Source organism: uncultured Roseovarius sp. (assembly GCF_947489715.1).
Classification (GTDB): domain Bacteria; phylum Pseudomonadota; class Alphaproteobacteria; order Rhodobacterales; family Rhodobacteraceae; genus Roseovarius.
Genome location: NZ_CANLER010000009.1, coordinates 112,350 through 169,897, shown reverse-complemented (window position 1 = coordinate 169,897; position 57,548 = coordinate 112,350). Strand labels below are relative to the sequence as shown.

Below are 57,548 nucleotides of genomic sequence, written 5' to 3'. Positions count from 1 at the left end.
GGGCATCATCGAGAACGGCTACACCATCGGGCTCGCGCTTGGAGGGTATCAGGGTTACCTGACCCAGATCGGCCCCGATGGCAGCCTGCAGCCCTCGGTGGCGGAATCGTGGGAGGCGTCGCCGGACGCAAAAACCTGGACCTTCACACTGCGGGATGGTGTTGAATTCCACAATGGCCGCACCGTAACGGCTGATGATGTCATTGCATCCATCAACCATCACCGCAAAGAAGGCACAAGCTCGGCCGCAGCGCCATTGGTTGCGCCGGTCACCAAGATGAATGCCGATGGCAAGAATACCGTGGTGTTTGAGTTAGAGGCCGGCAATGCCGATTTTCCCTTTATCCTGACCGATTACCACCTGCCGGTCATGCCCGCGAATGATGACGGCACGATGAACTGGCAGGATCATGTCGGTTGTGGTGCCTACAAGCTCGATGGCTACCAGGCCGGGATCACCAGCAGGCTGTCGCGCCATGCCAACCACTGGAGCGACGAGGTAGCGCATTTCGATACGATCGAGGTGCTGGCCATCATCGATCAGAACGCGCGCACCACAGCACTGGTTTCCGGGGATGTTCACGCGATCGACCGCGTGGACCTAAAGACCGCTGCCCTGATGGGGCGCAAACCCGGCGTCAATCTGAAAACCGCGACAGGCACACTGCATTATTCTTTCCCGATGCTGTCGGATACGGCGCCGTTTGACGACAACAATATCCGTCTGGCCGTCAAATATGCGATCAACCGGCAAGAACTGGTCGACAAGATCCTGTTCGGCTATGGCGAACTGGGCAACGACCACCCAATTGGATCAGGGCAGCGCTTCTTCAACACTGATTTGGAGCAGCGTGAATACGACCCCGACAAGGCCAAATTCTACCTCAAGGAATCTGGTCTGGATACGATTGCGCTGACGCTGCACGCATCAGATGCTGCCTTTGCAGGGGCTCTTGATGCGGCAGTCTTGATCCAGAATTCGGCCAAGGGCGCGGGGATTGATCTGAAGGTTTCGCGTGAACCCAATGATGGGTTCTGGGCCGATCACTGGATCAAATCACCCTTCATCACAAGCTATTGGAGCGGACGGCCCGTCGAAGATCAGATGTTCTCGACCACGTATCAGACAGGCGTTTCGTGGAACGAAAGTAAATGGTCACATGAAAGGTTTGACAAGTTGTTGGTCGAAGCGCGCGCCGAGCTGGACGATGCCAAACGTCGCGATATGTATTTCGAGATGCAGAAGATCCTCAACGAAGAAGGCGGCTCTGCCATCCCGATGTTCGCATCCTATGTCTTTGGCGTAACCGATGATGTTGGGATGCCCGATGAGATTGCCACAAACTGGGATATGGATGGCGAGCGTTGGATGGAGCGTTGGTGGCTTAAGTAAGCCAAGAAATGCCAACCTATTTGACGCATTGAGGTATCTTGCAACACCTGCGTCGAAAACAGAGCGTCGGCCATGGGCCGGCGCTCAGTCGTTTTCCCTTATTATGAAGTGCCGTAACGCGATTACAAGTCTGGGCAACTAAGGGCGATTAGGCAAAATAGATCAGCATCTCTTGCCCTATCACTAAGGACTGGAAATAGGCCCACAATCCGAAACGTTTACAAGCCTGGGTGAGAAGGCCGCCAAATAATCGCACTTCGCCGCTCGCAAACACTCGTCAGCAAAGTCGAAGGTAAAGACCATCACCTAGGGTGCTGATGCCATAAATGGCAAATGCTCGATGAGCTTCAATTTGCCCTCAACAGGCTGATCAAATCGGGTTCGGAATTATGCGTTTGCGAAAAGTCGAGGCCCAGCCGGATGTGCTCCAGATGTTCACGCGTTAACTCCGACGCCTGGCCTGCGTTGCGCGATTTAATGGCCTCAAGAATTTTTTCATGTTCGTCATCGCGGCAGCAAGACGATTCCCCAGACCCAAACAGCGCTACAATCAGCGACGTGCGGGTCACAAGTTCCCGCAGGGTTCGGGTCAGAAATTTGTTGCCAGATACGGTCGCAATAAGTACGTGAAATTCTCCGGAAAGGCGGATGATGTCCTGGCGGTTATCGGCGCGCCGTGCTGCTTTTTCCATTTTGACATGATCGCCTAAAGCTTTGAGACCAGCCCTGTCGATCCTGTCTGCAACCTGACCGACAAGGCTTGGTTCGATGTGAATTCGCGCCTCGAAAACCTCGTCTGCATCCCTCTGATCTGGGCAGGCAATAAATGCGCCACGATTAGAACGAAGGTCAACGATACCTTGACTGGCCAACAACAACAGCGCGCGCCGGGCTTTCATCCGCCCAACACCAAAACTCTCACATATGGTCGATTCGCTGAGCTTGGTATTGGGTGCCAGCGTATGTTGCATTACCGCGCTGTAGACGCGGTCAACGATTTTGTGTTCGTCGTCCAGCGCCGATGCAGCATCCGAAATACTGTTCTCTACCAACGCCTTACTCCTTCAGGGTTTTGGCTATCGCCGCTTGCCAATGCAGCTTACCGCGAATTTACGCTAACGAAAATGGGAATTCATGAGAACATAAAAAATATAATTCGTTGACAATAATTGTTAACAATTGTCTCTTTTACGTAACCTGCCATCGCAAGAATGTGGCCTGGTTGGTCTGACACGAAAGTATTGGATGAAGTTCAACGGAGGAGAAAATCATGAAACGCAGAGTAATTATTAAGTCTGCTGCCGCAGCTGTTGCGCTGTCCGTTTTTACAAGCGCGGGCGCGATGGCTGAGAATCAAACCCTGAAAATCGGATTTGTCGGCGTGACAAGCGGCCCCGCAGCGGCCTGGGGCATTTCCAACCAGCGCTCGATGGAAGCGCGCGCCGCCTGGATTAATGAAACCGGCGGGTACACCATCGGCGACACGACCTACGACATCGAGATCGTTTCATTCGATGATCAGAAGGATCCTAAGCGCGCAATTGCCGGCATGGAGAAAATGGCACAGGAAGGCATTCACTATGTCGTGGGACCAAACGTCGATGACGGCGCAGCAGCCGTGCGTCCCGTGGCCGAAGCAAACGGGATCATGTATTTTCCCTACGCCTTCCCGAAAGAGCTGTATACCGCACCTGCGTCAAACGCTGTTTTGGGTATGGTCGCCAACTATCAATCCGGCCCGGCGATCTACAAGCATCTCATGGAAAACGAAGGGGTAAAAACCGTCGCTTTCATAGCCGCCAATGAATCAGATCCACTCAGCCAGCGCGATGGGGGTGTTGCCGCCGCCAAGGAGCTTGGACTTGAGGTGGTTTCAGACAATGTCACATATCAGGTGGACACGACCGACTTTACCCCGGTTCTTACGCCGGTCATGCGTACCCAGCCGGATCTTCTGGTTCTCTCTGGTGTCTCTCCCGCGAACGCTCCGCAACTCATCCGGTCGGCGCGTGAACTTGGCTTCCAAGGGCTGATCTCCACGGAAACGGCACAGGATGCGCAGGTGTTGCGCGAAGGCGCCGGTGATCTTGCCAATGGGTTTATCTCAGTCGGCGGGGCGTCCACACCCGAACTGGCCTCGGATGCGATGCGTGAATTCGTAGAACGCTACACCGACATGTTCGGCGAATATAACGATGAATCGAACACCAAGGTCTACGCGCTGGAGTACATCCTCGAAACGCTGAAAGCGGACCCCGCGGCGATTGAAGATGTCAGCGTATTCCAGGCTACCATGGATTCATTTGAAGCCCCCAACCCCTACATGGTGGGTGACGCCAAGCTACGCTATGTCGGCATGTCGTCATTTGGGCAAAAGCGTCAGGTCGCCGTGCCGCTGGTCGTGAACGTCTACCAGGACGGTGAGTTCAAGACCCTGTTCGTGGCCGAAGTCGACTAAGAACCGATACCGACGACTTGTCAGCGAAAATCGCTGATTGACACGTTCACTTCGGGCCCCTGATCGGGCCCGGAGCAATCTGGGAACCGGCGGGAACGGTATGGAACAAATACTAGCAAACGGGATCTACCTGGGGTCGCAATACGCGATGATTGCCCTTGGTCTGACCCTCATCTTCGCCTTGATGAACGTACTCAATTTTGCCCATGGGCAGATGTACGTTCTGGGCGGTTTCGTCACCTACACGTTTTATGGGCAATTGGGATTTCCCTTTGTTGTGGCCCTGTTTCTGGCCTGCGCCACACTGTTCGTGCTTGGGGCGCTGATCGAAAAGTTCCTGTTCGGTCCCGTCATCAGACGATCCTCCCGCGAAGAAAGCACCATGTTGCTCGCGGCCGGGCTCGCGTTTTTCTTCGATGCGGTCATCCTGCTGGTGTTCGGCGAAAAGCAACGCGGCGTTCCCAAGATCGTCGATGGCGTATTCAACTGGGATTTCCGACTGATCATGCCATACGACCGTATTCTGATCTGCGTTCTCGCGATCTTTTCGATCGTCGGTTTCATCCTGTTCATGCAATATTCCAAAACTGGTCGCGCGCTCAGGGCCCTGGCCCAGGATCGGACGGCTGCCCAGCTTATGGGCGTCAACGTTGATCGCTATTCAATGATCGGATTTGCGCTCGGTGCGATGCTGGCAGGTCTGGTGGGCGGTCTTTTGGTCACGATCACCGGGGTGAACCTCGGTATGGGCGGCCCGACCTCGATCAAGGCCTTCATGATGGTGATGATCGGCGGTGCCGGTGTGATCTCGGGCGCGATCGCCGGGGGCATTATCCTAGGTTTTCTCGAGGCGATCGGCCTTGCGGTTCTCTCGCAATACGGCGACATCACCTACTTGCTGATCTTTGTGTCACTGATGATTTTCCTGGCCTTCCGCCCGCAAGGGCTGATGGGCAAACCGTGGGGATGATCGGATGTTGAAACTCTCAAAAACTCAATGGATCGGTCTTGCTGTGTTTCTGGGTGCCGTGTTCGTGGCGGTCCCAATGACAATTGCCGCGTTTGGACGCACCGATCTTTTCTTTACCCTCACATCGGTAGGATTGCTGGCCATCGCCAGCGCAGGCGTCTGGCTGACTTTCTACATTGGCCGGATCAATATCGGACAAGGTGCGTTTGCGCTGCTTGGGGCCTATGTCTCGGCCATTTTAGTGACCAAGGCAGGGATGTCATTCTGGCTGTCGCTGCCAATTGCGGGGCTCTTCGCAGCATTTGTGGCGGTGCTGATCGGCCTTCCAATCCTGCGGCTGCGCGGCGTCTATTTTGCAATGATCACCCTGGTCCTGACCCAGGTATTCACGTTGACGGCGCTTGCATTGCCCATCACCAACGGGGCCAAAGGCATCACGTCGATCCCGCTGCCAGGTGAACTTTCGCTCTTCGGAATCACACTTATTCCCGATTTTGCAACCTTGGGAAATCCGCGCGTGGCATTCTACTATACGACCGCAGCGCTGATGGTGTTGACCTTTGCGGCAATGTACCGGCTGGTCAATTCCCGCTTGGGGCACCTGTGCCGCTCAATGCAGCAGAACGAAGAACTGGCCAGCTCCATCGGTGTGAACATCTCGTATATCCGGATCATCGTTTTCGCGATTTCTTCCTTCTTTGGTGGCATCGGCGGCGCGATGTTCGGCTCAATCGCGCAATCGGTCTATCCCTCAAGCTTTCAAGTCGCCGACAGCGTCAATTTCATGCTGAACTGCTTCCTCGGAGGTCTCGGCTATGTCTTTGGGCCGATGCTTGGCACGCTTGTGCTCTATTTCGGGTGGGATCTGTTGTTCGAATTCGGCAAGTACCAGCTACTGATCTATTCGAGCCTGCTGATTATCCTGATGTTGGTTCTGCCCAATGGGCTGCTCAGCATGAAAATACCCGGACTTTCGCCGAAAGCCCGCTCCGGCCCCGAAGTCGCCGGGAAAAAAGAGGAGCCAGGTCAATGACAACGCTTCTTCAGGTTCAAAACATCACTAAAAAGTTTGGCGGCCTGACGGCCAATAACGACATCAGTTTTGAGGTAAAGGAAAACGAGATCCTCTCGGTGATCGGGCCCAACGGCGCCGGCAAGTCGACACTGTTCAAAATGATCTCATCCTTCCTTCCGACATCCTCTGGTCAGGTGCTGTTGAACGGCGAACGCATTTCGAACCTCAAACCGCATATCGTTGCGCGCAAGGGTGTGGTGCGAACCTTCCAGGAAACCACGATTTTCAAATCTATGACCGTGCGCGAAAGCGTGATTGTCGCGCAGCACCTACGCGCAAAGGCATCACTGGCCGGGTACTTTTGGGGCACATCGGCCGCGCATCGTGATGTTGAGGATTTCGGCAGCTATGCAGATGAATTGATCGCATTCCTGGGTATGTCCGCCATCGCTGACGAACAGGCGTCAAACCTTCCGCAGGGCAATCTGCGCGCACTTGGGATCGCGATCGGGCTGGCAACCGACCCTAAGGTTTTGCTGCTGGACGAACCCTTTGCCGGGATGAACCACGACGAAACCATGACCATGGTCGATCTGGTCCGCAAGGTCCGCGATGAACGCGGTGTTACCGTTCTGCTTGTCGAACACGACATGCCGGCAGTGATGAAAATTTCCGACAGGATCGTTGTGCTCAATTTCGGCGAAATGATCGCCGAGGGCACGCCACGGGAAATTCAGAACGATAAAAAGGTGATCGAAGCCTATCTCGGCAGTGCCGACGATGAGATTGGAATCTGACCCATGAATAAGATGTTGGAATTCAATGATGTCGAACTCTACTATGATCACGTCTATGCCTTGAAGGGCGTGTCGATTGATCTTGAGCAAGGCGAAACTGTCGCCCTGATTGGCGCGAACGGGGCTGGCAAAAGCTCGATCCTGCGGGCAATCACCGGGCTGGCAAAACTCAAATCTGGCAGTGTGCATTTCGAAGGTCAGCAGATCGACGGCAAGAACCCCGCCGACATCGTTGCTGGCGGTATTGCCATGGTGCCCGAAGGCCGCCGGGTATTTCCGTATATGAGCGTCAAGGACAACCTGTTGATGGGCGCGTTCACCCGGGGCAGAGACTCGGACGTTCAGCAGACGTTGGATAGTGTGCTGGAACGTTTTCCGCGCCTGAAAGAACGGTTCAAACAATCCGCAGGTACGTTATCCGGCGGGGAACAGCAGATGATGGTGATCGGTCGCGCGCTGATGGCCAAACCAAAGCTGCTTTTGCTGGATGAACCGTCGCTTGGGATCGCACCCAAGCTGGTGCAGGACATCGCGCGCTCAATCGTTGCGATCAACCGGGATGAAGGCGTGTCAGTCCTCCTCGTTGAACAGAATTCACGTATGGCGCTTTCAATCTCAAACCGGGCCTACGCGCTCAGCACCGGTAACATCTTCATCTCGGGCAACTCCAAAGAGCTGCTGCATGATGACCGTATCAAAGCGGCCTATCTCGGCGGCGAAGTGTAAGGAAACCGCATGAAAGTACTGCTCATCAATCCGAACACGACCGCCTCCATGACCCGAAAAGCGGCAAAGGCTGCCGCCCGGGTTGCCCGACCGGATACCGAGATCATCGCGACCAATTCCAACTCCGGACCCGCCAGTATCGAGGGGTTCTACGATGTTGCGGTCTGTGTGCCGGGCTTGTTGGAGGAAGCGGCGCGTCACAAGGACGTGGATGCGATCATTATCGCCTGTTTCGACGATACCGGCCTGGATGCGATGCGCTGTCTTTTCGATGTTCCGGTCATCGGCATCGGTGAAGCGGGGTATCATGCGGCGGCCATGGTTTCGCACCGGTTTTCGGTGGTGACAACGCTCAGCCGATCGGTGGCCGGTCTCAGGGACAATCTCGGGCGTTACGGGCTGGACGCGAGATGTGCCAGTGTGCGCGCAACCGACATCCCCGTGCTGAAACTGGAAGAGAACGATCCCGCAAGCCTGGCAGATATCCGCGCCGAGATCCGCGCGGCGATCGACGAAGATAATGCAGAAGCCGTGGTTCTGGGCTGCGCCGGTATGGCCGACCTGATGGAGCAGATGTCGCAGGAATTCGGCATCCCAGTCATCGACGGCATATCCTGCGCCGTCGGAATGGCCGAAGCCTTGGTGGCCGCCGGTCTGTCGACGTCGAAAGTCGGGGCATATGCACGACCGGATGCAAGCCGAGTTCGACATTTGTAAAACGGGTCTTACGCTGCCCGGCTCCTTCTTCGCCCGGCATTATGCTGTTTACGCCGTTCCGCGTGAATGGTTTTGCCATGGATATTCAGCCGCCCCACCGATGTGCCGCCTCGTCGCGGACCTTGCGCCGGATGGCGCGGTTCACGAAATCGCGCGGCTCGGCCATGTTTCGCTTTCGCCCACTATCCTGATGCCATTTTCGCCAAACTGCGGGGCATTCTGACTGTTTGCGATGCGCATCGGTTGGGACCTGCGCGACACCGGAAGGATGTTCTTGAGCAAACAATGCATGCGTTCATCCAAATTCTGTGATGGCTCCTGCTTGAGCAGCCTTGGCACCATGGGTCTGAAACCCCGCGCTTTGCTGTCGCACCCCCCTGATCATCTCCGCATCCCGGCTATATCTTTCGAATAGGAAAACAACTCAGAAACCCAGGGGTTTAAATGGATACGCTCATCCTGTCGCGCATGCAATTCGCGGCCAACATCTCGTTCCACATCCTGTTTCCGACGATTACCATCGCGCTCGGTTGGGTGCTTTTGTTTTTCAAGTTACGTTTCAACAGAACACGGCAAGAACGATGGATGGAAGCCTATCGCTTTTGGGTGAAAATCTTTGCTCTGTCTTTTGCCATGGGCGTTGTTTCTGGCATCACCATGTCTTTCCAGTTTGGGACCAACTGGCCAGGTTTCATGGAAACCGTCGGCAATGTCGCTGGTCCTTTGCTGGCCTACGAGATCATGACGGCGTTTTTCCTCGAAGCAGTTTTCCTGGGGATCATGCTTTTCGGTTTCAGCCGCGTGCCGAATTGGCTGCACACTTTGGCAACCTTCCTTGTCGCCTTTGGAACAATGATGTCGGCGTTCTGGATCATCGTTCTGAATTCCTGGATGCACACCCCACAAGGGTTCGAGATGATTGACGGCGTGGCCCATGCCACCGACTGGTATGCGATTATCTTCAACCCATCGATGCCGTACCGCTTTGCCCATATGGTTCTGGCCAGCTTTTTGACCGTCAGCTTCCTGATTGCCGGTGTAAGTGCGTTTCGCTGGCTTATCGGCGGGCGGACAGAGGGTGTGAAAGTGGCATTGAAGACCGCTGTTTTTGCGGCGGCCCTCTTGATCCCTGTCCAGATATTCGTCGGCGACATGCACGGGCTGAACACCAAGGAACACCAGCCCGCCAAGGTGGCCGCGATGGAAGGGCATTGGGAAACAAGTGGCAATGTGCCCCTTCTCCTCTTTGCGATACCCGATGAAGAGGAACGCACGAACCATTACGAGATTGGCATCCCCAACCTTGCCTCCCTTATCCTCACGCATGAATGGGACGGCGTGGTGCAGGGTCTGGACGATTTTGTCACCGAACAGGGCGAAGTCCTTCATCCGCCGGTCGCGCCCGTTTTCTGGTCCTTCCGTATCATGGTGGGCACCGGAATGCTGATGTTGCTTGTCAGTTGGGGGGCCGCAGCGATCATGCTTCGCAAGAAACGCGGCGTAGAGGGCCTGCCCAAGCCTGTTCTATACGCGCTTGTCGCGATGAGTTTCAGCGGCTGGCTGGCCACGCTTGCCGGATGGTACACAACCGAAATCGGACGGCAGCCCTGGCTTGTCCAAGGCGTGATGACCACCAAACAGGCCGTGGCTGACGTGCCGTCGGCAATGGTGCTGTCCACGCTGATCGCCTATCTGGTCATCTACGCGCTGTTACTGTCGGCCTATATCTACGTGATATTCTATCTGGCGCGGAAAATGTCGCGCGGAGAAGAGATCGGCACGCGCGTCGCCCCGGTCCCGACCACGCAGAAAACCGAAATCCCGGCGGAGTGAGCATCATGCAGACCTTTGGTGACCCGACGATATGGCTTCCCTTTATATTTGCCGCCCTGATGGGGGCCTCGATCCTCATCTACGTGGTACTGGACGGGTTCGATCTGGGGGTCGGTGTTCTTTTTCCCTTCGCCGATGATGAAGAAAAGGACCGGATGATCGCCTCGATAGGACCGTTCTGGGATGCCAACGAAACATGGCTTGTGCTCGCTGTTGGCTTGCTTCTGGTCGCCTTTCCGGCCGCACATGGTGAAATCCTTACGGCTTTGTACCTCCCCGTGGCGATCATGCTGATCGGTCTGATCCTGCGTGGCGTCGCGTTTGAATTCAGGGCAAAAGCACCCGCCCCCCAGAAAGACCTCTGGAACAATCTTTTCTTTGCAGGATCGCTGATGACGTCCCTCAGCCAGGGGTTCATGTTGGGCATGTATGTCATGGGACTTGACTGGACATGGGCGCATGTGGGCTTTGGCCTGCTGACGGCGTTGTTTCTAACAGTCGGCTACAGCTTTATCGGGGCGACATGGGTGATCCACAAAACCGAAAATGCGTTACAGCACAAAGCGGTGGCCTGGGCCAAGGGCGGCATTTGGGGCCTTGTTTTGGGGATCGGCGCGATATCGTTGGCCACGCCGTTCGTGAGTGACCGGATTTTCGACAAGTGGTTCAGCTTGCCCACGGCATTATACCTTGCCCCGCTCCCCATCGCGTCGACGGCGCTGATCGTCTGGCTGTGGTCCATGTTACGCAAGATGCCATATCCCCAAGACCGGATGTCATGGAAGCCATTTGCGGTTGCAACGGTTCTTTGGGTGACGGCTTTCGGCGGGATGGCCTATAGTTTCTATCCCTATGTGGTGCCGGAAAAACTGACGATCTACGAAAGTGCAAGTGCGCCGGAAAGTCTTTTCATCATCCTGATCGGAACCTGCTTTGTCTTGCCCGCAATTCTTGGATATACCATCCTGGCCTACACGATATTCAGAGGGAAAGCTGGCGAACTGCGTTACGATTGACGCCAGGCATGGCCTCTACTCTGAGGCTTCAAAAAAAGGGGTGGCAGACGTCAAGCCTGCGACACGGTCCACCCCTGCCCTTCCGGTTGACCAAGCGCTTTTGCACCCTGCCCTCGTGAAACGTATGAAGACCAGGCATTATTCCAAACCACGTTGCGTCACGATCACCACGCGCGAGGCCCCCAAAGCGCGCAGATCCCGTGCCAGATTTACCAGGGTGACCGCTGGCAGTGCCTCATCCGGTACAACCCTCACGACCTCACGCTCGTCTTCCGGGCGCGCGGCATAAAATGCCTGTGCCGATGCGACGGTCTCGCCGCGATACGCCAATCGGCCATCCGGGTGCACGACAAGTGTATCGGGTGGCGCGCGGCCTTCCAGATCAGAGGTGCGCACAAGTCTGAGGTCTCTGTCCAGCGGTTGCGACAGCGTGCCTGCGACCATGAAGAAAATCAGCATCAAAAAGACGATATTGATCAGCGCGATCGTGGGCTCGTTGCGCGTGGTTTGCCGCCGTTTGCGCATTATGACCCCAACACGCTGATGCTCAACCGGCCGATACCTCGGAGGACGACAAGGACGTCGGTCAACCGTTGCGCGGTCACATCATCGCGCAGGCTGACAATCACAGGCAGGGTTTCTGCCTCGGGGGACAGGTTGGCGAATGTGTCGGGCAACGCTCCCAGCACAACGTCCTGACCATTTACGCGCAAGGTCTCTTCGCCCAGTTGCAGAAAGCTTCGCTTGACGTCGTCGCTGCCCGCGCCACCCGCACCGGCGGCGGAAAGCTCGACCTCGGCAAACCGCGAGAATGTCGATGAAAGCATGAAAAACAGCAGCAATAGGAAGATGACGTCGATCAGCGATGTCATCGACAAACGCCGACGCCGGGTGCGCCTACGCATGGGTCGGCTCCGCTGCGGTTTGAACAACACCGTCACGATGACCCTGAGGGTGCAGGACCGACGCAATCGCCCGCTCGGCGGTCACCCGTTCCGTATCCATCCGCCCCTCGAACCAGCTAAGCACCATGGCGGTTGGCATCGCCACGGCAAGACCCACGGCAGTGGTCAACAGCGCGACCCAGATACCACCCGCCAGAAGCGACGGATCAACCTGGGATCCGGCATCCTGCAACGACTGAAACGCTTCGATCATCCCCAGCACCGTGCCGAACAGACCCAGCAGCGGGGCAAGCTGTGCAACGCTGTCCAGCAATCGAAACCCGCCCTCCAGCCGGGCAAACCGCACCTCGGCTTCGGCCTCCAGCCGTTTGGTGTCCTCGGGTTCCGCAGCAAAGGCCATTTTGATCACGGGCGCAAGATAGCTTTTCGACTGCTTCAGAGCACTCTCGGCAGCGCTGCGGTCACCCCTGTCCCACGCGGCCACTGACTCTTTCAACGCGCGATGCCGGCCCACACCGGACACGGAAAACTGCCATAGCTTGTAGAGGATCGTCGCCAACGTAACGACCGAGATAACAAGCAGCACCATCACCACCGGCCCACCAAGATCAACCGTATAGCGTAAGCCTTCAAGAATTCTGGTCATCCGATCACCTCAATCTCGGTGCGCGTGTTCAGTATCAATCCAGCCTCGCAGGCGGTGTCGGTCAGTTCCGGCGCTTCACATGTATGTGCGCCGTTGATCAGGACCTGACCCAACCCGTCGCACGCGATGCCCGGAACGGAAAACTGGCGCACCCGCGGGCGACCGGGCGGCAGGGTGCCGAAATCAAACAGGGTCAACCGGTCCACCTGTCCCGTACTGTCAAACAGGACAGTTTCATAAACCGCTTTCTCAATCTGGCTGGCATGACCGTTCAACACCAGAAACGTCAGCGTGCAACTGCCCTCGTTTGATTTGACCGCGTTCAGCTCGATCAAAACGGCTTCACCCAGCGGCTTTTCCTGCGCCATAACGCCGGGAACAACAGTCAGGCTGACCAAGATCGCCGCAACGACCCTTCGGATTATCTTCATCTGCATCTTCCTTTTCTGCCAACACCGCGCCTGCGTTCACCAGACGCGCAACGGCTGTCGTTTCGATATTGCGCCACTCGCCACCACGGCGCCATGAAATATGCTGACCACCCCATGCGATCTTCAGTTCCGATACACAAAGGCCAGCCTTTTGCTGGACCCTTGCGGCGGTCTTGGAAAGGGGGCCGCGCTTCGAACCTGGGCGCTGGCGGCGCGTCTGATGTCCTGGGATCCTGTCGCGTTGAGTATCCTGACCCAGGCCAGTGTACCATCGGGATTGATCTCAAACGACACCTGCGCCATCCCCTTGACCGACGCATAGAGAATTGGAGCGCGATTGAGCTGCACCAGGACCCGCCCGACATAGTTTGTGGTGCTGGAGTTTCCAGGGCCGCGGGAGCCGCTGAAACCGCTTGAACCGGACCGCGCACCGCCGCTGCCAAAGGCAAGCAGGTCGACACTGCTGCGCTTGTAGACGGCAAGCGGGGATTCGATAACGCCTGTCGCGCGGCCTTGTTGCGCGCTTTTTCGCTGCGCGCCCTCGGGCACACCCAATGCCTCTGCCGAGGGCCGTTCTGCCGGTGGACGCAGCGATCTTGTTACGGCCGAACTTGATCCATCCTCGCTTTCTAATGCGCTCAGGATCTCGGGCTCATCGGCCGGGGTCTCAACCGTTGTTTCCGGCAATTCAGCTTGCACCACTTCGGGCGCCACAGTGATCGCAGGACGCGGTGACGGGTCAGGCGCGGAAGGATCGGTCGAAACGGTCTCGTTGGACGGGGAGGTTTCGGTTTCGCTGGTCTGGGCCCCTGACGGATCAACACTCCCGGTCGCATCCCCTTCCGGTAGTTCGGCAGGGCTTTCGGCCTCAATCGTCTGCGAGGCGGTCACATCCGCATTGGTTTCATCTTCGCCCCCTGATGGCGCTGTGATCCCGGGCGCGGTTGCATCACGCTCGGACGGTTCAGCAGCGTCGGGCTCTGTTACTTCGGCATCGCCCGTGTCAGGCGTCAACACGTCCTGCGGATTGTCTGACGCGACCAGCGCCTGGGATGTCGGTATCTGTTCGTCGACCGGCTCTGGCGAGGTCACGCTTGGCGGATCGGGCACCGGCGCAGGCTCGGGCACCTCCGTTTCGGTCACGGCTTCGGCGAAATCCTCGAATACACCGCCGACATCGCTCAGATCAGCAGCGGCATTCTCGCTCGATGACGGTGGCCCGTTGCGCGTGGTGAAATTCAAGCCCAGGCCATGCACCAGCAAAGACAACATAAAAGCCACCGTCGCGACAAGAATTGATCTCCTGATCATTCGGCGGCTCGCGCCCAGAACAGAACCACAGACGTTACCCTGCGGTGCGGCAAGGCCCCGAAGCGCAATTCAATCTGGGCAAGTCGCTTAAACGACATTTTTTCAAACTTCTCATCTGTGCAACGCCGGACACTGGGGTATCTTACGCATCCGGCAAGTTGCCTTCGCTTTTACCGTGCAGGGCAATCCCACGGAAGGCAAACCTACATCATTGTGATCGGCGGGGTGCCGTGCGTCACTGCCATGCCCTGTCCCCGGAAACGAACGGCAATACTACCGCCGCACCGCTTTCCCTTTCGGATGCACCACAGTAGTCTCGGGACATGGACAATCAAGTGACGGCAGAAGTCGAAAAACAACCCCTGGATCAGGTAATCGGGGCCGCGGTCAAAGCCCACCGCGTGCTTGCAGGGCTGACGCTGGCCGAACTGTCGCATCGTGCAAATGTTTCCACGGCGATGATTTCCAAGATCGAACGCGGACAGGTCTCTGCGTCCCTCAGCACGCTAGAGGCGCTGGCAGTAGGGATAGGCGTGTCCCTGATCACGTTCTTTGCGGGAACCGTTGAGCATACGGATGTGTCATTTGTTGCCGCTGGCGAAGGCATGACAGTGCAACGCCTGGGCAGTGGGTTTGGTCATGTCTACAAAATGATCGGGCGTGCCGCGGCCCCGCATGTCGGGTTCGAAGCGTTCAGCGTCACGCTGGAACAGCCGCTTCAGAAGCATCCCTTGTATCAGCATCGCGGGGTGGAGTTTATCCAGGTCACCGACGGTGAGATGGTCTATCGCTGTGGCGAAGCAAGTTATCACATGCGGCCGGGCGACAGTCTCAGTTTTGAATGCAGTACGGCGCACGGACCGGAAGAACTGAAAACCGAAAAGGTGAGTTTCATTACCGTCATCGCCAAGGCGGATACCAGCGACAGTTAATTGGCGGCAAGGCCGTGCACATGCCGGCCCTGCACCTGTACGCGGTCGTTACAAACCCCACTTTTCCTTGTTTTCCTCAAAGAAACCCTGGGCTTTCTTCACCTTGACCCAGTTGTTGACGTAGTTGATCCACACCTGATCGGTCTGCGGCAGCAGCATGGCAATGGGCGTCGGGCGGCGTGCTTCCGCGCCATCCACACGGACAATCGGGAATTTGGCGTTCAGGGTCGAGCCTTCGATATTGGAGGTCACGAAGACATCTGCCCGGCCAGCCAGCACTTCCTGATATCCACGGGCGGGTGCTTCGACGATCACGATCTCCGCTTCCGGAAACCACTCGCGGACCATCTTTTCAAACGACGTGCCCAGGGTGGTGGCGACCTTCACCCCCGGCTGGTTGATTGACTCGTAGCCCGAGAAATTGCCGGCCTTGTCCTCGGTTGTGAACGGGAAAAACTCAACCGCGATGTAGCTTTCGGAAAATCCGGCGACCTTCATCCGCGGCGGAGAGATTGAGGCCGAACCCGTCATGTGGTACTGACCCGCCACAACACCATTGACCAGCGTTTTCCAATCGGTCGGCACAAACTCGACCTCGACGCCCAGGTCCTTCGCCAGCTCGGACATGATGTCGATATCGAAACCCTTGTAGCTGTTGGTGGCCGGATCGCGCAGCGTCATGGGGTTCCAGTCACCCGTCGTCCCCACTTTCAGCACACCGCTGTCCAGGATCTCGTTCAGGGCCGACTGGGCCTTGGCCGCGCCCGCAAGCGTCAGGCCAATCGCGGCGGCGGCAACGGCTGTTAGAAAAGGTTTCATATTGATCTCCCGTTGGTGGTTCTGTTGTTGTTGCGACATCCTAGCCGATTTGTTGCTTGATTTAAGGCCAAGGGCACTACTAACCTCAAGAAAAATTTTTCTTCACAGGAAAATACCCACTAAAGGAACCCACCGCATGACGCACGCCGCAATCGAACTTGAAGGGGTAAACAAGTGGTTCGGTACTTTTCACGTGCTGAAGGACATCAACCTGTCAATCCAATACGGCGAAAAGATCGTGATCTGCGGACCCTCGGGATCGGGCAAATCCACGGTCGTGCGCTGTATCAACCGTCTGGAAGAACACCAGAAAGGCACGATCAAGGTGGACGGGGTCGAGCTGACAAACGATCCTCAATCCGTGGCGTCGATCCGCTCTGAAGTTGGCATGGTGTTCCAGCAGTTCAACCTGTTTCCGCATCTCACCGTGCTGGAAAACCTGACGCTCGGGCCGATCAAGGCGCGCGGCATGATGCGGGCCGAGGCCGAAGCCAGGGCGATGCAATACCTGGAACGGGTCCATATTCCGGAACAGGCCGATAAACGCCCCGGGCAGTTGTCCGGGGGTCAACAGCAACGGGTTGCAATCGCCCGATCGCTCTGCATGGAGCCCAAGGTCCTGCTGTTTGACGAGCCGACCTCGGCGCTGGACCCGGAGATGATCTCGGAAGTGCTGGACGTGATGGTCGAACTGGCCCAGGAGGGCATGACCATGGTCGTCGTCACCCATGAGATGGGATTTGCCCGCAAGGTCGCGGATCAGATGGTCTTCATGGATGCCGGTGAAATCGTGGAACAGGGCCCGCCCGGGGAATTCTTCGGCGCCCCTCGGTCGCCGCGATGTCAGAAATTCCTGTCCCAGATTTTGCAGCACTAGAAAGGGATTTAATCATGAGAAAACCCCTGATCCTTTTGCTGCCCTTCCTGCTGCTGGCCGGATGCGCCAGCTCGGCAACCTGGGGCTGGTACGTGATCAACCCCTTGACGCCAAATGGCTGGATCAACGTGAAATTTCTGATCTCGGGCATGGGCTCGACCATTCTGATATCCGTGATCGCGGCGGTGATTTCCATCGCACTTGGGCTGCTCGTCGCCCTGCCCGGGCTGGCCAAAAGCCGGGGCTGGCGCTGGGTGAACCGGATTTACGTGGAATTCATTCGCTCGATCCCGTTGCTGCCGATGCTGTTCTGGGTGTTTTACGGCCTGCCGATCATCTTCCGCGAGATGGGGGTGAACATCCCGATTGACCCGTTCTGGGGCGCGATCATCACCCTGGCCATTTCCGACAGCGCCTTTACGGCCGAAATCTACCGCGCCGGCATTCAATCCATCGCCCGGGGTCAGACCGAAGCCGCACAAACCATCGGGCTGAACTACCTCCAGACCATGCGCTACGTGATCCTGCCTCAGGCGATCCGACGCATCCTGCCGCCCCTGGCGAACCAGTTCATCTACATCGTGAAGATGAGCGCCTTTGCCTCGGTCATCGGCATGCAGGAGCTGACACGCCGGGCGAATGAGCTGGTGGTCACCGAATATCGCCCGCTTGAAATCTATTCACTGCTTATCCTCGAATACCTTGTGCTGGTGCTGATCATCAGTGCAGGGGTGCGCTGGCTGGAACGGCGCATGGGGTCGGATGAGCGCGCTTAAAAGGAGATATTGATGGACTGGAAACCCTTCATGGCCGGGATCGAAGGCGACATTGCCACCTATTCCAAAGAGGTTCCCGAAACGGTGCGCGGCTTCGCCATCATGGGAAAAGCGGCAAAATCCGACGGCGCGCTGAGCGAAAAGACCAAGGAATTCATCGCCCTTGGCATTGCCGTCTCGACCCGTTGTGACAGTTGCATCGGCTTTCACGTGCGCTCTCTGGTGCGCCTCGGAGCCACGCGCGACGAGTTGTGCGAAGCACTGGCGATGGCAACCTATATGGGCGGGGGGCCGTCCTATGCCTTCAGCGCCAAGGCGCTGGCCGCGTTCGATACTTTTTCCGAACAGGAGTGACAGATGAGACCGGATCTGATCGGAAGCGAAGGTTTTCTGCGCGATTGCTGGTACGTGGCCGGGCGCAGCGAAGATATCGGACGCGAATTGACCGCCCGTATGATCATGGGCGACGAGATCGTGTTTTTCCGGGGCGAGAGCGGCGAACCGATCGCGCTGGAAGATGCCTGCCCACATCGCAAACTGCCCCTGTCACGCGGCAAGATCGAGGGCAGCAACGTGGTCTGCGGCTATCATGGGCTGACCTTTGATTGCACCGGTGAATGCGTGATCGCACCCACGCAGCTTGATAACCCGCCGCGCCGGGCCGCGGTGCATTCCTACCCGGTCGAGGATCGCTGGGGGTTCTTGTGGATCTGGATGGGCGCCCCCGCGAAAGCCAGCAGGGACGACATCATCTCTATCCCTAATTTCGACAATCCCGACTGGGGCAAGACCCCCAAAGGCGCGATGCAGATGGCCTGCCATTATCTTTATATCATCGACAACCTGCTTGACCCCAGTCATGTGGCCTGGGTGCATCTGACCTCCTTCGCGGGGGCAGGCACCGACAGCCGCCCGCTCGATCTGGAAGAAACCGAAAACGGCGTGATCGTGTCGCGCTGGATCAGCGATGAACCCGCGCCGCCCTACTATCAGTCGATGCTGCCCTTTGGGCCACATTGCGACCGCAAACAGCATTACGAATGCCGCCTGCCCTCAACCGCGATCAACATGTCGGTCTATACGCCGACGGGCGAAGGCGGCGCAGACAAACCCCTGTCTCCCAATGCGTTCGTAAATATTTCCTACAATTTCATCACGCCGATAGACGACCAAAACGCGATGTATTTCTGGTTCCAGCACCGGAACATGCATGCCGATGATGCCGCACTTTCCGACCGGATGTTTGACGGTGCGCTGATGGCCTTCAACGAAGACAAGGACGTGCTTGAACAGGTCCAACGCGGCATGGCGACCCGTAAAACGCCCTATCTCAACCTGGGTCTGGACGCAGGCGCCATGCGCTTTCGCACCCGTATCGCTCGCGCGATCAAGGAGACTGCGGCGTAGTTCAATTACCGCAAAGGCGCCCATCAGCGCCCTGCCCCACCTCCCGGCAAGGGGCGTCAAAGACCGATTTGATGCACGGATAGCTCTCCAGAATATCCGCTCCGCCCGGTACTTTTGCCGGATCGAATTGCCCGGATGACCAAACAGCCACGCCATCGACACTGATCGTCGGGTCCAGCACGTTCAACGAGATTTCGCCCGGTGCGTAATCCCCGCAAGTGTGGAAATGCAGCAGGCGCGGATTACCGAATGCACTGCCGCTCCACCGTTCAAAGTTTTCGGCAGCGGTGGATTTACAGGCGCATCCCGGATGAATGCCCGCATGCCAGGAATGCATGGTAAAGGGGTCCAGCCCGAACATCCCGCCGACGCGCCGGTAATGTGCCTTCGCCGCCTCCACATCGCGCGGATCGCCGTCGATATCGCACAACGCAGCCTCTTTGAAATGAACCGCGATAGGGTGTTCCAGTGCGATCCCGTAGGGCTCATAGAATTTAGAGCCGGTACCAACCAGAAACCCCTCCTGCATGATCACGCCGGAAAACCCGGCAACCGGTATGGGGGCGAAAACCAGCATTGGAAACCGGTCCACGGTGACGTCTGCACCGGATTGGCGAAAGGCGGCACCGGGGCCGCTGAAATTGGTGCCAAGCGGACAGGTGACCTGAATTTCAGTGGCTTTCGACAACATTTCGTTGGTTGCATTTTTCAGCGCGACAAAGCCCTGGTAATTTGCCCGGCCAAAGCCTGATGCCAGCATTTCGGTATCAAGCGCATAGGACATGATCGGGCGTATCCCCTGCATGTCGGCGCTAAACCGGATCTGATCACCGCAGCGGGACAGAAAAAGGGTTCTGTCCGCGGCCTTCATCGCCTCAATCAATGCCGTTGAAATCGGCCCGCCCATCGGGTCAAACGGAGCGGTCCGGACCGAGGCATGGATATCAAGATCGTGGGCACAGCGCAGGACAGCATCGCAGATGGAACTGTCATAATAGCCCTGATCAGGGTTCTCCTGCAGGATCAAAAGCTGATCGCCGCGGGTCAACCCGCCACAATTGAGCAATAGGTTCTCAGCTCCCGCACGAAGATCTGAAGCCCGCATTCCGTCCATCCCGATGATCAAAGCATCATGGTCATGTTATGGGCGAATGCGCATGGCAATCCAACAAAATATTTCTCCTCGGTAGAAAATTCTACTGTGGATTACCGCTGTCTTTTTCGTAAACTGATCTGAAAGCAATCGGAGGACAGCAATGAGCGCGTGGATCAGGATGATACCGGACGACAAGGCGAATGGCCGGCTGAAAGAGTTGTTGAACAAGGCCCGCACCCCGCACGGCACCGTGGACACGGTCATGCGCGTCCATTCCCTCAGACCCGAGACGATGAATGGGCATGTAACGCTTTATCGCTCAGTCCTGCATTCTGACGACAATACGCTGCCATTCTGGTTTCTCGAGGTGGTTGCCAGCTACACGTCGATCCTGAACGACTGCACCTATTCGCTGACGCATCATTTCATGAATGCCCGCAATCTTCTGCTGGACCAGCCCCGCTCTGACAGGATTTTCGTGGCGCTCAAGGCCCACCGCCCCGAAGACGCGTTCGACGGCAAGGAACTGGCCCTTTTGCGCTACGCCGCCAAGCTGACGACGGATGTGGGTAAAATGGTCAAATCCGATTTCGAAGCACTCAGGATCGCGGGCTGCGAGGATGGAGAAATCCTCGAAGTCAATCAGGTCTGCGCCTATTTCAACTATTCCAACCGCCTTCTGAACGGCCTGGGGGCCACGACCGAAAATGACGTTATCGGGTACTATAAAGGGGAAGACACCGCCGGGTAGCGATCGGTATTTCTGAAGGGCCGTCGACAGCGGCATCCCCCAAAGAACCCTGCCCACCTGTCGATCAGGCGGACAAGGTCATGGCTCTGGGTCCAGGCCTAGGCCAGCGCGTCGTTACAGCGCCCGCAGGTGCCCGGATGCGCATGGCTGCCCACATCCGGCAGGATCTTCCAGCAGCGCTGGCATTTCGCGCCATCGGCCTTCTCGAAGACCACGGTCACGCCGTCGACCTCGGGCAGGCGGAACGCCTCGGCCGGGCTGGGGTGATCGGTCAGCGAGATGTCGGAAGTGATGCAGATATCCTCGAAATTCACCGATTTCAGCACCGCCAGCATCTCGGGGTCGCGCACATGCACCACCGGGGCCGCCTCCAGCGAGGCACCGATCACCTTGTCGGTGCGCTGCACCTCAAGTGCTGCGGTGACCGCGCGCCGCGCCTGCCGCACCTGCGCCCATTTCGCCGCCAGCGGTTCATCCAGCCAGTCGGCGGGGGTGGCGGGAATATCGGTCAGATGCACTGAGCTCTCGTCGCCGGGGAACCGTTCCAGCCAGACCTCTTCCATGGTGAAGACCAGCACCGGCGCAAGCCAGGTGGTCAGCCGGTGGAACAGCAGGTCCAGCACCGTGTGCGCCGCGCGCCGGCGGGGCGTGTCGCCATCGCAGTAAAGCACGTCCTTGCGGATGTCGAAATAGAACGCGCTGAGCTCGACAGTGGCAAAGTTGAAAAGCGCCTGGAACACGCCCTGGAAATCATAGGCGGCATAGCCGGTGCGCACCCGGTGATCCAGCTCGGCTAGGCGATGCAGCACCCAGCGCTCCAACTCGGGCATGTCGGCAGGCTCCACCCGGTCGCTTTCGTCGAAATGCGCCAGCGCCCCCAGCATGAAGCGCATGGTGTTGCGCAAACGCCGATAGCTGTCCGCTGTCCCCTTGAGGATTTCCGGCCCGATCCGCTGATCGCCCGTATAATCGACCTGCGCCACCCAAAGCCGCAGGATATCGGCCCCGTATTGCTTGACGACCGCATCCGGGACGATGGTATTGCCAAGCGATTTGGACATCTTGTTGCCCTTCTCGTCCAGCGTAAACCCGTGCGTCAGCACACCGCGATAGGGCGCGCATCCTTGAGTGCCGCAGCTTTGCAGCATCGAGGAATGGAACCAGCCGCGATGCTGGTCCGTACCTTCAAGATAAAGGTCGGCCAGCCCATCCTCGGACCCGTCCTCGCGGTCGCGCAACACAAACGCATGGGTCGATCCGCTGTCAAACCAGACATCAAGGATATCATCGACCTTGATCCACTCATTGGGGTCGTAATCATTGCCGAGGAAGCGTTCCTTGGCACCCTCCTTGTACCAGGCATCGGCGCCTTCGGCCTCGAACGCCTCAAGGATGCGGGCATTAACCGCCTCGTCGCGCAGCAGGAACCCGTCGTCGGTGGGCAACGCGCCGGCCTTCACGAAACAGGTCAGCGGCACGCCCCAGGCGCGTTGCCGGGAAAGTACCCAGTCGGGCCGCGCCTCCATCATCGAATGCAGGCGGTTGCGGCCGGTCTTGGGGGTCCAGTTCACATTGTCGATCTCGGTCAGGGCGCGTTCACGGATGGTGGTGCCGTGGGTGTCCTGCCCGTCACCGACCGGCTTGTCGATGGCGGCAAACCATTGCGGCGTGTTGCGGTAGATCACTGGTGCCTTGGACCGCCATGAATGCGGATAGCTGTGCTTGATCTTGCCGCGCGCCAGAAGCCCGCCGACGGAGGCGAGCTTGTCGATCACGGTCTTATTGGCATCGCCCTCGCCGCCCTTGCGGTTGAGGATGTAGGTGCCACCAAAGAACGGCAGATCAGGGCGGAAAGAGCCGTCATCCAGCACGTTATAGGTGATGACCTGCCCCAGCATGCCCAGATCGCGGTAAAGCTCGTATTCCTCCATCCCGTGCGACGGCGCGCAATGCACGAAACCAGTGCCTTCCTCGTCGGTCACGAAATCGGCAGCACGGAAATCACGCAGATCGTCCCATTCGCCGTTGGACCCTTCGGCCCCGGCCAGCGGATGCTGCAACGAAAGGGCCGAAAGCTCCTCGGCGCTGACGTCACGGACACGTTTCCAGTGATCTTCGCTCAGCCGGGCACGGCCCAGCACATCGCCCGACAGCTTGTCGGCGAGGATGAACCGGTCACCGGGCGCGGCCCAGCATTCCTCGGGCGTGCCGGTGACTTCGTAAAGCCCGTAGGAGAAGTTTTCGCCATAGACCACGGCCTTGTTCGACGGGATCGTCCAGGGGGTCGTTGTCCAGATAACGACCGAGGCACCTTCCAGATCGCCTTCGGTCGCAACCCGGAACTTCACCCAGATCGTGAAGCTGTCCTTGTCGTGATATTCGACCTCGGCCTCGGCCAGGGCGGTTTTCTCGATCGGCGACCACATGACAGGCTTGGACCCCTGGTAGAGCGTGCCGTTCATCAGGAATTTCTGGAACTCCTCGGCGATGATGCGCTCGGCGCGGAAATCCATCGTCAGATAGGGCTTGGACCACTTGCCGGTCACGCCAAGGCGCTTGAATTCGTCGCGCTGGATGTCGATCCAGCCTTCGGCGAATTTGCGGCATTCCTGGCGGAAGTCGATGATATCGACCTCGTCCTTGTTGCGGCCCTTCTTGCGGTACTGTTCCTCGATCTTCCATTCGATCGGCAGTCCGTGGCAGTCCCAGCCGGGGATGTAGCGCGCATCGCGGCCCATCATCTGCTGGGAGCGTACCACCATGTCCTTGAGGATCTTGTTCAGCGCGTGGCCGATATGCAGATGCCCGTTGGCGTAAGGCGGACCGTCATGCAGGGTGAAGGGCGTGCGGTCGCCCTCGGCCACGGCCTTGTCGCGCAGGCGGGTGTAGATGCGAAGCTTGTTCCAGCGCTCCAGCCAGTCGGGCTCGCGCTTGGGCAGGCCCGCGCGCATCGGGAAATCGGTCTGGGGCAGGTTCAGCGTGTCTTTGTAGTCGGGTGTATTATCTGTGGTCTCGGCGCACATCGGTGGCGTCCTTTATATGCGGGTCTTACGGTAAAATCTGGGGGCGGCGCGTTGGTCCATACGCCTTGTCCCGGCGGCTCGATCTGCTCAGAGCGCCGGGCATATAATTCGAATAATGATCGCCAGTATCCGTGTCATGACGCGCCTTATAGGCAGCCACGCTGCAAGGCACAAGATCAATGACCCGCGACTGTGCTAGACTGCCCGGATCAGCGCGAAAGGATGCCCATGTACCAGCCCAAGGATGTCGTGACCTCGGTCGCGGAAATCTACGCCGACCAGCGCCTGCCCTATGACAGCCAGACCGGCAAATTCATTGATCATATCGACGCCCATTGCCAGGTCTGGATCGAACATTCGACCTTTCTGACCATGGCGACGGTGGATAAGGCGGGGAACATGGATGTCTCGCCCAAGGGCGACCCGGCGGGGTTTGTCAAAGTGCTGGACGACAAGACGCTGGCCATTCCCGACCGGCCCGGCAATCACCGCTATGACGGGTTTCAGAACATCTTCGAGACGGGTCGTATCGGGCTGGTCTTTCTGGTGCCGAACCGGAACGAGGTGGTGCGCGTCAATGGCAGCGCGGTGGTGGTGCGCGACAGGACGGTGCGCGAATTGTGCGCGATCAAGGGCCGGGTGCCGGATTTCGCCGTGATCGTGCAGGTGGAAGAGGCGTTTTACCATTGCGGCAAGTCGATCATCCGCTCGCGGCTGTGGTATCCCGACGATCAACTGCCCGTTGACGCTTTGCCGACCTATGCCGAGGCGCTGATCGCCCATGGCAAGCTGACCGAAGCCTATGACGATCTTGCCGCGCGGCTGCAGCACAATGACGAAAAGCGACTTTACGATGAGTAATCGCCCTGCACCTCCGGCGGCAACTTAGGATCAGCGCAGATGTGTCGCGATGTCCGTTGCGTAATGTCGCGGTCGAAAAGCCTGTCGGACCTGCCCGCCACCGCGTCAGTCGTTCACATATTCCCAGACCTTCGAGATCACGACCGAGCCTTCGCCCACCGCCGAGGCGACCCGCTTGACCGATCCGGCGCGCACATCGCCCACGGCGAAAATTCCCGGCTCGGACGTGGCGAAGGGCGAGTTCCGGCCGACTGCGTTGCCGGTTTTCACGAAACCCTTGTCATCCAGTTCGATCAGGTCCGACAGCCAGCCGGTATTGGGCGCCGCACCGGCCATGATGAACAGCCCACTGGTGGCGCAATCGCGCGGGCCGTCGGGGCCTTCTATCGTGATGCCGTCCAGAAAATCCGTCCCGTGCAGCGCCTTGGCCCGTGTGCCGAAATGCACGGTGACGCGGGGATCGGCCTCCAACCGGCTGGACAGGTAATCCGACATCGACGCCGCCAAGGACTGGCCACGGATCATCACATGCACATGTTTGGCGCTGCGCGACAGGTACATTGCCGCCTGCCCCGCCGAGTTGCCGCCGCCGATCACGTAAACCTCGCTGTTGCGGCAATAGCGCGCCTCTGTTTCGGTCGCGGCATAATAGACGCCCGCGCCCTCGAACGTCTCCAGCCGGTCGATCGGCAGGCGGCGATACTGCACGCCAGTGGCGACGATGACCGCGCGGGCGCAAAGCTCCGTCTCGTCGTCAAGGGTGGCGCAAAACACCCCATCGGGGCGCCGCGCCAGCGAACAGACCCGCAGGGGCATGGCGAAACGCGTGCCGAATTTCATCGCCTGCACCTCGCCGCGCCAGACCAGATCACCGCCGGAAATGCCGGTGGGAAAGCCCATGTAATTCTCGATCCGGCTGGAGGTGCCCGCCTGCCCGCCGATGGCGGTATCTTCGATGACCAGCGCGCTCAGCCCCTCGGCACCGGCATAGACCGCCGCGGCCACACCCGCCGGGCCGCCGCCCACGATCAGCACGTCGAAAACCTCGGGCCCACAGACATCAAGCCCCAGCCCCAGCCGCCGGGCGATCAGCGCCGGGGTGGGGTTTTCCAACACCTCGTCCTTGCCGAAAATCACCGCCGGCTGGTCGCGCGGGATCGAACAGGCGCTGGCCTCTTCCCGCGCTTCCGAGGTTTCCAGATCAAGCATCCGCACCGGAATGCGGTTGCGCGAGGCAAAGGACGCGATCCGGCGGATCGCACGGTCACTATCGGCACCGATCAGGGTGATCGCGCTGTCGCGGTCCTCAACCTGGCGGCGGTGACGGGCGGCGAAAACGGTGATGACGATATCGCTCATCTCGGGGATTTTCGCCATCAGGTCCAGCATCACGGCGCGCGGCACCCGGATCACCTGCGTCTCGGTGGCGGCCTGCATCGGCAGCGCATAAGTGCCGCCGTTGAGAAAGGCGATATCGCCCATGAACTGTGTCGGCCCCAGCGAATGCGGCAGGTAGGGCTTGCGGGTGATCGGGTCCAGCACCTCGATCTCGCCCTCCAGCACATAGACGAAATGATCCATCGCGCTGCCCATCTCGCCGACGATCTCACCGGCGGCATAGGTCCGGACCTCACCCGCCTGCCGCAGCGCCTCGACATGGCTGTCATGCAGCGGCGTGCGCTGCATCTGCCTCAGATCCCCGGCCAGACTTTCCATGATCGTCCTCCTCCTGTCGCGCGTCGCATTCCCGTTTCGCCCTCAACATAGAGCACGAAACCGGCGCGTCACGCCCCCGCATCCGCGCAACAGGATTGAAACGCCGCGCGTCCTGCGCCAGATAGGGGGCATGAGCACCGCCCTGCCCCCAAGGTTCACCATCACCCGCCCCGAGATCGAGCGGGTCGTGGCCAGATTCTATGCCGCCATCCGCTCCCATCCGGGCCTGGGGCCTGTCTTTGCGGTGCATGTCGATGACTGGCCCGGCCACGAGGCGAAAGTGGCGGATTTCTGGGCCAATACCATCCTGCATGAACGCAGTTACGACGGCAGCCCGGTCGAGGCGCATGTCAGGGCCGGCAATGTCCGCCCCGGTATGTTCGACAGCTGGCTGGGCCTGTTTGACAGCACTCTGAAGGCCGAACTGACGCCGGATCAGGCCGCCGCCTGGTCGGCGCTGGCGCACCGCATCGGGCGGTCCCTGCGCGCCGCCGTGGTGGACCGCGAAAAACTGCCCGGCGGTGTGCCGAAACTGCGCTGATCGCCTGCATCATGCGGCGTCAGGGCCCGAATTCCAACGCCGTTAAGCCATCGGTAAATCATCTGTCCTAATGTCGCCGGCGGTATTGGTAAGGGATCAGTCTATGTACGGTATGGTGAATGAAGGGATCCACACCTTCATCCAGGCGAATTACGGCGATGGCACCTGGCAGTCGATCTGCGACAAGGCCGGGCTGGACCGCCGGGAATTCGAAAGAATGGCCAGCTATGATGACGCCATCACCTACAGCCTCGTGGGTGCTATCGTCGACCAGACCGGCATTTCCCAGGACGAGGTGCTGCAAATCTTTGGCGGCTACTGGATCGAATTCGTCAACCAGTCGAATTTCGGCAAGCTCATGCGCATGTCCGGCGACAGTTTCGTCGACCGTGTCAACGGGCTGGACGACATGCATGATCGCATCCTGCTGGCCATGCCACATCTGAAACCTCCCTCTTTCGAGCTCGAAGGCGTGGGCGATAAAACCTACCACCTGCACTATTACTCGGATCGGGAGGGGCTGAGCCCGATGGTCATCGGTCTGCTTTACGGTCTGGCCTCGGACACCGGGGAAAAGATCCGCGTCACGCACCTGCCTGCCACCCCTGAAACGTCGGACCACGAAGTGTTCGAAATCGTGATGCTCGACTGACCATTTGATCGGGAGTGTATCCAGAGGGGCCAAATGGATCGTGACAGCTACCATTTTTCGCAGGACACGATGGCGTTACTCTTTCCGATGTACGTCACCCTCGATGCGACCGGCCGGATCGAGGATCATGGCCCGACCCTGTCGCATATTTTTACCGAGGACATCACGGACAGGATGTTCTTTGACGTCTTTACGGTCGAAAAGCCACGCCGCATCGCTGATCTGGACGCACTGCATAAAAGAACCGGCGTAAAACTGGTCATCACGGCCAGGCCCGATCATGGCGAACCCATTCAGTTTCGCAGCGTTGCGATGCGCATGGATGATGATGCCGGGCGCCTCTTTCTGGATTTTTCGATCGGCGTCAGCCTGGCGGATGCGATCAAGCGTTTTGATCTGACGGGCGCGCATTTCCGGCCCAATGATTTCTCGATTGACCTGTTTTACACGTTCGAAACCCAGCGCGCGCTGCTGGATGACAGCACCAAAATGGCCCGGGCCCTGACCTCGGCCAAGGAAGACGCCGAACGCAAGGCCTATATCGACAGCGTGACCGGCATCGCCAATCGCCGCGCGCTCTACATTCATCTCGAAGAGATCCTGAAAGGCCCCAAAAGCGGCGATACCTATGCCTTGCTGCATCTCGATCTCGACAAGTTCAAACTACTCAATGACACTTTTGGCCATGCCGCCGGGGACACGGTTCTCAAACACGCGGCGACGGCGATGCAGGCCCGTATCGGGCCGGCTGATCTGGCGGCCCGCATCGGCGGGGACGAATTTGCGATGGTGTTCCGGGAAAATCACGAAACAGGCGACCTGGAACAGCTTGCACAGAATCTGGCCGCCGAAATCTCGCGCCCGGTGCCGATTGATGGCCATCGCTGCAATGTCGAAGTCAGCATCGGGATCATTCGGTTTCGCGCTGGCGATACCGACGGGGCCGACCGCCTGTTGATGAATTCCGATATCGCGCTTTACGAGGCCAAGCGCCATTCCACCCCGGTCATGATGCTGACACCTGAAATGATACGCACCCATCAGGATCGCCTGTATCTGATTGCCGAGATCGAGGATGGATTGGAAGACAACCAGTTTGTTCCCTTTTTCCAGCCCCAGATCGACCTTGGCACCGGCCAGATCTGCGGGGTCGAGGCTCTGGCGCGCTGGGATCATCCGCAGCTGGGCATCCTGCCGCCGGGCCGTTTTCTGGAAACCGCCATACGCGCCAACCTCATGGGGCGGATCGACCGGATGGTGCGCCGAAAGGCAATTGATTGTCTGGCAGCCTGGCGCCGAGACGGCATCGCGCTGGGCAAGCTCTCTCTCAATGTCACAGCGTCCAACCTGCGCTCTGCCGATTTTGTCGAGGATTTTCAGGATGAGCTGTTCATCGCCGGGCTGATCCCTGGTGACATTCAGATCGAATTGCTTGAATCCATCCTGTTCGATCAGACCGACAAGTTGCTGGTCGATCATTGCCACGCACTGAAAGAGGCGGGATTTGTTCTGGCGCTGGATGATTTCGGCACCGGTCATGCCTCGATCTCCACGTTGATTGACACGCCGATTTCCATGCTCAAGATTGACCGCTCCTTCGTCAGCGGCATTGACCGGCACCCAAGGATGCAAAGCATCTCAGGTTCGTTCCTGGCGATGGCCGAACATCTTGGGCTAAGCGTCATGGCCGAAGGTGTCGAGACCCCGGAAGAGCTGAATATTTTGCACGCGCAGGGTTGCCAGCTGTTTCAGGGCTACCACTTCTCCCCGCCGCGGGCGCAGGACGACATCATCGCCTGGACGCGGGATTGGATGTCGGCGCAGGGCAAGATGGCGCGCCGTCGCTTCTGATCCGGGCGAAAACGTACAGAACAGGCGTACACAATGTACGGAGTTGCAACAATTTCGCGACGGTTGCCACAGGTCCGGCGGGCCCGAGGGCCGCGTTTTCCATGGTTATTTTTGGCTCAGCCCTGACCGAACAATCCGGTCAGCGCCCGCTTGACAATCCCTGTCACCGAGGGGCGTTTGCTGCGGTGAAATGGCAACGGTCGGCACACTTCAATTGCTGCGACACCCACCCGCGCGGTCAGTGCCCCGTTGACGATCCCTTCGCCGAAGCGTCTGGAAAGCTTGGATAAAACGCTGCCGCCTGCAACCGATCCGATCAGATCATCCCCGATGGCGACGGCACCGGTGGCAACCAGATGCGTCATCACCGCGCGCGTCAACCGCCAGCTGCCCAATGTACCCGAACGCCCGCCGTAAATCTCCGCGATCCGACGGATCATCCGGATGTTCGAGGTCAATGCCGCCACCACATCCGCCAGCGCCAGCGGCACAATCGCCGTCACCGTCGCCACCTGCCGCGCCGCCGCCTCCACCTCGCGCCGTGCGGCGCTGTCGAGCGGTTCCAACAATTCCACTTCGGCCAGTCCCAAGAGGCTACTGGCGTCAAACTGGTCACCACCATATTCGGTCAGACGGTCACGACCCCACCGTGTCTCCTCGCGGTTCCTGTAGAAGCCGGTCAGTCTTTCAATGACCTTTCGTGCTTTCGCAAGATCTTGTTCTGAAAGAGATATTTCGGCATCAGCTTGAAGCGTATCGATACGTTTCAAGCGTGAAAATGCTGCCAGTTCTCGCAGGGCAATCGTCAGCATGACCAGCCCTAGGACCGCCAGCAAGCCGGTAACGGACCATCCCAGAAGCGGCGAACGCGCCAGCAAACCGGTGACGAAATCCCAGGCTGCAACCGAAACAACAACACCCAAAAGCGTCAGCAGCAATGACCAGAACCAGCGCGCCAATCGCGATGGACGACGCGCAGCCAAAGCCGCCGCTGCCTGCATCGCCTGTCCCTGCGGTGCCTGGGGCGCATCCGGTACGGGCGGGGCCATATCGGGGCCAGGGGACGTCGCGCTGTCCTCAAGCTCGATCAGAACGGGGCCTTTGGTCATAGCCGGTCTCCAATCAGAAACTGGGCCGCGCGATCAAGCCTGATATGCGGTGGCCCCTCGCCGGGCTTCAGCGTCAGCGGCGCAGGTGCAAATTGCATCACCTGATAATCGGCATCCAGCCATTTTCCAGCTCCCTGTCGCGCAACCGACAAGAGTCGATGCGGATCCTGGGGCAACTCGCCTGGATAAAACGCCGCCTGCTTGCCAGAGCTGAGCAATCGCCCCCGAACACACGGCAATTGACGACCATCATGGGTGATCATCTCTTCAACCGTTGCACGCAATGCCGCCAGCGCAATTGCCTGCGTCTCGGCCCCGGCAAAATCCGCACGGTCCCGCGCCTCTCGGGTCAACGCCTGCATGATCGCGGTCAACCGATCGTGCTGGGTGTGGTGCAAATGGTCCGCCTTGGTGGCGGCAAAGAGGATTTTTTCTACGCGTCGCCCCATCAACAGCCGGGTCAAAAACGCATTCTGACCCGGCCGGAACGCGGTCAGAATCTCAGTCATCGCGCTGCGCATATCCTCCACGGCTTCCGGCCCTCTGTTAATGGCGCCCAGGGCATCCACCAGTACAATCTGACGGTCAATCCGGGCAAAGTGATCGCGAAAAAAGGGTTTTATGATCTGCGACTTATACGCCTCAAATCGGCGCTCCATCTCGCGCCAAAGCGATTTGCGCGGAGAATTTCCGGGATGCACGAGCGGGGCAAATGTCAGCGCAGGAGATCCTGCCAAATCACCGGGAAGCAAAAACCGCCCCGGTGTGCAATCATAGAAACCAGAATCTCGAGCCGCATGCAGGTAAGCGGTAAAACTCTCTGACAGCGATCTTGCGATGGTTTCGTCCAGCTTACCTGCCGCATCCGTGGCCTGCGCGTGGGCCAGGTAATCCGCAGCTTCGGGGCGGTTGGCGATGCGCGTCAGAACATCGTCCGCCCAGCCGGAATAGCTTTTGTCCAGAAGCGCCAGATCCAAAAGCCATTCGCCAGGGTAATCCACGATGTCCAAATGTATCGTTTGCGGCCCGCGCAACCCGCCCAGCAAACCACCTGGACTCACGCGCAGCGAAAGCCTTAGTTCCGATACAGCGCGCGTACTATCTGGCCATTGCGGTGTGTCGGCGGTCAGCGTGCTCAGATGCGTCTCGTAATCGAAACGCGGCACGGTATCGTCGGGCTGAGGTTGCAGAAAAGCTGCCTGAATACGCCCGTCAGCCGCAGCAAGAAGGGCGGGCATCCGCGCGCGATCCATCAGGTTGGCCACCAATGAGGTGATGAAGACGGTCTTGCCGGAGCGCGCAAGTCCGGTCACGCCCAACCGGATGACCGGTTCGAACAAAGCTTCTGAAATCGTGTCGCCAACGCTTTCGATCCCGCGCGTCACGCCATCTGCGATGGTGGTCAGTACCAAATTTTCCGCCCCTCAAACCTATCTATCCGCAAGATAGGCGCGCGAGCAGGCACTTGCCAGAGGGGAGGTTTGGGGGATTGTTCCCCTGCCCGACGCGGTTTATGTGCGGGTTCATGCCAAGATACGCCCTGAAAGTCGAATATCACGGAGCCCCGTTTGCCGGTTGGCAACGCCAGGCTGACCAACGCTCGGTCCAGGCAGCGATCGAAGCTGCATTGTCCAAGCTTGAACTTGGACCGCACACGATCGCCGCCGCCGGGCGCACCGATGCGGGTGTGCATGCGCTGGCGCAGGTGGCGCATTGCGATATGGCCAAGACATGGGACCCGTTTCGCCTGTCCGAAGCGCTGAATTACCACCTGAAGCCTGACCCGGTTGCGATTCTGGCCTGTGCCGCCGTGCCGGATAACTGGCATGCCCGTTTTTCGGCGCTGGAACGGCAGTATTTCTTTCGCCTGCTCACCCGCCGGGCCCCCACGACCCATGCCGCCGGACTGGTCTGGCAGGTCTCGCACGCCCTGGATGTCGGCGCGATGCGCGAAGGTGCTGCGCATCTGCTGGGCAAACATGATTTTACCACCTTCCGCTCGACCATCTGCCAGGCGGCGAGCCCGGTCAAAACCCTTGATGCGCTTGAGATCGAGGCGGTGGAGACCCAAGGCGGCCCCGAGGTACATTTCCACCTGCGCGCGCGATCATTCCTGCACAATCAGGTGCGCAGTTTCGTAGGCACGCTGGAACGGGTGGGCGGTGGAAGCTGGCAACCGGATGACGTCAGGACAGCACTTGAGGCTCGCAACCGCGCCGCCTGTGGCCCGGTCTGCCCGCCACAGGGTCTGTATCTGGCGGGGGTCACGTATCCGGATGATCCCTTTGTCTGATTTACCTTTGATCTTGTCGCCAACGCGCGCTAAAGCTGCCCCCAAGCGGTCCCGTAGCTCAACTGGATAGAGCACCTGACTTCTAATCAGGATGTTGGGGGTTCGAGTCCTCCCGGGATCGCCATTATTTCCCTCGATGTCAAATGCTTGCCCCCACGACGTGACCCAGCAATTTTCAGGAGTTTTCAGCGGAGTTTATGCATGCCTCCTGAATGTATATGCCTATGATTTGTATCTGTGGCTCAGACAGAATCGACCATGAAAACCATCAGTGAATTTCCGCAATGCCAGGGATGCTCGGCGGTTCAATACCGACCGTGTGAGTCAGCGCATTAAGGAAGGCAATCAGATCCCATTTTTCACGATCTGTCAGGTTCAAGGGTTCAATCAGTGGCGAAAGATTATCATGGCGATCACCGCCGCGGTCGTAAAATTCGACCACCTTTTCCAGCGTGCCAATCGACCCATCATGCATGTAGGGGGCAGTTAAAGCCACATTGCGCAGGCCCGGTGTTTTGAAGGCGCCCCTAAATTCAGCCTTTTTGTCCTCGTCTTCGATTTTGGCGCTGCGGCCCTCATCGTCACTATCGACCCCAATATTGTGGAACTGCCAGTCCGTCAGATTGGGTCCGTTATGGCACGCGGCGCAGTTGCCTTTGCCTTCGTAAATCTCAAACCCGCGCCGGGCCTCCACCGACAACGCCGTAGGGTCGCCCGCGATATATCTGTCATATGCTGAATCGTTGCTGACCAGCGAACGTTCAAACGCTGCAATCGCCAGCGCCATATTAAGATGCGTCACCTCGCCGTTGGGCGGGAACGCCTGTTTGAACATGTCCTGATAGGCCGGTTCTGCCTTCACCTTGGGTAGAAAGCCGTCATAGATCTTGCGGGAGCGCATGGATTTGAAAGCCTGGCTCTCCAGTGGTTCAAGGCAGACTTCTGTATTCGTATCTTCCGGTGTAAAACACTGACCCGCTGGTGTGCGCCCGTCCCAATGAACAACGGGCGCATCGGTGAGGTTGTATATTGTGGGCGAATTGCGTTTCGCGCGACCCCAATCCTTATGCGCCGTCAAATCGCGTGCGACGCTGTCGGCGAACGCCGCATGCGGGCTGTGACAGCTTGCGCAGGACTGGTCTTCGGAAAGTACCAGCCGGGGATCAAAGAACAGATGCCGCCCAAGATCTACGGCGGCATCGCTGCGCGGCGTGCCTTCGGGCCAAGTCATGCGGTCATTGACTGGTGTGCGTGATGTGTCCGCGAACACAATACTGGCGCTGAGCGCGGTGAGGATGAAAAGGGAAATAACGGTCGGGAAGTAAGGTCGGATATGAAAAGTCATTGTAATCTCCTCAATCAATTCGGCTTGGACAATAAATTGCGCGTGGTGCGCGCCGGTAATGCAATTCGCTCTTAAAATATGGGCCGATACGGCATAAATTGCCGGGCCTTGAGGGTTAAGTTTATCACAGAAGCGCCGTTCAGGCTATCGCGGGGCCGTTCTCTGAGCGCTTGCTCGCCGTCATCCGGTCACCGGCAGGGCGGCGTCCGCCTTGAGTTGATCCATGACTATCTGGCTATGCACGTGGCCGATCGAGGGGTGGGGCAGCAGGACATTCTGGATCAACCTGTTCAGCGCCGACAGATCGGTGCAAAACACGCGAAGCAGATAATCCGCATCCCCGGTCATGGTCCAGGCGGCTGTGATCTCGCGTTCGGACTGGATCAGGCGGTTGATGGCCGAATGCGTTTCGGCGGTTTGTGCCCCGGTCTGGATTTCAATGAAAGCTTGTACCGACAGCCCCAGCTTTTCGGCGCTGACCTTGCAGCTTGTGCCGGTGATGTAGCCGTCCTGCTCCAGCCGCTGACGGCGGCGCCCGACCTGCGACGGCGACAGGTTCAGCACCTCGGACAGGCGCTGCGCGGAAGTCTGGGCGTTGCTTTGCAGCATCTCCAGCAGACGGGTATCTATGTAATCGAGTTCGGCCATGCGTTAATCATGCGTATTTTTATATAATCATGCAATATCTGCGTAAATATTAATGATATCTTCCAGATTGACGCGCATTAAACGCATGCCGGATGCGGTATGATTGTCGGGACAATTTGAGCCTGATCAGGAGGAAACCTTGGGCCCTTTTCCGCATGACGCACCGAAAGCAACGATCTCAGACGCCAATCCGGTTGGCACGGACGGGTTCGAATTCGTCGAATTCGCCCATCCCGAGCCGGAAGAGCTGCGGGCGCTGTTCACGAAAATGGGCTACACGCACACCGCCAACCACAAGACCAAGGATATCCAGCTTTGGCAGCAGGGCGACATCACCTATGTCCTGAACAACGAGCCCGGCAGCCACGCCCGGCTGTTTGTCGAGGAACATGGGCCCTGCGCCCCGTCAATGGGATGGCGGGTGGTGGATGCGCAGCACGCGTTCGACCACGCCGTAAGCAAGGGCGCTGTCCCCTATACCGGGCCGAAAAAGACAATGGATGTGCCCGCAATCGAAGGGATCGGCGGATCGCTGATCTATTTCATCGACAAGTATTACGAGGCCAACCCCTATAACGCCGAATTCGACTGGGTGGCGGATACGCACCCCGTCGGTGTCGGGTTCTATTACCTCGATCACCTCACCCATAACGTCCACAAGGGCAACATGGACATCTGGTTCCGGTTCTACGGCGATCTGTTCGGCTTTCGCGAAATCCGGTTCTTTGACATCGAGGGCAAGCATACCGGATTGCTCAGCCGGGCGCTGACCTCGCCCTGTGGGCGCATCCGTATTCCGATCAACGAGGACCGGGGCGAGACCGGTCAGATCGTGGAATACCTCAAGCGGTACAAGGGCGAAGGCATCCAGCATATCGCCGTCGGTTCGGACGATATCTACCGGGCGACGGATGCGATTGCCGAGCGCGGGCTGAAATTCATGCCGAAACCGCTGGACACCTATTACGAGCTGAGCAAATCGCGAGTGGTGGACCATGCCGAGCCGATTGACCGGCTGAAAAAGCACGGCATCCTGATTGACGGCGAAGGCGTGCTGGATGGCGGCGAAACCAAGATCCTGCTGCAGATTTTTTCCAAAACCGTGATCGGTCCGATATTCTTTGAGTTCATCCAGCGAAAGGGTGACGAGGGTTTCGGCGAAGGCAATTTCAAGGCATTGTTCGAAAGCATCGAAGCGGATCAGATCGCGCGTGGCGTCCTGCAGGTGGAGTAGATCATATGGACCGGCAACTGCCTTCTCACAGAATGACCTGTGCCACGGATTATGTCGGCACCCGTCCCGGCTACATGCCGGGCTTTGGCAATGATTTCGAGACCGAGGTGCTGCCGGGGGCCCTGCCGCAGGGCATGAATTCGCCGCAGAAGGTGAATTACGGCCTTTATGGTGAGCAGCTGACCGGCACGGCGTTTACCGCCCCCAGCCACCAGAACGAACGGACCTGGTGCTATCGCATCCGCCCGTCGGTCAAGCACACGCACCGGTTTGAAAAGATCGACCTGCCCTACTGGAAATCGGCGCCGCATATCGACCCGGACGTGATCAGCCTTGGCCAGTACCGTTGGGACCCGGTGCCGCATTCGGACCAGCCGCTGACATGGCTGACCGGCATGCGCACCATGACCACCGCAGGCGACGTGAATACACAGGTCGGCATGGCCAGCCATATCTACCTGGTCACGCAAAGCATGGAGGACGCGTATTTCTTCTCGGCCGATTCCGAATTGCTGGTGGTGCCGCAGGAGGGGCGCTTACGGTTCCTGACCGAGTTGGGTGTCATCGACCTTGAGCCGCAGGAAATTGCGGTGATCCCGCGCGGCCTTGTCTACCGGGTCGAGGTGATCGACGGCCCCGCGCGCGGCTTTGTCTGTGAAAACTACGGGCAGAAATTCGACCTGCCAGGGCGCGGCCCGATCGGTGCCAACTGCATGGCCAACCGGCGCGATTTCAAGACACCCGTCGCGGCCTACGAGGATCGCGATGCGCCATCGACCGTCACCGTGAAATGGTGCGGGCAGTTCCATGAAACCCGGATCGATCATTCGCCGCTGGATGTGGTGGCGTGGCACGGCAATTATGCGCCCTGCAAATACGATCTGCGCACCTACTGCCCCGTGGGCGCGATCCTGTTCGACCACCCGGACCCGTCGATCTTTACAGTGCTGACCGCGCCGTCGGGTGTCGAGGGCACCGCCAATATCGACTTTGTGCTGTTTCGCGACCGCTGGATGGTGGCCGAGGATACGTTCCGCCCGCCTTGGTACCACAAGAACGTCATGTCCGAACTGATGGGCAATATCCACGGCATTTACGATGCCAAGCCCAAGGGATTCGTCCCCGGTGGCATGTCGCTGCACAACATGATGCTGCCGCACGGGCCGGACAAGAACGCCTTTGAGGGGGCGTCCAACGCCGATCTCAGGGCCGAAAAGTTGAGTGACACGATGTCCTTCATGTTCGAAACGCGGTTTCCCCAACATCTGACCGCCTTTGCCGCGACTGAGGCGCCGTTGCAGGACGATTACATTGATTGCTGGACCGATCTTGAGAAGAAATTCGACGGCACCCCCGGCAAGAAATAACGAAAGAACCCACATGCCCCTGATCAAAAGCTGGGTCGCGTCGGCAAATTCGCCCGACACGCCGTTTCCGCTGAACAACCTGCCTTTCGGCGTCTTTTCAACGGCCGGAACCACGCCCCGTTGCGGGGTGGCCATCGGTGATCTGATCCTGGATCTGGCAGCCACGGACAATGCGGGACTGCTTGAGGTTGACGGTGGTCCCGTCTTCGACCGGCCAAACTGGAACGGCTTCATGGCGCTTGGCCCCGAAGCCTGGGCACAGTTGCGCGCGCGGCTGACGGAGCTGCTGGGAGATGGCGCAGCAGCGCGCCCGCAGCTTGAACCCTTGATGCTCCCGCAGGTCGACGCAGAACTGCATCTGCCCATTTCGGTCACCGAATACACGGATTTCTACGCAGGCATGCAGCACGCGAAAAACATGGGCGCGATTCTGCGCGGGTCACCCGACCTTCCCGCGAATTGGCTGCATATCCCGATCGGGTATAATGGGCGCGCGTCATCTGTCGTGGTCTCGGGCACGGATATTCATCGCCCGAACGGGCAAACCAAAGCGCCCGATGCCGAAGCGCCAAGCTTCGGTCCGTCGAAACGGCTGGATATCGAGCTGGAGCTGGGCGCTATCGTCGGTACGCCGTCGGAACTCGGCGCGCCCGTCACGGTCGATCAGGCTGACGCGATGATCTTTGGCTACGTGTTGCTGAATGACTGGTCGGCGCGCGATATCCAGGGGTGGGAATATCAGCCGCTGGGGCCGTTTCAGGGAAAGGCGTTCGGCACCTCGATTTCCCCGTGGATCGTGACGGCGGCTGCGCTGGACCCCTTCCGCGCGCCAGTGCCGGACCGGGAAAAGCCCCTTTTGCCCTATCTGCACAGCAAGATTGACGGGTTGTTCGATATCGAACTTGAGGTGCAGATGCAGCCGGCGGGCGCAGATCGCCCCTCGACGCTGAGCCGGACCAACTACAATCGCATGTATTATTCGGCCGCCGAGCAACTGTGCCACCATGCGGTTGGCGGATGCGGTATGCGGGTTGGCGACCTTTTGGGCTCTGGCACGATTTCCGGGCCTGAGCGGCATGAATACGGCTCCCTGATGGAGCTGAGCTGGGCCGGGCGCGACCCCTTCACGCTCGATACCGGCGAGACCCGCAGCTTCATCGAAGATGGCGACACCATGGTCTTGCGCGGCGCGGCCAAGGGCGATGGCTATCAGATCGGGTTTGGCGACTGCTCGGGTAGAATACTGCCCGCGCGACAGCTGCCCTGACCCGCTCGGCATGAGGGGCAAGTTGCAGGGCAAAACCGTGCTTTTCGATTATTGGCGGTCCTCCGCAAGCTACCGTGTGCGGATTGCGCTTTATCTGGCGGATATCGCGTTTGAGACCGTCGCGGTCGATCTGTCCGCCGAGGACCATACTGCCCCCGCACATCTGGCCAGAAACCCGCAGGGATTTGTGCCGGTGCTTGACATCGACGGGCAGCGATTCACGCAATCGCTTGGCATAATCGACTATCTGGACACGATCCGACAGCTTGGCCTCTGGCCCCTGGACCCCGTGCACCGCGCACAGGTCAATGGCGTGGTCGGCAGCATCGCGATTGATACCCACCCGGTATGTAATTTGTCTGTCGCCAATTACGCGAGCGGGGATGACCCAACCCGCCGTTCAGAGTGGATGCAGCATTTCATCACCAAGGGTTTGTGCGCCACCGAAGCCCTCTTGCAGGGATTTCCCGAAACCATTTATTCAGCAGATGATCAGCCTGGCATCATAGATATTTGCCTCATTCCACAACTCTATAATGCACACCGTTGGCAGGTAGACTATCGTCATCTCAACCGGATCGTGGCAATTTCAGAAGCCTGTCGGGACCACCCGGCCTTTGTCAGGGCAAGGCCCTCGAAACCGGAAGCTTAACCCCAAAATTTAGTCTTTCCGTCCATGTTGAACGTAATCATTCAACAGCGGGCAAAATTACAGCGTTCAGCCAGAATTCGCGCAACCGGACTATGCTTGCAAGGAGACCGTCCAGTTCCATCTGTTTTTGGAGATATGCGTTAGCTCCAGCGCGGTAGCTTGCTTCGATATCCCGGCGATCAGTCGAGGACGTCAGGACGATGACTGGGATCATGAGTAAATCATCTTCGTTCTTGATGCGCGAAATCACTTCAAGACCGGTAACACCGAGAAGATTGAGATCCAACAAGATTAGCGCCGGCAGCGGCTTGTCATTGGGCGGCTCATAGGCACCTCTGGAGGTTAGAAAATCCAGCGCATCGTGTCCGGACGCACAACGCTCAATCAAACCGATGAAACGGCCATCGCTCTGAATCGCGCTCTCGACAGCTTCAAAGTCATCGTCATTATCCTCGACAATCAGGATACTCTGGTTTTGAGCACGCTCTATCATCCACGATTACCTTTCCAATCAATCTGATCTTTTCGGTGTCTGCTCTCGAAAGACCGGCGCATATTTGCACGAGCAGATCAAATTACACGATCAGGAGATTGCCTGAGAAGATGCCGACCCGGCCAATATCTCCGCGTTCTCCGGAAGCGGGAACGAGAAAAAGAAGCTTGATCCTTCGCCGGGTGAAGATTTTAGTCCAAACTCGCCACCGCGTTCCTCGACAATCCATTTCACAAAGGCCAGACCTGCACCGGTCCCGGGGCCGAAATCCTGCTCGGCGTTCAGACGCGTGAAAATCTCAAAGACCTTTTCGTGAAACCTATTGTCAATGCCGATGCCATTGTCCCTTACATAAAATACATTTTTGACTGTTCTCCCATCAATCTCGATGCTTTCGGCAAAACCAACATTGATGATTTTCGGGTCGGAGTTGTTGTACTTCAGGGCATTTGCAATAAGGTTCTGAAACACCGTCAACACGCGAGCGGGGTCGGCTTTTACGGTGGGAAGTTCAGTATCGACCACAAGCTCGGACGCGCTCCCATCGGCGAATTCCTCAAACAACTTACGACTCTTTTCAACAATTTCCGTAGCGTTAACAATGGTTTCCGTGGCCTCTTCGCGGCCAAGGCGTGAAAACCGCAACAGATCTGCAATCAACTGCTCCATACGCACACCTAATTCAACGATGCGGCGCCCTCGCTTCTGAGCAGCGTCCGATAGCTTTTCACGCAGCAGGAAATTGGCGTTGGTTGTTATGCCGCGCAACGGCTCTTTCAGGTCGTGCGAGGCGATATAAGCGAATTCGTCCAATGCGTGGTTTGATCGCTCTAAGTCAGCAACCAGCTTTGCCAGTTTCTTGCTGGCCTCTTGCAGCTTTTCGTTTTCACGAACCTTGAGCATTTCCAGATGGTACTTAACCGAAAACTTAACCTTGGCCCGCAGGCTTTCCACAACGATTGGCTTGAGCATGTAATCGACCGCACCCAGGTCATATCCGCGGTTAACCTGAAGCCCCGCTTCCTCGTGCCCGGTTAGAAAAATAATCGGAATTTCGCGCGACAACTCCCGCTCCCGAATGGCCTGGGCGGTTTCAAAACCATTCATTCCCGGCAATCCTACATCCAGAACGATCATCGCGAAGTCGCGCCGAAGGATCTCGATCAATGCGTTTTCACCAGAATCAACGCCAACAACATCTATCTCCAGATCATCAAGCGCAGCCCTGACCGCAATTCTGGAATTAGCGTCGTCATCCACAACCAAAATATACGGCTTTTCCTCGGCCTCACACATCAACCGGCCCTTCCTGCGTCAATAAGGTCTGCAAACATTCAATGATCTGGGCCACGTTCATCACCTCGGCCGAAGGCACCTTTCGTATCGCGGCCTTGGGCATCGTCGAAGCCTTTGCCGTCTCGGGATTCTGAACAATGACACGTCCACCGTGATTATGAAGTTGCAACGCACCAAATGCGCCGTCCTTGGACGCTCCACTCAGAATTACACCGACCGATCGCCGTCCAAATTCACGCGCGACAGAGGCAAATAGCACGTCAATACTGGGACGCGCATGATGTTCAGGAGGGTCACTTGAAAGGCAAATGGATTTGCCATCGAGTATCATGTGATAGTCCGGCGGTGCCAGATAAACGGCACCGTTTGACAGAATATCCTTGTCGTAAGGTTCAACAATCGCGGGCATTCCACGAGATCTTAGCAACCGCATGAGAGTGTCATTCGATTCTCTGTGTCGATGCAACGCAATCGCGATTGTCACCTCGAAATTGCTTGGCAGATTACCGAGAATTTCATGCAATATCCCGATGCTGCCACGCGACCCCCCGATACATATCATTGAAAAATCAGTCAATTTTTCACCTGAAACAAACGAGTTCCTTCACCTTGCTCCGCGTAGAGTGATCGGAAACTGGTCGGGAAAATTGCCTCCTTGATGCCAAGCCCCAGGAACCCGAGCGGCGCGATGCTATCGTGAAACAGGTTCATTACGTGCTCCTGCAGCTGCTTGTTGAAATAGATCATGACATTCCTACAAAGGATGACATGAAATTCGTTGAAGGATTGATCCGTCACCAGGTTGTGCTGCGCGAAGGAAATATTGCTCGAAATGAAGCTCTTGAGTTTTGCCTGGTCATATTGCGCTGAATAGTATTCCGAGAAATCGCAGACACCGCCGGCCCTTATGTAATTTCGCGTATAATCTTTCATTGATTTCAGTGGGAAGACTCCCCTTTTTGCCCTTTGAATATTCTTGCTTGAAAAGTCGGTCGCATATATTCGGCTTCGTTCAAGCAAGCCCTCTTCGTGTAACAGAATAGCCAAGGAAAACGCTTCTTCCCCGGTAGAACAACCGGCAAGCCAGAACCGCAGATAAGGGTAGGTTTGCAAGCGCGGCACCGCATGTTTGCGAAAGGCCTGAAAAAACTCGGCATTCCGAAACATCGTCGTGACATTCACCGAAATCGTATCGACGAAATTCGACATCACCGCGTTATTGTGAAGAACCTGTTCCTGCAACGCCGAAATCGAGTTAAGGCACTGATCCTTAGAGAATTTTTCAACACGACGGATAATACTGGCGCGGGCATAATCGCGAAAATCATAGCCATAATGCCGCTGAATACCCTCCAGAAGAAGATCAAGTTCGATCTCCTCAAGGTCGAGGCGGCGCGCCTGCTTTCGTGTGGTTTCCGTAGCCTCTCTCACTTATAAAGCCAGACGCGCATCAGTGATACCAGTTGCGGCGCATCGACCGGCTTGACGATGTAATCCGATGCTCCTGCCTTGATGCACTTGCTGCGGTCCTCGGGCATGGCCTTGGCCGTCAGCGCGATGATCGGCAAGGTCTTGAATGCCTTCAGCTTGCGGATCTTGCGCATCGCCTGATAGCCATCCATCTCGGGCATCATGATATCCATCAGCACCACGTCGATATCCGGCGTATTTTTCAGAATTTCGATGCCATCCTTGCCACTTTCCGCATTCAGAACGTTCATGTTGTAGCGTTCCAGGATGCTGGTGGTGGCAAAGATATTGCGCGCGTCGTCATCAACAATCAGAACTTTCTTGCCCGACAAGGCTGGATCAGTCAGATAGAGTTCCCGAATGATTTTCTGTTTTGATTCCGGAAGATTAGCCTCTACGCGATGCAAGAACAGCGCCGTCTCGTCCAGCAATCTTTCGGGAGAATTCACGCCCTTGACAATAATACTGTCGGTCAGTTTTCGCAGGCGCGTTTCCTCGCGTCGCGACAGTTCGCGACCGGTGTAGATAACGATCGGCAGTTTCGCTAAGTTGTCATCGTCCCGAACGCTCTGGATAAGTTCAAAACCACTCATTCCAGGCAGCTTCAAATCAATGACCATGCAATCAAACTGCTTTTCCTGCAGCGCCTGCAATGCCGCTTCACCACTTTCCACGCCATGCGAGATGACGTCACTGTTGCCAATCAATTCAATGATCGCTTCACGCTGCACCTTGTCATCTTCAACGATCAGCAGGTTGCGCACCTTGCGGTCGACAAAGTTCGATATACGTTCTACCGCAACGCTCAGCGCCTCCTCGTCCAACGGTTTGCGCACAACGTCGATGGCACCGAATTGCAGACCACGTTCAATATCTTCTTCGACGGACATGACGTGTACGGGGATATGGCGTAATTCCGGGTCATGCTTGAGACGGTCCAGTATGACCCAGCCATGCATGTCAGGCAGTTGCAGGTCCAGGGTGATGGCATCGGGTTTGTATTGCTGTGCAAATGCAAGGCCGTCCTGACCGGTGGTCGCGACCAGCACCTGGAAATCATGCCGACGAGCGCGTTCCATCACGATTTTCGCAAACGCCTCATCATCTTCGATGATCAGAAGCGTCGTTCTGTTCTCGTCAACGATCTGACGGTCATCTGCAACCGCAGGCTTTGCCTTTGCAACTGCGGGAACAGACTGCACCGTCGGGGCAGGCGTTTCGGCAACGACCACGGCATCTTCAATCTCTTTTGATGATGAGATCGCGGGAAGCGACTGGTCAAACCTGGAAGGCAGGAACAGGGTAAAGGTCGACCCCACGCCAACTTCGCTTTCGACAACCAGATCGCCACCCAACATGTTGGCGATTTCGCGGCTGATCGAAAGCCCCAGACCAGTGCCGCCAAAACGCCTGCTGGTGCCGCCATCCGCCTGCTGGAACGCCTCGAAAATGACACCAAGGCGGTTCTTTTCGATCCCGATCCCGGTGTCCGACACGGCAAACGAAATCACCTGCTCGGCTGAATTCAGGGCTGTAACAGACGGCCGCCACCCCTCATTGGCGACATCAACCGTCAAACGGACACCGCCGTTATCGGTGAACTTGAAGGCATTGGACAGCAGATTGCGCAGGACCTGCATCAGGCGTTTCTCGTCCGACTTGATCGTCCCGGGCAGATCCGAGCCATAGTTTAGGTCAAAGTCCAGCTTCTTGTCTTGCGCGACGACGCCAAAGCTTTGCTCCAGACGGTCCTGCAAAATGCTGAGTTCCATTTCAGCGACATCAATCGCCATTGTCCCGGATTCGACCTTGGCCAGATCAAGCACCTCGTTGATCAGCGACAACAGATCACGGCCCGAAGCAAAGATCGTCTTGGCGTGTTCGACCTGTTTTTCCGTCAGGTTCTTGTCGGGGTTGTCGGACAATTGCTGCGACAGGATCAGCAGGCTGTTCAGCGGCGTGCGCAATTCGTGGGACATGTTGGCCAGGAATTCGCTTTTGTATTTTGAAGTCAGCGAAAGCTGTTTCGCCTTTTCCTCAAGCTCCACGCGCGCGCTTTCAACCTCAGAATTCTTGCGCTCCACCTCGCGGTTCTGTTCGGAAACCTCGCGCGCCTTCTCTTCAAGCTCTTCGTTGGTCTGCTGCAACTCTTCCTGCTGGTTCTGTAGCTCCTGTGTCAGGCGCTGCGACTGTTTCAGCAACTCTTCCGTACGCTGACCAGATTCGATGCTCATGATGATCGTGCCCAGCGTCTCAAAGAACTGCTCAAGGAAGTTACGCTCGATTTCGGTGAATTCGTGGAACGACGCCAGTTCGACCACACCCTTGACCTCATTCTCATAGACGATCGGATTGACCAGAATGTTCTTGGGCGTTCTTTCACCCAGGCCCGAATTGATCTGGATGTAGTCATCGGGCACTGAACGGATATCGATCCACTGCTTCTCAAGCGCACATTGACCGATCAGACCTTCGCCAAGCTTGAACTCGTTCGCCACGGTCTTGCGCTTGCGATAGGCATAGGAGGCCACCAGTTTCAGGCGCATTTCGCCGTCGACGGTCTCGGACAGATAGAAGGCGCCGTGCTGGGCGTCGATGACGCTGGCCAGTTCGCTGATGATCTTCTGCGCGACGGTGGCAAGGTCGCGTTCGCCCTGCAGCATGCGGGTAAAGGCGGCCAGGTTGGTTTTCAGCCAGTCCTGCTGTTCGTTGATCGCCGTCGAGTCCGCCAGCGACTGGTTCATCTGGTTGACCGAGTCGCGCAGCAACGCCATCTCGCCGCGCACCTCGACCTCGACCGACTGGCTGTAATCGCCCTTGGTCACGGCCGTCGCAACGTCACTGATCGAACGCACCTGGTTGGTCAGGTTGCGCGCCAGTTCGTTCACGTTATCGGTCAGGTCGCGCCATGTGCCCGACGCGCCCGGCACGTCGGCCTGCCCGCCCAGCTTGCCTTCGATTCCCACATCGCGGGCCACGTTGGTCACCTCGTCGGCGAAGATCGACAGTGTCTTGATCATGCCGTTGATCGTATCCGCCAGCGTCGCCACCTCGCCCTTGGCTTCCAGCGTGATGATCTGGTTCAGATCACCCTCGGCCACCGCGGTCACCACGGTCGCGATGCCTCGCACCTGTTCGGTCAGGTTGCGCGCCATCGAGTTCACGTTCTCGGTCAGGTCCTGCCAGATACCCGAGACACCATCCACCTTGGCCTGCCCGCCCAGAATGCCCTCGTTGCCCACATCACTAGCCAGCTTGGTCACCTGCGCCGCGAACGATGACAGTTGCTGCACCATCGTGTTGATCGTGCTCTTCAGCTCCAGCATTTCGCCGCGCACTTCCACGGTAATTTCCTTGGACAGATCACCCTGCGCCACCGCCGTGGTCACCTGCGCGATGTCGCGCACCTGGTTGGTCAGGTTGTCGGCCATCAGGTTCACGTTGTCGGTCAGATCGCGCCAGGTGCCCGAGACACCCTGCACATCCGCCTGACCGCCCAGCTTGCCCTCAACGCCCACGTCACGCGCTACCCGCGTCACCTCGTCGGCGAAGGATGAAAGCTGATCAACCATCACGTTGATCGTGTTCTTCAGTTCAAGGATTTCGCCGCGCACCTCGACGGTGATCTTCTGGTTCAGGTCGCCCTGCGCCACCGCCGTCGTCACCTTGGCAATGTCGCGCACTTGGTTGGTCAGGTTGCTGGCCATCAGGTTTACGTTGTCAGTCAGGTCACGCCAGGTGCCTTCAACCCCTTCCACGCGGGCCTGACCACCCAGGTTCCCCTCGGTGCCCACCTCGCGGGCAACCCGGGTCACCTCTCCGGCGAACTGGCGCAGCCGGTCGACCATAGTGTTGACGGTGTTCTTCAGGTCCAGAACCTCGCCGCGGGCATCCACCACGATGGTCTTCTCCAGATCGCCCTGGGCGATCGCCGTCGCCACCTGCGAAATGTTGCGCACCTGATCGGTCAGGTTGGTGGCCATCAGGTTCACATTATCCGTCAACTCACGCCATGTTCCTGAAATCCCCCGCACTTCGGCCTGCCCGCCAAGCTTGCCCTCAAGGCCCACTTCGCGCGCCAGCCGGGTCACCTCGGACGAGAAGGACGAGAGCTGATCGACCATCACGTTGATCGTGTTCTTCAACTCAAGAATTTCGCCCTTGGCCTCGACCGTGATCTTGCGGGTCAGATCGCCCTGCGCCACCGCCGTTGTCACATCAGCGATATCGCGCACCTGATCGGTCAGGTTGGTGGCCATCAGGTTCACGTTATCCGTCAGCTCTTTCCAGAGGCCGCGCACACCTTCAACCTCGGCCACGCCCCCCAGCTTGCCCTCGACCCCCACTTCACGGGACAGCCGCGTCACCTCGGCACCGAATGAATTCAGCCGATCCACCATCGAATTCACGGTCTCTTTCAGACCCAGAACCTCGCCACGGGCATCCACCGTGATCTTGCGCGACAGGTCGCCCTGCGACACCGATTGCGCCACCTCAGCGATGTTGCGCACCTGGCTGGTCAGGTTGTTGGCCATCTGGTTCACGTTGTTGGTCAACTCGCGCCAGATGCCCGCCACGTCGCGCACTTCGGCCTGCCCGCCCAACACGCCCTCGGTGCCCACCTCGCGCGCCATCCGCGTCACCTCCGAGGCGAAACCGTTCAGCGTGTCGACCATCTGATTGATGGTCTGTTTCAGCTGGTTCACCTCGCCGCGCACCTCAACGGTAATCTTGCGCGACAAGTCGCCATTCGCCACCGCCGTCGTCACCTCGGCGATGTTGCGCACCTGATCGGTCAGGTTGGTAGCCATCTGGTTCACGTTTTCCGTCAACTCGCGCCAGACGCCAGATACATCGCGCACCTCGGCCTGCACTCCCAGCGTGCCCTCGGTACCCACCAGCTGCGCCACCCGCGACACCTCGGACTGGAAGCTTTGCAGCCGGTCCACCATCGAGTTGATGGTTTCCTTCAGCGTCCGGATTTCACCTTTCGCATCCACCGTGATCTTGCGTGACAGATCGCCCTCGGCGATCGCGGTAGCCACGTCGGCGATATTGCGCACCTGCTCGGTCAGGTTGTTGGCCATCGAGTTCACGTTTTCCGTCAGCTCGCGCCAGGTGCCCGACACCCCGCGCACCTCAGCCTGGCCACCCAATACCCCGTCAGTACCCACCTCGCGGGCAACCCGGGTCACCTCGTCGGCGAAGGATCGCAGCTGGTCGACCATCGTGTTGATCGTGCTTTTCAGATCATTGATTTCGCCGCGCGCATCCACCGTGATCTTCTTGGTCAGGTCGCCCTGCGCAACCGCATTCGTCACCTCGGCAATACTGCGCACCTGGTTGGTCAGGTTATCGGCCATCAGGTTCACGCTGTTGGTCAGATCGCGCCATGTACCGGCAACGCCGCGCACTTCGGCGACACCACCCAACACGCCCTGTGTGCCCACCTCGCGGGCAACCCGCGTCACCTCGTCCGCGAAAGACCCAAGCTGGTCGACCATGGTGTTGATCGTATTCTTCAGCTCCAGAATTTCGCCACGCACCTCAACGGTGATTTTCTTGGTCAGATCGCCCTGCGCCACCGCCGTGGTCACCTGTGCGATGTCGCGCACCTGGTTGGTCAGGTTGTTCGCCATCAGGTTCACGTTGTCTGTCAGGTCTTTCCAGGTGCCCGAAACGCCTTTGACGCGCGCCTGCGCGCCCAGTTTGCCGTCCACGCCCACCTCGCGGGCAACCCGCGTCACCTCGGAGCCGAACTCGTCCAGCTTTTCCACCATCGAGTTGACGACCTTGGCATGCCGCAGGAAATCACCTTTCAGGGATTCGTCGCCATCCTCCAGCTCGATCTTCTGACGCAGATCGCCCTTGGCAACGGACCCCACAACCGCGACCATCCGGTTCGCGTGGCCGGCCAGTTCATCCGCGATTTCATTGACACCGTTGACGCCGGCAGCCCAACCGCCACGACGACGCGACCGCGCGATCCGTTCGCGAAACCGCCCGCGGCGAATGGCTTCGGCTGTCAGGGTGATCTCATTGGCGAAAACGTCGTTCATCTCGGCAAGATCGTTCAGGGCATCCGCGACTTTACCTTTCAGGCCGGTCAGCCCTTCGGGGACGCGGGTCGAAAACTCACCCCGCTTCAACGCATTCAGCATTGTCAAAATTTCCCGAAGTTCGAATTCGGCGGCGGTTTCGGGCTGGGTTTTCTTTTTCTGTGTCAATTTTCGTACCCCGTCAAAAAATCCTGCATGGATTTGCTATTAGCCGAGCACTAAGCAAATCTTAGGGTGCGCCACGGGGCGTAAACGCAAAATTAACCACTCTCTAGCATGGCGCCTTCCGGGCTTTCGGTTAACAGCGCAATTCAGGCGGCGGGGGGCAGTTGAACAAAGAACCTGCTGCCTTCGCCCTGTTGGGATTCGCACCAGATCCGCCCCTGATGCCGCTCCACGATCTTTTTGCAGATCGACAGGCCCAGACCGGTTCCTTCATACTCGTCCTTGCTCCAAAGCCTTGTCAGGGGCTTGAAAATATCTTCGATACTTGCCGCCTCCATGCCCAGCCCGTTGTCTTCCACACAAATCGTGACAGCATCCTTGTTGGCCGCGATCAGGCGCACATTGACCTTCTGCACATCAGAAACGTTATACTTCAAAGCATTCGCGATAAGGTTTTGAAACAACTGACCTATTTGCGGCGCATGCCCGTCAATATCAGGCAGCACCTCGATCTCGAACTCCGCATTGGACACGTTCGCATCGGTGCGAAACATCTTTGTTAGAAGCTCGAAAATGTAGTTCAGACTGACGCGTTCGAAATCCACCTCATCATCCAGAAGCGCGTAGGTTTGCAGGGTCTTGATCAACGCATCCGCGTGTTTCAGCGCCTCAGACTGGGCCCGAACCAGACTGTCGATATCGGCAAATGACCCGTTTTCGATGTCTTCGATCAGCATCGCGGTCGAGTTGCTGATATTCCTGAAAGGCGCGCGGATATCGTGCACAAGCGTGGTCAGGAACTGATTTTGCTCCTGCTGCCGGACACTCGCTTTGCGATCGACCTCGCACCGCTCCACGGTCCGGTGGATAATCGTCCGGATTGCAAACCCGCTTGTATTGCCCTTCACCAGATAGTCGAACGCACCCGATTTCATCGCATCGGCAGCGATTTTTTCCGACCCCTGCCCCGACATGACAATGGCCGCGCAAAACGGGTCGATCGTCTTTAGACGTGCCAGAATATCCAGACCATTTTCATGGTTGAGACGATAATCAACAATGACACAATCATGCCGGTGTTGCCCGAACGCGGCAACGGCCTCGTCTCCGGTCTGCGCTGTGTCGAATGTGAAATCGCTGTTATCCTCTTCGATCATGGCGATCAATGCTTGCTGATCTTCCGGGAAGTCATCGACAATCAGGATATGCATCGGTGTCTTCTCACGGCTTAACAAGGTTCTTCACTTTTGAAATGCATCTGCGGTCTCAGCGAATGCTTTTGTCGGCATACCAGGCCAGGCACCGCCTTCGATTTCATTTTGCAACGACCAGTCAAACTTGAAACTGTTAATGGCGCTCTAACGCTAAGGACCGGTGCGGTTAACCCATTGCACCGCCACACGGGAATGCCCTGCCACACCCATGCACCGCGTCCTTTATCGGCAATGTCGGAATCGGCATAAAAAAGTAATCCACCGGCGCCTACACGCCGTATTGGGCATATGATGAACGTGTCACAGCATATTTCCGTGGAAATGCCCCCGCCCGCTGGCTACTGTGCCATTGCGGCATCTGGTGGCGATGTGGACAGGCGTAATTTGAACGACAAACCAACTCAGACATTTTCGGATCAGACCGTGTGGATGCTGGCTGTGCGCGACAATCGCGACAAGCATGCTTTCGGGCAACTCTTCGATTTCTTTGCGCCGCGTCTGAAAGGGTTCATCATGCGTTCGGGCGTGACACCTGCCGAGGCCGAAGACATCGTGCAAGACGTGATGCTGTCGGTTTGGCACAAGGCGGCGTCGTTTGATCCGCACCGTGCGCAGGTCTCAAGCTGGGTCTACCAGATCGCCCGCAACCGGCAGGTCGATATCCTGCGCAAGACTCGCCGACCGGTCCCCGAAGAATTAAAGGAAGAAGGCACCACCGAAGTGGATTCCGTGCAGATCATCGCGCTGGAGCAGGAAGCCGCCCAATTGCGCGCGGCCCTCGAAACGCTCAGCGATGATCAACGCGTCATGGTTGAAAAAGCATACCTGGGCGAGCTTAGCCACAGCGAAATCCAAGCTGACACGGGGCTGCCCCTTGGCACCATCAAATCTCGCATCCGGCTGGGTCTGGAACGGCTGCGTCACGAATTAAAAGGCACACGGCAATGATGACGGACATCAACCATCATATCCCCGACACCCTGCTGCTCAGCTATGCCTCGGGCGCACTGGCCCAACCTTTCGCGCTGGTCGTGGCCACCCATGTGTCGATGTGTGACGAATGTCGCGCGCGCCTGGGCGCCCACCAAAGCGCCGGTGGCGCCGTTCTGGAACACACTGATCCTATCGAAGTGTCCGGCGCGTCGAAGGATCGGCTTCTGGCACAGCTTGATGACGCCGTTGAGGCCGAGCCGATTTATGAACGCTCCGATATCTACCCCGGCCCGGTCATGCAATTGCTGGGCGGCCAGCCGCCAAAATGGAAATCGCTGGGGATGGGCGCACGGCAATCCATCCTGGAAGAAAGCCGCGAAGGCAGCGTTCGACTGCTCTATATCCCGCCCGGGCAGGCCGTGCCCGATCACAGCCATAACGGGCTGGAGCTGACTTTGGTGCTGCAGGGCGCCTTCAGCGATGAGACCGGTCGCTTTGGCCCCGGCGATGTCGAGGTCGCGGACACAGACTTGGAGCATACCCCCACCGCCGAAGAGGGCCTGCCCTGCATCTGCCTTGCGGCGACCGATGCCGCATTGCGGTTCAATTCATGGATGCCCCGCCTGCTACAGCCGCTCTTTCGGATCTGACCTCAGCCGCGCTTGGCGGCGAGGTACCAACGGATCACCGCACGCCGCTCGTCTTCTTCCATGAAAGATACGTTGGCCGGGGGCATAGCGTCGCTCACGCCGGAATGAAGGTAGATCAGATCGGCGGCGCGGGCGATATCCGCCTCGGTTTCCAGCAACACGTTTTTTGGCGCGCGTTGAATGCCGTCATAGAACGGCTCGCGCGCATGGCACATGGCACAGCGTCCGGGGATGATGCCCGCCACATCCTCGAACCCCTCGGCGCTGGCAAACTTCTCCTCGGTCGCCGTCAGGGGCCGCGCCTCGGACGCCTCATAGCTGTCGTGCATCAGGGGCGCTGTGCTCAGCCACATGATCGCGATGAACAAAAGCACCGTCACCAGCCAGGTCCACCACATCTTGCCGCCCCCCGCGTGCATGGTGTTGAAGAAATGTCGGATCGTGACCCCCATCAGGAAAACCAGTGCCGCGATGATCCAGTTATATTCGGTCGCAAAGGCCAGCGGGTAGTGATTGGAGAGCATCAGGAACACCACCGGCAGCGTCAGGTAGTTGTTATGGGTCGATCGCAGCTTGGCGATCCGTCCGTATTTCGGATCAGGCGTGCGGCCTTCCTGCAAATCCTTCACCACGATCCGCTGATTGGGCATGATGATGAAAAACACATTCGCCGTCATGATCGTGGCCGTGAACGCGCCCAGATGCAGCAGCGTGGCGCGCCCGGTGAAAATCTGGTTGTAGCCCCACCCCATCGCCACCAGCAGCGCAAACAGCAGCACCATCAACAGCGTCGGCTTTTCACCCAACCCCGATTTGCACAACCGGTCGTATACCAGCCAGCCCACCGACAGGGACGCGGCGGAAATCAGAATGCCCTGCCACAGCGCCAGATCGGCCTTGCTGGCATCAATCAGATAGAGCTCGCCACCGACCCAGTAGACAATCATCAAGAGCGCAGCACCGCTCAGCCAGGTGGCATAGCTTTCCCATTTGAACCAGATCAGGTGGTCGGGCATGTTCTCGGGCGCCACCAGGTATTTCTGGATGTGATAGAACCCCCCGCCATGCACCTGCCATTCCTCGCCAAAGGCCCCGGCGGGCAGATGTGGCACCTTGCGCAGCCCCAGATCCAGCGCCACAAAATAGAAGGACGACCCGATCCAGGCAATCGCCGTGATGACATGCAGCCACCGCACCGCGAAACCAATCCAGTCCCACATGATCGCAAAATCGTGCATTTTCGGTCTCCGTTCAAAGCGTCCCCATGCGGTATCGCATCTTTGCCGATTATTCTGAATTCGGGAAAAAAGCCTAGCTGTTTCAAGTCGAACCTAATAATAATAGATCATGGCCTACCTGGACAATGTAAAGACCTTCGTACGGGTGTACGAATTGGGCAATATGTCCGCAGCAGCGCGCGACCAGAGGATCTCGGCGGCGGTTGCCTCGGCCAGAATTGCCGCGCTCGAAGAACACCTGAACGTGCGCCTTTTTCAACGCACCACCCGGATGCTGAACCCGACCGAACAGGGCGTGATGTTCTATGCCGGGGCCTGCAAGATCCTCGAAGCCGTGGACGAGGCCGAGGCCGAGATCAACTCCGTCACCCAGACCCCGCGCGGTTCACTCCACATCGCGGCGCCGCTGGGGATGGGGCAACGCCTGATCGCCCCCGCGGTCCCGGAATTCAATGCACTCTACCCGCTGATCCGAATTCGCCTGCGCTTGTCGGACCGCAAGCTTGATCTGGCGGGCGAAGGGCTGGATGCAGCATTTTTCCTGGGCGTGCCCGAGGATTCCTCGCTGCGCATTCGCAAGATCGCCGATTGCGAGCGGGTCTTATGCGCCGCGCCGGACTATATTGCGCGCAAGGGCATGCCCGGCTCCAGCGGCGAGTTGAAAAGCGAGGCGCATGATTGCCTGAACCTGCGCTACGCCGGCGCGCCCGAATTCCAATGGCCGCTGCAAACGCCCGAGGGGATAAAGCGCGTCGCCGTATCCGGCCCGTTTGAATCGGACCACGGTGATGTGCTGACCCAATGGGCGCTGGACGGGCACGGCATCATCCTCAAACCGCTCTTCGAGGTGGCCGATCACCTGAAAACCGGGGCACTGGTGCCCGTGCTGGAAAACGAACCGCCCGTGCCCATCCAGATGGCCTGCCTATACGCGCATCGGCGCAGACAGGACCCCAAAACGCGGCTGCTGATCGAATTCATGACCGACCACATCAAAGCGTCGCTGCCGACACGGGGCTAGGGTCCGCGCTCCGGGGAAAATCTACCGCGATGGCTGTTCTTTGGTTCCGCCCGGCCCCATTACCCGCGCTGCCCCGGATACGATAAGTTCAGGCCCGAAGCGGACAAGTTTTATTGCCTTTCTGTTCGCATTAAGCTCAACTCACCCGGTAGGATATTGATGCGATGAAACTTGCCCATATCTGCATCGTTGCACGAGATGCTGACAAGCTCGCGGCGTTTTACAAAAAGGTGTTCGAATGCCGCCTTTTGCGTGAACCCATAGTTTTGTCCGGGGGAAAAGTATCTCGGGGCAATGGGTTACCGAATTCCAGAATATATTCAATCTGGTTGACGCTTGCCGACCGCAAGGAACCGTTCCTCGAAATTCATCAGCACAAAACAACCTGCGAAAAATCTGCACCTCGGGTCAACGAACCCGGCTTCTCGCATCTTGCTTTTGAAGTTGACGATATCCGGAAGACCTATGCACTCGTTATCCGTACCGGCGGCACTGCTCTTGGAGAAATCACGGATTTTGGGTCTGCTGAGGCTCCCCTGTTGATCGTTTACATGCGCGACCCAGAAGGAAACATTCTCGAACTTGAGCAAAGTTAAGACTGCTGCTTCGACAACAACGTTGAGCCCAGAGCGGACATGATGCCGAGGGCGAGCGCCGGATCGTGGGATGGCGTTGAAACGCTTCAGTCTGGCACTTCATGCCCGCCAAATATCTCCATCTTCACCGGAACGCGCGCCCTCACCAAAGCGCCAGCCCGTCGGGACGGTCCGGCGCTCGCCCGGCGCCCGCGGCTTGATTCCGGGCGGGGTGGCTGGAATGAGCGGTTACCAAGTCGGAAAATGACCAAAGGCCGGTTTGAGCCCATTGCTACGGATGCTGCAGGTTGCCCAAACAGGGGCGAAAGCATGCAAAGCCGACATCGCCACGCTCGGAGGAGCCCCTTTCTTGGTTGTGTGGGCAAATGGTAAGTGGGACATCGCCGTTTGACTATATCTGGAAACATCAATTGCGAAGCCAAACTTGAAACTGCTAAAGCAAAAATGCGCATTTGTACTGTCATCAGAAAAATCGCGTTAGAAATGCACTCACGTCATTAAACTGGTAGTTCTTTGAAGCGCACAGACATTTCGAACGGGTTCTTTGTAGCTTGGCGATGTTCTTGCGGGCATTCGGAATTAACAGTCCTGGAACCTTATGAAAAACTTCGAACTGACAGAAGGTATTGAGCTAGAGAGCGACCTCAACACCGAGTATTTTGATAGACTTTCGAAGCTTGGGCGGCAGGCGACTTTTGAGGCCGGTCAATATGTTTTTCATCAAGGAGAAACCGCTAGATCTGTTTTTGTTCTTACAGATGGGTCTCTAAAAACGACCCGTTCTGATGAGAAGGGTCATGATACGCTGTTGAAAATCCATCAGATCGGTAGCTTGGTCGGATTGTCGACACTTCGGCCCAAAGCAACACGGGACGCCAATTGTATCGCTGTTCAAAGCTCCATTGCCCGTCGATTTGGGCGGGCTGAGTTTCTCAAACTTATGCGAATGGATGGGGAACTCGGTATTTTGCTGGTTCAGCTTCTTCTTAAACGGCAGCAATTACTCCATTCACGAGTGAGCGATGCGACGGGACTGAGCGTTGAGCAGCGTCTTGCACGCGTTCTTGTTCAGATGCACTTGGAACTTGACGCAAGCCGAGATGTCTCTGGCCAGTTGTTTCTTAGAATTTCTCACGAAGAACTGGCGGCGCTGGTTTTTTCAAGACGCCAATACGTCACCGCAATTTTGCGGAGGTTCTCGGCTGGGGGCCTTATCGAGAACAAACGTCAGCAGATTTCCATCCTCGATGTTGAACGTCTCGCTGAAGTCATCTCGCGCTGAGAAGCATCAATATTTTTGGCTGACATTAAATTGAAATGAATGTCAAAAATCTGACATACGCGCTGGGTGCTTGTGGCTAATCTTGAATCTAGCGAGGCAAAGCGTACGCCAGCTTCTGTCACGGGATGACCCAGCGGAACATGTCTTGCAATCTGTATTCAAACAATCCGCTCCTGGCCGGGAGCGATAACGAAGGGGTTCACCTGCTGATGAAGCTTGACGGTAAAGTAGTGATCGTGACCGGCGGTGGGCGTGGTATTGGTGCAGCGATCTGCAAGGCGTTTGCGGCTGAAGGTGCGCATGTAGTTGTTGCGGATATCAACGAAGGCAACGCAAAGGAAGTGGCCAGCGAAGTTGGCAATGAGGCCATGGCCGTAGCACTGGACGTGCGCAGTCAGCAAAACGCCCGAACCATGGCAGAACGCGTGGTCGAAAAATTTGGTCGCGTCGATGTATTGATGAACAACGCAGGCGCCCGCGTAATCAAGGGCCTGATGCAGCACACCCAGGACGATTGGCATCAGATGCTCGATATCAACCTGGGTGGACCGTTCATTTGCTCTCAGGCGGTTCTGCCTCAGATGCTGAAACAGGAATCCGGAAACATCATCAATGTTGCCTCAATCGCAAGCTTTATGGGGCGTCCAAACCGGGTTGCTTATGTTGCCGCGAAATCCGGCGTTCTTGGGCTGACGCGCGCGATGGCGGCTGATCTGGCGGGCAAGAACATTCGCGTGAATGCGATTGCGCCAGGCATGGTTGCATCCCCTTTCAACCAGAGTTTTGCTGAAGCTGACGATACCGGCCCTGCCTGGGCATCCGAAAATCTGATCGGCCGCTGGGGGCAGCCAGAGGATATAGCAGGTGCCGCTATATTTCTAGCAAGTGACGATTCCAGTTTCATCAACGGATCCGAAATCAAGGTGGAGGGCGGTTGGCTGGCCGCGCGATCACGATCGGGCGAAGTGCCGATCTGGGATGAATAACCGGGTTAAACCAACCCCAAATGCAAGACCGCCTCAGCGGCAAAATCCAAAGTCATGACTAGGGAGGAAAACTATGTCATCGAAATTTGTAAGCGAACGGATATCCAGACGAAACCTGCTGCGCGTGGCTGGCACATACGGGTTATCGTCAACTCTCTTGGGGGGCGCAGCTTTAACCGGCGCGTTGACCTTGCCAGAACTTGCGGAGGCCGCAAGCTCTACCTACGACAAGCGGTTCTCGAAGCCTGCCAAACATACGTTGAAATTTGGGGCCTCTGGGTTCAACGAACGCAACCTGCTGATCGAGCGGGCCGGTTGTCTCGAATTTGCCCGTGATCTGGAAGAGCGGACAGACGGCGAAATTCGCGTTGAATTTATTGGCGATAACCAGATTTGCGGTCAGCTCTCATGTGTCGAGAAAACGCAGCAGGGCATCGTCGACATCTATGCGGCGTCCACCCAAAATTCCGCCGGAGGTGCACCCTATTACAACGTGCTCGACTATGCTTATCAGTTCCCAACGCGAGCGTCGCTGTACCACTTCCTTTATCATCCAGCGAGTGAACAGATCCTGCGCGCACCGCTGCGCAAGAAGCACAATTTGCATTTCCTGTTCTCGGTGTGTCAGCTCCGTGGGCTGCAAATGGGCCTGAGTTGGGCGGATCGCCCGGATGTGACCAAGATCGAAGAGTTGTTCGGCACCAAGAACC

General features: G+C 57.8%; 52 protein-coding genes and 1 tRNA gene (2 of these 53 cut by a window edge). 32 read left to right on the top strand and 21 right to left on the bottom strand.

The annotated features are described in order from the left end of the window. Window positions 1–1,393: the 3' portion of an ABC transporter substrate-binding protein gene (locus Q1B27_RS19985; RefSeq protein WP_299850349.1), read on the top strand. 203 nt of this gene lie to the left of the window's left edge; only the last 1,393 of its 1,596 coding nucleotides appear in the window; its start codon lies off the left edge, out of view; the stop codon is at window positions 1,391–1,393. Window positions 1,394–1,740: 347 nt separating this feature from the next. Here Q1B27_RS19985 and Q1B27_RS19980 read toward each other — a convergent pair whose 3' ends face one another. Continuing rightward, a complete protein-coding gene (locus Q1B27_RS19980) occupies window positions 1,741–2,445 on the bottom strand; it encodes a GntR family transcriptional regulator (protein ID WP_299850346.1) in 705 nt (234 codons plus the stop codon). Between the two features lie 218 nt (window positions 2,446–2,663). Between Q1B27_RS19980 and Q1B27_RS19975 the strand changes: the two genes are divergently transcribed. From Q1B27_RS19975 to Q1B27_RS19940, 8 genes are all read left to right on the top strand, one after another. Next, window positions 2,664–3,851, top strand: coding sequence for an ABC transporter substrate-binding protein (locus Q1B27_RS19975; RefSeq protein WP_299850343.1), 1,188 nt, complete (start codon window positions 2,664–2,666; stop codon window positions 3,849–3,851). Between the two features lie 100 nt (window positions 3,852–3,951). Further along, a complete protein-coding gene (locus tag Q1B27_RS19970; RefSeq protein ID WP_299850339.1) occupies window positions 3,952–4,821 on the top strand; it encodes a branched-chain amino acid ABC transporter permease in 870 nt (289 codons plus the stop codon). Window positions 4,822–4,825: 4 nt separating this feature from the next. Next, window positions 4,826–5,854, top strand: a complete 1,029-nt coding sequence (locus tag Q1B27_RS19965; RefSeq protein WP_299850336.1) for a branched-chain amino acid ABC transporter permease — start codon at window positions 4,826–4,828, stop codon at window positions 5,852–5,854. Beyond that, on the top strand, window positions 5,851–6,633 hold the full coding sequence (locus tag Q1B27_RS19960; RefSeq protein ID WP_299850333.1) for an ABC transporter ATP-binding protein: 783 nt from the start codon (window positions 5,851–5,853) through the stop codon (window positions 6,631–6,633). The genes Q1B27_RS19965 and Q1B27_RS19960 overlap by 4 nt, the downstream gene beginning before the upstream one ends. A gap of 12 nt (window positions 6,634–6,645) precedes the next feature. Then, a complete protein-coding gene (locus tag Q1B27_RS19955; protein ID WP_367181370.1) occupies window positions 6,646–7,359 on the top strand; it encodes an ABC transporter ATP-binding protein in 714 nt (237 codons plus the stop codon). 9 nt (window positions 7,360–7,368) lie between these two features. Then, window positions 7,369–8,076 (top strand): aspartate/glutamate racemase family protein, encoded by a 708-nt coding sequence (locus tag Q1B27_RS19950; RefSeq protein WP_299850328.1) that lies wholly within the window; start codon window positions 7,369–7,371, stop codon window positions 8,074–8,076. Window positions 8,077–8,520: 444 nt separating this feature from the next. Beyond that, window positions 8,521–9,909 carry a cytochrome ubiquinol oxidase subunit I gene (locus Q1B27_RS19945; RefSeq protein ID WP_299850325.1) on the top strand — a complete coding sequence of 463 codons (1,389 nt, stop codon included), beginning with the start codon at window positions 8,521–8,523 and terminating at the stop codon, window positions 9,907–9,909. Between the two features lie 5 nt (window positions 9,910–9,914). Further along, on the top strand, window positions 9,915–10,925 hold the full coding sequence (locus Q1B27_RS19940; protein WP_299850323.1) for a cytochrome d ubiquinol oxidase subunit II: 1,011 nt from the start codon (window positions 9,915–9,917) through the stop codon (window positions 10,923–10,925). Between the two features lie 138 nt (window positions 10,926–11,063). Here Q1B27_RS19940 and Q1B27_RS19935 read toward each other — a convergent pair whose 3' ends face one another. The 5 genes from Q1B27_RS19935 to Q1B27_RS19915 form a co-directional block, all read right to left on the bottom strand. Beyond that, window positions 11,064–11,450: a biopolymer transporter ExbD gene (locus Q1B27_RS19935; protein WP_299850321.1), complete on the bottom strand. Its 387-nt coding sequence runs from the start codon at window positions 11,448–11,450 to the stop codon at window positions 11,064–11,066. Next, the gene (locus Q1B27_RS19930; RefSeq protein ID WP_299850319.1) at window positions 11,450–11,830 is read right to left on the bottom strand and encodes a biopolymer transporter ExbD; all 381 of its coding nucleotides are present in this window, start codon (window positions 11,828–11,830) and stop codon (window positions 11,450–11,452) included. The genes Q1B27_RS19935 and Q1B27_RS19930 overlap by 1 nt, the downstream gene beginning before the upstream one ends. After that, window positions 11,823–12,476: a MotA/TolQ/ExbB proton channel family protein gene (locus tag Q1B27_RS19925; protein ID WP_299850317.1), complete on the bottom strand. Its 654-nt coding sequence runs from the start codon at window positions 12,474–12,476 to the stop codon at window positions 11,823–11,825. The genes Q1B27_RS19930 and Q1B27_RS19925 overlap by 8 nt, the downstream gene beginning before the upstream one ends. Further along, window positions 12,473–12,907, bottom strand: coding sequence for a hypothetical protein (locus tag Q1B27_RS19920; protein ID WP_299850315.1), 435 nt, complete (start codon window positions 12,905–12,907; stop codon window positions 12,473–12,475). The genes Q1B27_RS19925 and Q1B27_RS19920 overlap by 4 nt, the downstream gene beginning before the upstream one ends. Before the next feature lie 123 nt (window positions 12,908–13,030). Continuing rightward, window positions 13,031–14,218, bottom strand: coding sequence for a TonB family protein (locus Q1B27_RS19915; RefSeq protein ID WP_299850313.1), 1,188 nt, complete (start codon window positions 14,216–14,218; stop codon window positions 13,031–13,033). A gap of 335 nt (window positions 14,219–14,553) precedes the next feature. Here Q1B27_RS19915 and Q1B27_RS19910 point away from each other — a divergent pair, with 335 nt between their 5' ends. Then, complete coding sequence (locus Q1B27_RS19910; protein WP_299850311.1) at window positions 14,554–15,150, top strand: XRE family transcriptional regulator; 597 nt, start codon at window positions 14,554–14,556, stop codon at window positions 15,148–15,150. Between the two features lie 48 nt (window positions 15,151–15,198). On the opposite strand, the gene Q1B27_RS19905 is transcribed toward Q1B27_RS19910, so the two are convergent. Further along, the gene (locus Q1B27_RS19905) at window positions 15,199–15,969 is read right to left on the bottom strand and encodes a transporter substrate-binding domain-containing protein (protein ID WP_299850308.1); all 771 of its coding nucleotides are present in this window, start codon (window positions 15,967–15,969) and stop codon (window positions 15,199–15,201) included. Window positions 15,970–16,105: 136 nt separating this feature from the next. Here Q1B27_RS19905 and Q1B27_RS19900 point away from each other — a divergent pair, with 136 nt between their 5' ends. Genes Q1B27_RS19900 through Q1B27_RS19885 form a run of 4 tightly spaced genes read left to right on the top strand, consistent with a single transcriptional unit; the run spans window position 16,106 to window position 19,029 of the window. After that, window positions 16,106–16,846 (top strand): amino acid ABC transporter ATP-binding protein, encoded by a 741-nt coding sequence (locus Q1B27_RS19900; RefSeq protein ID WP_299850306.1) that lies wholly within the window; start codon window positions 16,106–16,108, stop codon window positions 16,844–16,846. 14 nt (window positions 16,847–16,860) lie between these two features. Next, complete coding sequence (locus Q1B27_RS19895) at window positions 16,861–17,622, top strand: amino acid ABC transporter permease (RefSeq protein WP_299850304.1); 762 nt, start codon at window positions 16,861–16,863, stop codon at window positions 17,620–17,622. Window positions 17,623–17,634: 12 nt separating this feature from the next. Beyond that, window positions 17,635–17,976, top strand: coding sequence for a carboxymuconolactone decarboxylase family protein (locus tag Q1B27_RS19890; protein WP_299850302.1), 342 nt, complete (start codon window positions 17,635–17,637; stop codon window positions 17,974–17,976). Between the two features lie 3 nt (window positions 17,977–17,979). Continuing rightward, a complete protein-coding gene (locus tag Q1B27_RS19885) occupies window positions 17,980–19,029 on the top strand; it encodes an aromatic ring-hydroxylating dioxygenase subunit alpha (protein ID WP_299850300.1) in 1,050 nt (349 codons plus the stop codon). Between the two features lies 1 nt (window position 19,030). Here the strand turns inward: Q1B27_RS19885 and Q1B27_RS19880 are convergent, their stop codons facing one another. After that, complete coding sequence (locus Q1B27_RS19880; protein WP_299850298.1) at window positions 19,031–20,134, bottom strand: hypothetical protein; 1,104 nt, start codon at window positions 20,132–20,134, stop codon at window positions 19,031–19,033. A 151-nt stretch (window positions 20,135–20,285) separates the two neighbouring features. Here Q1B27_RS19880 and Q1B27_RS19875 point away from each other — a divergent pair, with 151 nt between their 5' ends. Beyond that, on the top strand, window positions 20,286–20,876 hold the full coding sequence (locus Q1B27_RS19875) for a carboxymuconolactone decarboxylase family protein (protein WP_299850296.1): 591 nt from the start codon (window positions 20,286–20,288) through the stop codon (window positions 20,874–20,876). Window positions 20,877–20,974: 98 nt separating this feature from the next. Here Q1B27_RS19875 and ileS read toward each other — a convergent pair whose 3' ends face one another. Next, complete coding sequence (ileS, locus tag Q1B27_RS19870; protein WP_299850294.1) at window positions 20,975–23,899, bottom strand: isoleucine--tRNA ligase; 2,925 nt, start codon at window positions 23,897–23,899, stop codon at window positions 20,975–20,977. 228 nt (window positions 23,900–24,127) lie between these two features. On the opposite strand from ileS, the gene Q1B27_RS19865 reads away from it, so the two are divergent. Next, window positions 24,128–24,760: an MSMEG_1061 family FMN-dependent PPOX-type flavoprotein gene (locus Q1B27_RS19865; RefSeq protein ID WP_299850292.1), complete on the top strand. Its 633-nt coding sequence runs from the start codon at window positions 24,128–24,130 to the stop codon at window positions 24,758–24,760. A gap of 105 nt (window positions 24,761–24,865) precedes the next feature. Here the strand turns inward: Q1B27_RS19865 and Q1B27_RS19860 are convergent, their stop codons facing one another. Further along, the gene (locus Q1B27_RS19860; RefSeq protein ID WP_299850290.1) at window positions 24,866–26,476 is read right to left on the bottom strand and encodes a cyclic nucleotide-binding domain-containing thioredoxin-disulfide reductase; all 1,611 of its coding nucleotides are present in this window, start codon (window positions 26,474–26,476) and stop codon (window positions 24,866–24,868) included. A gap of 130 nt (window positions 26,477–26,606) precedes the next feature. Here Q1B27_RS19860 and Q1B27_RS19855 point away from each other — a divergent pair, with 130 nt between their 5' ends. From Q1B27_RS19855 to Q1B27_RS19845, 3 genes are all read left to right on the top strand, one after another. Continuing rightward, a complete protein-coding gene (locus Q1B27_RS19855; protein ID WP_299850289.1) occupies window positions 26,607–27,017 on the top strand; it encodes a group III truncated hemoglobin in 411 nt (136 codons plus the stop codon). Between the two features lie 103 nt (window positions 27,018–27,120). After that, window positions 27,121–27,669, top strand: a complete 549-nt coding sequence (locus Q1B27_RS19850; RefSeq protein WP_299850287.1) for a heme NO-binding domain-containing protein — start codon at window positions 27,121–27,123, stop codon at window positions 27,667–27,669. 33 nt (window positions 27,670–27,702) lie between these two features. Then, window positions 27,703–29,520 carry a bifunctional diguanylate cyclase/phosphodiesterase gene (locus Q1B27_RS19845; RefSeq protein WP_299850285.1) on the top strand — a complete coding sequence of 606 codons (1,818 nt, stop codon included), beginning with the start codon at window positions 27,703–27,705 and terminating at the stop codon, window positions 29,518–29,520. Window positions 29,521–29,636: 116 nt separating this feature from the next. On the opposite strand, the gene Q1B27_RS19840 is transcribed toward Q1B27_RS19845, so the two are convergent. Then, window positions 29,637–30,629: a YcjF family protein gene (locus tag Q1B27_RS19840; protein WP_299850283.1), complete on the bottom strand. Its 993-nt coding sequence runs from the start codon at window positions 30,627–30,629 to the stop codon at window positions 29,637–29,639. Further along, on the bottom strand, window positions 30,626–32,041 hold the full coding sequence (locus tag Q1B27_RS19835; RefSeq protein ID WP_299850281.1) for a YcjX family protein: 1,416 nt from the start codon (window positions 32,039–32,041) through the stop codon (window positions 30,626–30,628). The genes Q1B27_RS19840 and Q1B27_RS19835 overlap by 4 nt, the downstream gene beginning before the upstream one ends. A 113-nt stretch (window positions 32,042–32,154) precedes the next feature. On the opposite strand from Q1B27_RS19835, the gene truA reads away from it, so the two are divergent. After that, complete coding sequence (gene truA, locus Q1B27_RS19830; protein ID WP_299850279.1) at window positions 32,155–32,922, top strand: tRNA pseudouridine(38-40) synthase TruA; 768 nt, start codon at window positions 32,155–32,157, stop codon at window positions 32,920–32,922. Between the two features lie 47 nt (window positions 32,923–32,969). Then, window positions 32,970–33,046 (top strand) — tRNA-Arg (locus Q1B27_RS19825). 144 nt (window positions 33,047–33,190) lie between these two features. Here Q1B27_RS19825 and Q1B27_RS19820 read toward each other — a convergent pair. Together Q1B27_RS19820 and Q1B27_RS19815 are read right to left on the bottom strand one after the other, a co-directional pair. Continuing rightward, window positions 33,191–34,267 carry a cytochrome c peroxidase gene (locus tag Q1B27_RS19820; protein WP_299850276.1) on the bottom strand — a complete coding sequence of 359 codons (1,077 nt, stop codon included), beginning with the start codon at window positions 34,265–34,267 and terminating at the stop codon, window positions 33,191–33,193. 180 nt (window positions 34,268–34,447) lie between these two features. Next, window positions 34,448–34,915 (bottom strand): Lrp/AsnC family transcriptional regulator, encoded by a 468-nt coding sequence (locus Q1B27_RS19815; protein WP_299850273.1) that lies wholly within the window; start codon window positions 34,913–34,915, stop codon window positions 34,448–34,450. Window positions 34,916–35,054: 139 nt separating this feature from the next. Between Q1B27_RS19815 and hppD the strand changes: the two genes are divergently transcribed. Genes hppD through maiA form a run of 4 tightly spaced genes read left to right on the top strand, consistent with a single transcriptional unit; the run spans window position 35,055 to window position 39,435 of the window. Then, window positions 35,055–36,149: a 4-hydroxyphenylpyruvate dioxygenase gene (gene hppD / locus Q1B27_RS19810; protein WP_299850269.1), complete on the top strand. Its 1,095-nt coding sequence runs from the start codon at window positions 35,055–35,057 to the stop codon at window positions 36,147–36,149. A gap of 32 nt (window positions 36,150–36,181) precedes the next feature. Continuing rightward, window positions 36,182–37,516: a homogentisate 1,2-dioxygenase gene (gene hmgA, locus Q1B27_RS19805; protein ID WP_299850440.1), complete on the top strand. Its 1,335-nt coding sequence runs from the start codon at window positions 36,182–36,184 to the stop codon at window positions 37,514–37,516. A 13-nt stretch (window positions 37,517–37,529) separates the two neighbouring features. Further along, a complete protein-coding gene (fahA, locus tag Q1B27_RS19800; RefSeq protein ID WP_299850266.1) occupies window positions 37,530–38,783 on the top strand; it encodes a fumarylacetoacetase in 1,254 nt (417 codons plus the stop codon). Between the two features lie 22 nt (window positions 38,784–38,805). Beyond that, complete coding sequence (maiA, locus tag Q1B27_RS19795; RefSeq protein WP_299850262.1) at window positions 38,806–39,435, top strand: maleylacetoacetate isomerase; 630 nt, start codon at window positions 38,806–38,808, stop codon at window positions 39,433–39,435. A gap of 37 nt (window positions 39,436–39,472) precedes the next feature. On the opposite strand, the gene Q1B27_RS19790 is transcribed toward maiA, so the two are convergent. From Q1B27_RS19790 to Q1B27_RS19765, 6 genes are all read right to left on the bottom strand, one after another. Then, window positions 39,473–39,928 (bottom strand): response regulator, encoded by a 456-nt coding sequence (locus tag Q1B27_RS19790; RefSeq protein WP_299850259.1) that lies wholly within the window; start codon window positions 39,926–39,928, stop codon window positions 39,473–39,475. 90 nt (window positions 39,929–40,018) lie between these two features. Beyond that, entirely contained in the window at window positions 40,019–41,224 is a 1,206-nt protein-coding gene (locus tag Q1B27_RS19785) for a response regulator (protein WP_299850257.1), read from the bottom strand. Continuing rightward, window positions 41,217–41,786, bottom strand: coding sequence for a chemotaxis protein CheB (locus tag Q1B27_RS19780; RefSeq protein ID WP_299850438.1), 570 nt, complete (start codon window positions 41,784–41,786; stop codon window positions 41,217–41,219). The genes Q1B27_RS19785 and Q1B27_RS19780 overlap by 8 nt, the downstream gene beginning before the upstream one ends. 11 nt (window positions 41,787–41,797) lie before the next feature. Next, entirely contained in the window at window positions 41,798–42,655 is an 858-nt protein-coding gene (locus tag Q1B27_RS19775) for a protein-glutamate O-methyltransferase CheR (RefSeq protein WP_299850255.1), read from the bottom strand. Beyond that, a complete protein-coding gene (locus tag Q1B27_RS19770; protein ID WP_299850254.1) occupies window positions 42,652–48,921 on the bottom strand; it encodes a HAMP domain-containing protein in 6,270 nt (2,089 codons plus the stop codon). The genes Q1B27_RS19775 and Q1B27_RS19770 overlap by 4 nt, the downstream gene beginning before the upstream one ends. Before the next feature lie 143 nt (window positions 48,922–49,064). Further along, window positions 49,065–50,129, bottom strand: coding sequence for a hybrid sensor histidine kinase/response regulator (locus Q1B27_RS19765; RefSeq protein WP_299850253.1), 1,065 nt, complete (start codon window positions 50,127–50,129; stop codon window positions 49,065–49,067). Between the two features lie 432 nt (window positions 50,130–50,561). On the opposite strand from Q1B27_RS19765, the gene Q1B27_RS19760 reads away from it, so the two are divergent. Both Q1B27_RS19760 and Q1B27_RS19755 read left to right on the top strand, forming a co-directional pair. After that, window positions 50,562–51,080 (top strand): sigma-70 family RNA polymerase sigma factor, encoded by a 519-nt coding sequence (locus Q1B27_RS19760; protein WP_299850436.1) that lies wholly within the window; start codon window positions 50,562–50,564, stop codon window positions 51,078–51,080. Beyond that, a complete protein-coding gene (locus Q1B27_RS19755; protein WP_299850434.1) occupies window positions 51,080–51,715 on the top strand; it encodes a ChrR family anti-sigma-E factor in 636 nt (211 codons plus the stop codon). The genes Q1B27_RS19760 and Q1B27_RS19755 overlap by 1 nt, the downstream gene beginning before the upstream one ends. A gap of 2 nt (window positions 51,716–51,717) precedes the next feature. On the opposite strand, the gene Q1B27_RS19750 is transcribed toward Q1B27_RS19755, so the two are convergent. Continuing rightward, window positions 51,718–52,953: a urate hydroxylase PuuD gene (locus Q1B27_RS19750; RefSeq protein ID WP_299850252.1), complete on the bottom strand. Its 1,236-nt coding sequence runs from the start codon at window positions 52,951–52,953 to the stop codon at window positions 51,718–51,720. Window positions 52,954–53,062: 109 nt separating this feature from the next. Between Q1B27_RS19750 and Q1B27_RS19745 the strand changes: the two genes are divergently transcribed. From Q1B27_RS19745 to Q1B27_RS19725, 5 genes are all read left to right on the top strand, one after another. Continuing rightward, window positions 53,063–53,974, top strand: a complete 912-nt coding sequence (locus tag Q1B27_RS19745; protein WP_299850251.1) for a LysR family transcriptional regulator — start codon at window positions 53,063–53,065, stop codon at window positions 53,972–53,974. A gap of 164 nt (window positions 53,975–54,138) precedes the next feature. Next, a complete protein-coding gene (locus Q1B27_RS19740; RefSeq protein ID WP_299850250.1) occupies window positions 54,139–54,570 on the top strand; it encodes a VOC family protein in 432 nt (143 codons plus the stop codon). 598 nt (window positions 54,571–55,168) lie between these two features. Beyond that, window positions 55,169–55,852 carry a Crp/Fnr family transcriptional regulator gene (locus Q1B27_RS19735; RefSeq protein ID WP_299850249.1) on the top strand — a complete coding sequence of 228 codons (684 nt, stop codon included), beginning with the start codon at window positions 55,169–55,171 and terminating at the stop codon, window positions 55,850–55,852. A gap of 140 nt (window positions 55,853–55,992) precedes the next feature. Continuing rightward, window positions 55,993–56,838 carry an SDR family NAD(P)-dependent oxidoreductase gene (locus Q1B27_RS19730; RefSeq protein WP_299850248.1) on the top strand — a complete coding sequence of 282 codons (846 nt, stop codon included), beginning with the start codon at window positions 55,993–55,995 and terminating at the stop codon, window positions 56,836–56,838. A 73-nt stretch (window positions 56,839–56,911) separates the two neighbouring features. After that, window positions 56,912–57,548: the 5' portion of a TRAP transporter substrate-binding protein gene (locus Q1B27_RS19725; protein ID WP_299850247.1), read on the top strand. It continues 596 nt past the right edge of the window; 637 of the gene's 1,233 nt are visible here — the first part of the coding sequence; the start codon lies at window positions 56,912–56,914; its stop codon lies off the right edge, out of view.

What these genes read in the sequence shown, in the direction of transcription:
- Q1B27_RS19890 (WP_299850302.1), top strand. Translation starts at nt 17,635, where the DNA reads ATGGACTGGAAACCCTTCATGGCCGGGATCGAAGGCGACATTGCCACC.
- Q1B27_RS19790 (WP_299850259.1), bottom strand. Translation starts at nt 39,928, where the DNA reads ATGATAGAGCGTGCTCAAAACCAGAGTATCCTGATTGTCGAGGATAAT.
- Q1B27_RS19945 (WP_299850325.1), top strand. Translation starts at nt 8,521, where the DNA reads ATGGATACGCTCATCCTGTCGCGCATGCAATTCGCGGCCAACATCTCG.
- Q1B27_RS19875 (WP_299850296.1), top strand. Translation starts at nt 20,286, where the DNA reads ATGAGCGCGTGGATCAGGATGATACCGGACGACAAGGCGAATGGCCGG.
- truA (WP_299850279.1), top strand. Translation starts at nt 32,155, where the DNA reads ATGCCAAGATACGCCCTGAAAGTCGAATATCACGGAGCCCCGTTTGCC.
- Q1B27_RS19840 (WP_299850283.1), bottom strand. Translation starts at nt 30,629, where the DNA reads ATGACCAAAGGCCCCGTTCTGATCGAGCTTGAGGACAGCGCGACGTCC.
- Q1B27_RS19755 (WP_299850434.1), top strand. Translation starts at nt 51,080, where the DNA reads ATGACGGACATCAACCATCATATCCCCGACACCCTGCTGCTCAGCTAT.
- Q1B27_RS19970 (WP_299850339.1), top strand. Translation starts at nt 3,952, where the DNA reads ATGGAACAAATACTAGCAAACGGGATCTACCTGGGGTCGCAATACGCG.
- Q1B27_RS19845 (WP_299850285.1), top strand. Translation starts at nt 27,703, where the DNA reads ATGGATCGTGACAGCTACCATTTTTCGCAGGACACGATGGCGTTACTC.
- Q1B27_RS19765 (WP_299850253.1), bottom strand. Translation starts at nt 50,129, where the DNA reads ATGCATATCCTGATTGTCGATGACTTCCCGGAAGATCAGCAAGCATTG.
- Q1B27_RS19925 (WP_299850317.1), bottom strand. Translation starts at nt 12,476, where the DNA reads ATGACCAGAATTCTTGAAGGCTTACGCTATACGGTTGATCTTGGTGGG.
- fahA (WP_299850266.1), top strand. Translation starts at nt 37,530, where the DNA reads ATGCCCCTGATCAAAAGCTGGGTCGCGTCGGCAAATTCGCCCGACACG.
- Q1B27_RS19960 (WP_299850333.1), top strand. Translation starts at nt 5,851, where the DNA reads ATGACAACGCTTCTTCAGGTTCAAAACATCACTAAAAAGTTTGGCGGC.
- Q1B27_RS19895 (WP_299850304.1), top strand. Translation starts at nt 16,861, where the DNA reads ATGAGAAAACCCCTGATCCTTTTGCTGCCCTTCCTGCTGCTGGCCGGA.
- hmgA (WP_299850440.1), top strand. Translation starts at nt 36,182, where the DNA reads ATGACCTGTGCCACGGATTATGTCGGCACCCGTCCCGGCTACATGCCG.
- Q1B27_RS19965 (WP_299850336.1), top strand. Translation starts at nt 4,826, where the DNA reads ATGTTGAAACTCTCAAAAACTCAATGGATCGGTCTTGCTGTGTTTCTG.
- Q1B27_RS19855 (WP_299850289.1), top strand. Translation starts at nt 26,607, where the DNA reads ATGAGCACCGCCCTGCCCCCAAGGTTCACCATCACCCGCCCCGAGATC.
- Q1B27_RS19900 (WP_299850306.1), top strand. Translation starts at nt 16,106, where the DNA reads ATGACGCACGCCGCAATCGAACTTGAAGGGGTAAACAAGTGGTTCGGT.
- Q1B27_RS19735 (WP_299850249.1), top strand. Translation starts at nt 55,169, where the DNA reads ATGAAAAACTTCGAACTGACAGAAGGTATTGAGCTAGAGAGCGACCTC.
- Q1B27_RS19730 (WP_299850248.1), top strand. Translation starts at nt 55,993, where the DNA reads ATGTCTTGCAATCTGTATTCAAACAATCCGCTCCTGGCCGGGAGCGAT.
- ileS (WP_299850294.1), bottom strand. Translation starts at nt 23,899, where the DNA reads ATGTGCGCCGAGACCACAGATAATACACCCGACTACAAAGACACGCTG.
- Q1B27_RS19815 (WP_299850273.1), bottom strand. Translation starts at nt 34,915, where the DNA reads ATGGCCGAACTCGATTACATAGATACCCGTCTGCTGGAGATGCTGCAA.
- Q1B27_RS19975 (WP_299850343.1), top strand. Translation starts at nt 2,664, where the DNA reads ATGAAACGCAGAGTAATTATTAAGTCTGCTGCCGCAGCTGTTGCGCTG.
- Q1B27_RS19955 (WP_367181370.1), top strand. Translation starts at nt 6,646, where the DNA reads ATGTTGGAATTCAATGATGTCGAACTCTACTATGATCACGTCTATGCC.
- Q1B27_RS19865 (WP_299850292.1), top strand. Translation starts at nt 24,128, where the DNA reads ATGTACCAGCCCAAGGATGTCGTGACCTCGGTCGCGGAAATCTACGCC.
- Q1B27_RS19850 (WP_299850287.1), top strand. Translation starts at nt 27,121, where the DNA reads ATGTACGGTATGGTGAATGAAGGGATCCACACCTTCATCCAGGCGAAT.
- Q1B27_RS19915 (WP_299850313.1), bottom strand. Translation starts at nt 14,218, where the DNA reads ATGATCAGGAGATCAATTCTTGTCGCGACGGTGGCTTTTATGTTGTCT.
- Q1B27_RS19740 (WP_299850250.1), top strand. Translation starts at nt 54,139, where the DNA reads ATGAAACTTGCCCATATCTGCATCGTTGCACGAGATGCTGACAAGCTC.
- Q1B27_RS19750 (WP_299850252.1), bottom strand. Translation starts at nt 52,953, where the DNA reads ATGCACGATTTTGCGATCATGTGGGACTGGATTGGTTTCGCGGTGCGG.
- Q1B27_RS19885 (WP_299850300.1), top strand. Translation starts at nt 17,980, where the DNA reads ATGAGACCGGATCTGATCGGAAGCGAAGGTTTTCTGCGCGATTGCTGG.
- Q1B27_RS19820 (WP_299850276.1), bottom strand. Translation starts at nt 34,267, where the DNA reads ATGACTTTTCATATCCGACCTTACTTCCCGACCGTTATTTCCCTTTTC.
- Q1B27_RS19745 (WP_299850251.1), top strand. Translation starts at nt 53,063, where the DNA reads ATGGCCTACCTGGACAATGTAAAGACCTTCGTACGGGTGTACGAATTG.
- Q1B27_RS19950 (WP_299850328.1), top strand. Translation starts at nt 7,369, where the DNA reads ATGAAAGTACTGCTCATCAATCCGAACACGACCGCCTCCATGACCCGA.
- Q1B27_RS19935 (WP_299850321.1), bottom strand. Translation starts at nt 11,450, where the DNA reads ATGCGCAAACGGCGGCAAACCACGCGCAACGAGCCCACGATCGCGCTG.
- Q1B27_RS19785 (WP_299850257.1), bottom strand. Translation starts at nt 41,224, where the DNA reads ATGTGTGAGGCCGAGGAAAAGCCGTATATTTTGGTTGTGGATGACGAC.
- Q1B27_RS19940 (WP_299850323.1), top strand. Translation starts at nt 9,915, where the DNA reads ATGCAGACCTTTGGTGACCCGACGATATGGCTTCCCTTTATATTTGCC.
- Q1B27_RS19780 (WP_299850438.1), bottom strand. Translation starts at nt 41,786, where the DNA reads ATGATATGTATCGGGGGGTCGCGTGGCAGCATCGGGATATTGCATGAA.
- Q1B27_RS19920 (WP_299850315.1), bottom strand. Translation starts at nt 12,907, where the DNA reads ATGAAGATAATCCGAAGGGTCGTTGCGGCGATCTTGGTCAGCCTGACT.
- Q1B27_RS19905 (WP_299850308.1), bottom strand. Translation starts at nt 15,969, where the DNA reads ATGAAACCTTTTCTAACAGCCGTTGCCGCCGCCGCGATTGGCCTGACG.
- Q1B27_RS19860 (WP_299850290.1), bottom strand. Translation starts at nt 26,476, where the DNA reads ATGGAAAGTCTGGCCGGGGATCTGAGGCAGATGCAGCGCACGCCGCTG.
- Q1B27_RS19880 (WP_299850298.1), bottom strand. Translation starts at nt 20,134, where the DNA reads ATGCGGGCTTCAGATCTTCGTGCGGGAGCTGAGAACCTATTGCTCAAT.
- Q1B27_RS19930 (WP_299850319.1), bottom strand. Translation starts at nt 11,830, where the DNA reads ATGCGTAGGCGCACCCGGCGTCGGCGTTTGTCGATGACATCGCTGATC.
- Q1B27_RS19760 (WP_299850436.1), top strand. Translation starts at nt 50,562, where the DNA reads ATGCTGGCTGTGCGCGACAATCGCGACAAGCATGCTTTCGGGCAACTC.